General features: G+C 71.2%; 43 protein-coding genes and 1 pseudogene (2 of these 44 cut by a window edge). 29 read left to right on the top strand and 15 right to left on the bottom strand.

What is annotated here, in order from left to right; all coding sequences use genetic code 11:
• The 4 genes in view from EDF27_RS00815 to EDF27_RS00800 are tightly spaced (at most 17 nt apart) and all read left to right on the top strand, a layout consistent with a single transcriptional unit that may run on beyond the window.
• Positions 1 to 507, top strand: partial view of a nucleotide sugar dehydrogenase gene (locus tag EDF27_RS00815; protein WP_132046800.1) — the final stretch only. 762 nt of this gene lie to the left of the window's left edge; 507 of the gene's 1269 nt are visible here — the last part of the coding sequence; the start codon falls outside the window, past its left edge; the stop codon is at positions 505 to 507.
• A gap of 17 nt (positions 508 to 524) precedes the next feature.
• The gene (locus EDF27_RS00810) at positions 525 to 1610 is read left to right on the top strand and encodes a glycosyltransferase (protein ID WP_123654577.1); all 1086 of its coding nucleotides are present in this window, start codon (positions 525 to 527) and stop codon (positions 1608 to 1610) included.
• Positions 1607 to 2884 (top strand): hypothetical protein, encoded by a 1278-nt coding sequence (locus tag EDF27_RS00805; protein ID WP_123654576.1) that lies wholly within the window; start codon positions 1607 to 1609, stop codon positions 2882 to 2884. Before EDF27_RS00810 ends, EDF27_RS00805 begins: the two co-directional genes overlap by 4 nt.
• On the top strand, positions 2881 to 4152 hold the full coding sequence (locus EDF27_RS00800; protein WP_123701303.1) for a hypothetical protein: 1272 nt from the start codon (positions 2881 to 2883) through the stop codon (positions 4150 to 4152). Before EDF27_RS00805 ends, EDF27_RS00800 begins: the two co-directional genes overlap by 4 nt.
• Positions 4153 to 4271: 119 nt before the next feature.
• Here the strand turns inward: EDF27_RS00800 and EDF27_RS00795 are convergent, their stop codons facing one another.
• The 5 genes from EDF27_RS00795 to EDF27_RS00775 all read right to left on the bottom strand — a co-directional run bounded on the left by EDF27_RS00795 (position 4272) and on the right by EDF27_RS00775 (position 12768).
• Positions 4272 to 5747, bottom strand: coding sequence for a polysaccharide biosynthesis tyrosine autokinase (locus tag EDF27_RS00795; RefSeq protein ID WP_123701304.1), 1476 nt, complete (start codon positions 5745 to 5747; stop codon positions 4272 to 4274).
• A 66-nt stretch (positions 5748 to 5813) separates the two neighbouring features.
• Positions 5814 to 6848: a glycosyltransferase family 4 protein gene (locus EDF27_RS00790; protein ID WP_132046798.1), complete on the bottom strand. Its 1035-nt coding sequence runs from the start codon at positions 6846 to 6848 to the stop codon at positions 5814 to 5816.
• Positions 6845 to 7996 carry a glycosyltransferase gene (locus tag EDF27_RS00785; protein ID WP_207909543.1) on the bottom strand — a complete coding sequence of 384 codons (1152 nt, stop codon included), beginning with the start codon at positions 7994 to 7996 and terminating at the stop codon, positions 6845 to 6847. The genes EDF27_RS00790 and EDF27_RS00785 overlap by 4 nt, the downstream gene beginning before the upstream one ends.
• Positions 7997 to 8097: 101 nt before the next feature.
• A complete protein-coding gene (locus EDF27_RS00780; protein WP_132046796.1) occupies positions 8098 to 10656 on the bottom strand; it encodes an Ig-like domain-containing protein in 2559 nt (852 codons plus the stop codon).
• 240 nt (positions 10657 to 10896) lie between these two features.
• Positions 10897 to 12768 (bottom strand): hypothetical protein, encoded by a 1872-nt coding sequence (locus tag EDF27_RS00775; RefSeq protein WP_132046794.1) that lies wholly within the window; start codon positions 12766 to 12768, stop codon positions 10897 to 10899.
• A gap of 244 nt (positions 12769 to 13012) precedes the next feature.
• Between EDF27_RS00775 and dnaK the strand changes: the two genes are divergently transcribed.
• The 11 genes from dnaK (at position 13013) to EDF27_RS00720 (ending at position 25276) form a co-directional block, all read left to right on the top strand.
• Positions 13013 to 14881 (top strand): molecular chaperone DnaK, encoded by a 1869-nt coding sequence (dnaK, locus tag EDF27_RS00770; RefSeq protein WP_123654571.1) that lies wholly within the window; start codon positions 13013 to 13015, stop codon positions 14879 to 14881.
• 3 nt (positions 14882 to 14884) lie between these two features.
• Positions 14885 to 15520, top strand: coding sequence for a nucleotide exchange factor GrpE (locus EDF27_RS00765; protein WP_123654570.1), 636 nt, complete (start codon positions 14885 to 14887; stop codon positions 15518 to 15520).
• Between the two features lie 23 nt (positions 15521 to 15543).
• Positions 15544 to 16548: a DnaJ C-terminal domain-containing protein gene (locus tag EDF27_RS00760; RefSeq protein WP_123654569.1), complete on the top strand. Its 1005-nt coding sequence runs from the start codon at positions 15544 to 15546 to the stop codon at positions 16546 to 16548.
• Between the two features lie 200 nt (positions 16549 to 16748).
• Positions 16749 to 17159, top strand: a complete 411-nt coding sequence (locus tag EDF27_RS00755; RefSeq protein ID WP_123654739.1) for a MerR family transcriptional regulator — start codon at positions 16749 to 16751, stop codon at positions 17157 to 17159.
• Between the two features lie 96 nt (positions 17160 to 17255).
• The gene (locus EDF27_RS00750) at positions 17256 to 17876 is read left to right on the top strand and encodes an acyltransferase (protein WP_123654568.1); all 621 of its coding nucleotides are present in this window, start codon (positions 17256 to 17258) and stop codon (positions 17874 to 17876) included.
• An 8-nt stretch (positions 17877 to 17884) separates the two neighbouring features.
• Positions 17885 to 18988: a DegT/DnrJ/EryC1/StrS family aminotransferase gene (locus EDF27_RS00745; protein WP_132047747.1), complete on the top strand. Its 1104-nt coding sequence runs from the start codon at positions 17885 to 17887 to the stop codon at positions 18986 to 18988.
• The gene (locus tag EDF27_RS00740; protein ID WP_132046792.1) at positions 18985 to 19983 is read left to right on the top strand and encodes a Gfo/Idh/MocA family oxidoreductase; all 999 of its coding nucleotides are present in this window, start codon (positions 18985 to 18987) and stop codon (positions 19981 to 19983) included. The genes EDF27_RS00745 and EDF27_RS00740 overlap by 4 nt, the downstream gene beginning before the upstream one ends.
• Positions 19980 to 21290, top strand: coding sequence for a nucleotide sugar dehydrogenase (locus tag EDF27_RS00735; RefSeq protein WP_132046790.1), 1311 nt, complete (start codon positions 19980 to 19982; stop codon positions 21288 to 21290). Before EDF27_RS00740 ends, EDF27_RS00735 begins: the two co-directional genes overlap by 4 nt.
• A 37-nt stretch (positions 21291 to 21327) precedes the next feature.
• A complete protein-coding gene (locus tag EDF27_RS00730; protein ID WP_132046788.1) occupies positions 21328 to 22506 on the top strand; it encodes a glycosyltransferase in 1179 nt (392 codons plus the stop codon).
• A 55-nt stretch (positions 22507 to 22561) separates the two neighbouring features.
• A complete protein-coding gene (locus EDF27_RS00725; RefSeq protein ID WP_132046786.1) occupies positions 22562 to 23797 on the top strand; it encodes an oligosaccharide flippase family protein in 1236 nt (411 codons plus the stop codon).
• Between the two features lie 42 nt (positions 23798 to 23839).
• Positions 23840 to 25276: a right-handed parallel beta-helix repeat-containing protein gene (locus tag EDF27_RS00720; RefSeq protein WP_132046784.1), complete on the top strand. Its 1437-nt coding sequence runs from the start codon at positions 23840 to 23842 to the stop codon at positions 25274 to 25276.
• Here the strand turns inward: EDF27_RS00720 and EDF27_RS00715 are convergent.
• The 6 genes from EDF27_RS00715 to EDF27_RS19485 all read right to left on the bottom strand — a co-directional run bounded on the left by EDF27_RS00715 (position 25261) and on the right by EDF27_RS19485 (position 33305).
• Positions 25261 to 26697 carry a hypothetical protein gene (locus EDF27_RS00715; protein WP_132046782.1) on the bottom strand — a complete coding sequence of 479 codons (1437 nt, stop codon included), beginning with the start codon at positions 26695 to 26697 and terminating at the stop codon, positions 25261 to 25263. The genes EDF27_RS00720 and EDF27_RS00715 overlap by 16 nt on opposite strands.
• Positions 26694 to 27818 (bottom strand): glycosyltransferase, encoded by a 1125-nt coding sequence (locus tag EDF27_RS00710; RefSeq protein ID WP_132046780.1) that lies wholly within the window; start codon positions 27816 to 27818, stop codon positions 26694 to 26696. The genes EDF27_RS00715 and EDF27_RS00710 overlap by 4 nt, the downstream gene beginning before the upstream one ends.
• On the bottom strand, positions 27815 to 29131 hold the full coding sequence (locus EDF27_RS00705; protein WP_165931292.1) for a glycosyltransferase family 4 protein: 1317 nt from the start codon (positions 29129 to 29131) through the stop codon (positions 27815 to 27817). Before EDF27_RS00705 ends, EDF27_RS00710 begins: the two co-directional genes overlap by 4 nt.
• A complete protein-coding gene (locus EDF27_RS00700; RefSeq protein ID WP_123701318.1) occupies positions 29128 to 29736 on the bottom strand; it encodes a sugar transferase in 609 nt (202 codons plus the stop codon). Before EDF27_RS00700 ends, EDF27_RS00705 begins: the two co-directional genes overlap by 4 nt.
• Positions 29733 to 31103, bottom strand: a complete 1371-nt coding sequence (locus EDF27_RS00695; protein ID WP_123701319.1) for a polysaccharide biosynthesis tyrosine autokinase — start codon at positions 31101 to 31103, stop codon at positions 29733 to 29735. The genes EDF27_RS00700 and EDF27_RS00695 overlap by 4 nt, the downstream gene beginning before the upstream one ends.
• A 279-nt stretch (positions 31104 to 31382) precedes the next feature.
• Positions 31383 to 33305: a ricin-type beta-trefoil lectin domain protein gene (locus EDF27_RS19485; protein WP_165931291.1), complete on the bottom strand. Its 1923-nt coding sequence runs from the start codon at positions 33303 to 33305 to the stop codon at positions 31383 to 31385.
• A gap of 175 nt (positions 33306 to 33480) precedes the next feature.
• On the opposite strand from EDF27_RS19485, the gene EDF27_RS19480 reads away from it, so the two are divergent.
• On the top strand, positions 33481 to 34803 hold the full coding sequence (locus tag EDF27_RS19480) for a right-handed parallel beta-helix repeat-containing protein (protein WP_165931290.1): 1323 nt from the start codon (positions 33481 to 33483) through the stop codon (positions 34801 to 34803).
• Between the two features lie 6 nt (positions 34804 to 34809).
• Here the strand turns inward: EDF27_RS19480 and EDF27_RS00680 are convergent, their stop codons facing one another.
• A complete protein-coding gene (locus tag EDF27_RS00680; protein ID WP_132046774.1) occupies positions 34810 to 37266 on the bottom strand; it encodes a M60 family metallopeptidase in 2457 nt (818 codons plus the stop codon).
• Positions 37267 to 37333: 67 nt separating this feature from the next.
• On the opposite strand from EDF27_RS00680, the gene EDF27_RS00675 reads away from it, so the two are divergent.
• Positions 37334 to 38482 carry a class I SAM-dependent methyltransferase gene (locus EDF27_RS00675; RefSeq protein ID WP_243698160.1) on the top strand — a complete coding sequence of 383 codons (1149 nt, stop codon included), beginning with the start codon at positions 37334 to 37336 and terminating at the stop codon, positions 38480 to 38482.
• Positions 38483 to 38547: 65 nt separating this feature from the next.
• Here EDF27_RS00675 and EDF27_RS00670 read toward each other — a convergent pair whose 3' ends face one another.
• Positions 38548 to 39378 carry an aldo/keto reductase gene (locus tag EDF27_RS00670; RefSeq protein ID WP_123654553.1) on the bottom strand — a complete coding sequence of 277 codons (831 nt, stop codon included), beginning with the start codon at positions 39376 to 39378 and terminating at the stop codon, positions 38548 to 38550.
• Between the two features lie 116 nt (positions 39379 to 39494).
• Here EDF27_RS00670 and EDF27_RS00665 point away from each other — a divergent pair, with 116 nt between their 5' ends.
• Positions 39495 to 43685, top strand: a complete 4191-nt coding sequence (locus tag EDF27_RS00665) for a hypothetical protein (RefSeq protein WP_132046772.1) — start codon at positions 39495 to 39497, stop codon at positions 43683 to 43685.
• Positions 43686 to 43733: 48 nt separating this feature from the next.
• On the opposite strand, the gene EDF27_RS00660 is transcribed toward EDF27_RS00665, so the two are convergent.
• Positions 43734 to 44153 carry a pilus assembly protein CpaE gene (locus EDF27_RS00660; protein WP_132046770.1) on the bottom strand — a complete coding sequence of 140 codons (420 nt, stop codon included), beginning with the start codon at positions 44151 to 44153 and terminating at the stop codon, positions 43734 to 43736.
• A 232-nt stretch (positions 44154 to 44385) separates the two neighbouring features.
• Between EDF27_RS00660 and EDF27_RS00655 the strand changes: the two genes are divergently transcribed.
• The 4 genes from EDF27_RS00655 to EDF27_RS20000 all read left to right on the top strand — a co-directional run bounded on the left by EDF27_RS00655 (position 44386) and on the right by EDF27_RS20000 (position 50618).
• Positions 44386 to 47088 (top strand): glycoside hydrolase family 2 protein, encoded by a 2703-nt coding sequence (locus EDF27_RS00655; protein WP_132046768.1) that lies wholly within the window; start codon positions 44386 to 44388, stop codon positions 47086 to 47088.
• A 111-nt stretch (positions 47089 to 47199) separates the two neighbouring features.
• Positions 47200 to 48684 (top strand): sugar transferase, encoded by a 1485-nt coding sequence (locus EDF27_RS00650; protein WP_132046766.1) that lies wholly within the window; start codon positions 47200 to 47202, stop codon positions 48682 to 48684.
• 149 nt (positions 48685 to 48833) lie between these two features.
• A complete protein-coding gene (tatA, locus tag EDF27_RS00645) occupies positions 48834 to 49118 on the top strand; it encodes a twin-arginine translocase TatA/TatE family subunit (protein ID WP_123654737.1) in 285 nt (94 codons plus the stop codon).
• A gap of 102 nt (positions 49119 to 49220) precedes the next feature.
• Positions 49221 to 50618: an MFS transporter gene (locus EDF27_RS20000; RefSeq protein ID WP_123701326.1), complete on the top strand. Its 1398-nt coding sequence runs from the start codon at positions 49221 to 49223 to the stop codon at positions 50616 to 50618.
• 36 nt (positions 50619 to 50654) lie between these two features.
• Here EDF27_RS20000 and EDF27_RS00635 read toward each other — a convergent pair.
• Positions 50655 to 51818: pseudogene (locus tag EDF27_RS00635) on the bottom strand (heparan-alpha-glucosaminide N-acetyltransferase domain-containing protein); the annotation flags it as partial.
• Between the two features lie 120 nt (positions 51819 to 51938).
• Here EDF27_RS00635 and EDF27_RS00630 point away from each other — a divergent pair.
• The 7 genes in view from EDF27_RS00630 to EDF27_RS00605 are tightly spaced (at most 49 nt apart) and all read left to right on the top strand, a layout consistent with a single transcriptional unit that may run on beyond the window.
• Entirely contained in the window at positions 51939 to 54107 is a 2169-nt protein-coding gene (locus tag EDF27_RS00630; RefSeq protein WP_132046762.1) for an AAA family ATPase, read from the top strand.
• A gap of 10 nt (positions 54108 to 54117) precedes the next feature.
• On the top strand, positions 54118 to 54672 hold the full coding sequence (locus EDF27_RS00625) for a DUF2231 domain-containing protein (protein ID WP_165931289.1): 555 nt from the start codon (positions 54118 to 54120) through the stop codon (positions 54670 to 54672).
• Between the two features lie 49 nt (positions 54673 to 54721).
• Positions 54722 to 54844: a hypothetical protein gene (locus tag EDF27_RS20185; RefSeq protein ID WP_260233355.1), complete on the top strand. Its 123-nt coding sequence runs from the start codon at positions 54722 to 54724 to the stop codon at positions 54842 to 54844.
• A 22-nt stretch (positions 54845 to 54866) separates the two neighbouring features.
• Entirely contained in the window at positions 54867 to 55520 is a 654-nt protein-coding gene (locus EDF27_RS00620) for a response regulator transcription factor (protein WP_123654538.1), read from the top strand.
• A gap of 5 nt (positions 55521 to 55525) precedes the next feature.
• Positions 55526 to 56641 carry a HAMP domain-containing sensor histidine kinase gene (locus tag EDF27_RS00615; RefSeq protein ID WP_132046758.1) on the top strand — a complete coding sequence of 372 codons (1116 nt, stop codon included), beginning with the start codon at positions 55526 to 55528 and terminating at the stop codon, positions 56639 to 56641.
• Positions 56642 to 56688: 47 nt separating this feature from the next.
• Positions 56689 to 57198: a hypothetical protein gene (locus EDF27_RS00610; RefSeq protein WP_123654534.1), complete on the top strand. Its 510-nt coding sequence runs from the start codon at positions 56689 to 56691 to the stop codon at positions 57196 to 57198.
• A 26-nt stretch (positions 57199 to 57224) separates the two neighbouring features.
• Positions 57225 to 57671, top strand: partial view of a hypothetical protein gene (locus tag EDF27_RS00605; protein WP_123654532.1) — the 5' portion only. 48 nt of this gene lie beyond the right edge of the window; the window shows 447 of its 495 coding nt (coding positions 1–447); its start codon is at positions 57225 to 57227; its stop codon lies beyond the right edge, outside the window.

Here is a 57671-nt window from a genome sequence, read left to right as displayed (position 1 = left end):
TTCACGCCAGGACCCGGCGTCGGCGGTCACTGCCTCCCGGTGGACCCGAGCTACCTGTCGTGGCAGGTCAAGCGCTCGCTCGGACGCACCTTCCGGTTCGTCGAGCTGGCGAACGACGTCAACGACCACATGCCCGACCACGTGGTCGAGCGGATCGCGGGCATGCTCAACGACGCCGGCCGCCCCGTCCGAGGATCGCGGATCCTGCTCGCGGGACTCGCGTACAAGAAGAACTCCGGGGACACGCGCGAAGCACCGTCCGCCCGGGTGATCGAGTTGCTCACGTGCATGGGGGCAGAGCTCATCGGTGTCGATGCGCACGTCGAGGACCACCGCTGGCCGACGTCGGTCATCCGCGCCGACCTCACACCGGCGCTGATCCCGACGATCCACGCTGCGATCGTGCTCACCGAACACGAGGGCGTCGACCTCGAGCTGCTCCGCGGCATCCCGACGCTCGACACCCGGAACACGCTCGGCGCCGGCGGCTCCGTCGTCGTCCTCTGACGCGGGACCCGATCACCATGCTGAAGATCGTGCAGTACGGCGTCCACGACGTCACCTACCCGCGGAACGCCCGCGTGCGCGCCGCGTTCCAGGACCGGTTCGACGCCGAGGTCGTGGTCGTCACGCAGTCCCGGGCGTCATCGCGGCTGCGGCGGATCCGGCAGGACCTCCACGGGCTGTGGCGTGCCTCGGCCGGAGCGGACGTGGTCATGCTCGCCGAGATGCGGTTGACGCACGCGCCGCTCGTCTGGCTGGTCGGACGACTCCGCCGCGCGGTGGTCGTGATCGACCGGTTCATCGGACTGCACGAGACCGCGGTCGAGGACTGGGGGTCGGTCGCCGCCGGAAGCACCCGTGCCCGTCGGTTCGCGTTGCAGGACGCGATCGCCACCGGACTCGGGGACCTCGTCGTCACCGACACGGCGGTCCGAGCGCGCGCGCTCTCCGCGGTCACCGGCCGGGAAGTGCTCGACCTCCCCGTCGGCGCGCCTGCCTGGGCGGGCTCGACGGCTCCGATCCGACCGGGCTCCCGGCTCCGCGTGCTCTACTACGGGAACTACATCCCGCTGCACGGCACCGAGCTCGTCGTCGACGCCCTCGCCGAGCTCACCGCCACCCGTCGCTTCACCGCGACGTTCGTCGGCAACGGTGTGCGGCGCGCCGCGATCGAACAGCGCGCCGCAGAGCTCGGCCTGCGCGGACGCATCACGTTCCTCGACGCCGTGTCCGAGTCCGAGCTCGCCGAACTCGTCGAGCGCCACCACGTCGTCCTCGGGGTGTTCGGGTCGTCCACGAAGGCGACGAGCGTCGTCGCGAACAAGGTCTGGCAGGGACTCGCCGCCGGACGGGTCGTCGTCACGCAGCGTTCAGCCGCGGTGGAGGAACTCGCGCGCATCGCCGGCCCGCTGCTGGTGCAGACGGATCCGGGTTCGGCACACGCGATCACGAGCGCGCTCGCAGACATCGAGCTCGACGCGCTCACCACCGACAGCGCCCGGGCGCACACCGCGCAGCTCGCGGCACGGCTCGAGGACTTCGTCGCCGTGCGGTTCGACCGGTTCTCCCGACGACTCGCCGCACTCGTCGCGGGCGGCCCCCGGTGAACGCCCGTCGCGTCACCCGGATCGGCGCCCAGCTCGCGCTGTACGTCGGAGCCCCACTCCTCGGTTCGCTCGCCCCGCTCGTCGTCATCCCCGCGGTCACGTCGCAGTACGGCGCCGCCGGGTGGGCGAGCGTCGCCGTCGCGCTGTCCGTCGGGCTCGCCGGTGCGGTCATCGGCGAGCTCGGCTGGGTCGTCGTCGGCCCCCAGAAGGTGTCGAGGGACCGCGCGGCAGCGAGCGGCCTCTACGAGCGCGCCCTCGCCTCCCGGCTCGTCGCCGTCGGGGTCCTCGCCCTGCCGGTCGCCGTCGCGAGCGGCACGCTTGCGCACGAGCACCGGACGGCCGCGGTCCTGCTCGGGCTCGGCATCCTCGGCGGTGCGCTCAGTCCGTCCTGGTACTGGACCGGACTCGGCCGACCGGCGACCATCCTCCTGGTGGAGGCGCTCCCGCGCATGACCCTCGCGCTCTCGGCCGCCGGTGCGATCGCGCTCGGCGCTCCGCTCGAGTCCTACGGAGCCGCACTCTGTGCGGCGGCGGCGCTCACCGTGCTGCTGTCCGCTCGGACTGCCGGCGTCCGTGCCTGGCCGTCTCGTGCGGCGTTCCGCGCGGCACCGTCGACCGCCCGCTCCCAGTCGGTCGTGATGCTCGGACGGACGATCAGCACCCTCTACCGCGCGCTCCCGGCAGCGCTCCTCGCCGGAGTCGCCCCCGGGGCCGTCGCGACCTTCAGTGCCGTGGACCGGCCGCTCCGGATGGGGCTCCAGTTCCTCGCCGTCGTCCCGCAGCGCCTCCAGACGTGGGTCGGTGTCGAAGACCAGGTGATCGCACGGCGACGGGCCGTCCAAGTCGTGCTGATGAACATCGGTCTCGGGGCAGCAGCCGGTGTCCTCGTGCTCGCCGCGATGCCGACCTTCGTCGCCGTGCTCTTCACCGGCGTGGTCGCCGTCGACGGCGCCCTGGCAGCGATCGCCGGGCTGCTCGTCGCGGTAGTCTGCGCAGCACGCGGCTTCGGCCTCGCGCTGGTCGCACTCGGCCGCGCGGACGCCTCGACCTGGGCTGCCGCGTCCTCGGCGGTCGTCGGGATCCCGGGTGCGGTCCTCGGTGGCGTGCTCGCCGGTGCGGAGGGAACGATGGCAGCGCTCGTGATCGCGGAGTTCGTCGGACTCGTCCTGCAGTGGGGCATCCTCGCACGGGCCGTCCGGGCGCCGAGCGGCGCCGGCAGCGGAACCGCGCAGAGCGCCAGGGGCTGCACCGACGCCGAACGGCTCCGGTCGTGATCCTCGCGGCGCTGGTCGGCCTCGCAGCGCTCGCCGCAGTCGCCACCGGCATCGTGCTCGTCCCCGTGGACGCACGTCGCGGGGCCGCGGTCGTCCTCGCGCTGGTCCTGCTCCTCGTCGGTGCCGGTTCCGCCGCACCGGCCATCGTCCGGGACGCCGTGGTCTTCGGGAGCGCGGCGGTGCTCCTGATCGGGCTGCTCGCCGGCGGACGCCGCCCCGCCCGCGGCGGCCCGGTGATCGCCATCGCGGTCGTGTTCCTCGTCGTCGTGCAGACCGTGACGATCCTGAACGCGTCCTTCGCGACCCTGCAGTTCACCCGACTCGCCGTCCTCGCCGTGCTGGCACTCGTCGCGGTCAGCGGCTTCACCGCCCGGGAACGCCGGATGCTCCTCACCGCATTCATCACCATCGGCGTCGTCGAGGCCGGCCTCGGACTCGTCGAGTTCGCGGTGACGCACCGCCCGATCCCGTGGGGGAACCGGGTCTACGCCGACGGGTCCGAACCGTCCCTGCGGAACCCCGTGCTCCCTGGATCACTGCTGCGCGTCTCCGGCACGCTCGGCCACCCCATCCCGTACTCGATCGTCCTCGGGCTGGCCTTCGTGGCACTGATCGCGACGGCACGACAGCGGCCGCGACTGCTGTCCGTGACGATCGGTGCGGCGCTGTCCGCCGGGGTCCTCCTCTCCGGCAGCCGTACCACCCTGATCGCACTCGCCCTGGCGCTCGGGTTCCTCCTCTGGACCTCTGACGCGACAGGGCGGGCCGTCCGCATCCTCATCGTGACGGTCGGGGTGCTCCTCGGGTTGGTGGTCTTCTGGCCGGCACTCGGCGCGTCGGTGGACCGGCTCCTCGGCTCCGGGTCCTACACGAACCGCGCCGGTGCGTTCGAAGCGGTCCCGGCGCTCCTCGGACGCGATCCGCTCGAGATGTTGTTCGGGAGCGGCTACGGCACGGACATGCTGCTGTACCAGCGGGGGCTCTTCCCGCAGAACGGGTTCTGGATCATCGACAACCAGCTCGTCACGACCCTCGGGACGGAAGGACTCATCGGGCTGTTGCTCGTCGTCGGGTTCCTCGTGACGTCGTTCCTCCGGGGCGACCGCACCCGGCGGGCGTTCCTGCTGATCCTGTTCGTCACGCTGTTCTCGTTCGACTACTTCGGGTGGACGGTCGTCTTCTTCCTCCTGATGGTCGTGCTCGCGCTGCCCACCGCACGCGACGTGGAGCGGCCCGCCGAGGCGGAGCGCACCGTCCAGAACGCCTGACGCGCCTGCCCGGCGCACGACAGAGCCCCACCCGCGAGAAGCGGGTGGGGCTCTGTCGTGTCGTCAGACCGCGGACGCACCGGGCGCTGCGGGGCCGCGCCGGACCTCCAGTCCGGTGGTCACCCGGCATCCTGCCTGGCGAGCCGGCGCTCGCTCCTCGGCATCGCCGGCGCTGCACGCCGCCCGCGTCGCGGGACGAGTTCGCTCGGGTCGAGTGCGTCGTCGCCGGCGCGCTTGCCGTAGTACGCGTAGTAGGTGCCGTACCCGTAGGACCCCGCGCCCTTCGCCGGCAGCATCGTCATGACGATGCCGAGGGTCCGGCTGCCGACGCTCGAGAGCGCGTCGATCGCGACACGGAGCTGGTTGCGGGTCGAGCGTCCGGCTGCGGAGATGACGAGCGCACCGCCGGTCAGGCGGCTGAGGATGGCCGCATCCGTGACCGGCAGGAGCGGTGGCGCGTCGATGATGACGTAGTCGAACTCGGTGGTCAGTTCTTCGAGCAGGACCCGCATGCGCGCGCTGCCGAGCAGTTCGCTGGGGTTCGGGGGGATCCGCCCGGCGGGGATCACGTGCAGGCCGCCGTGGCCCCAGGGCTGCAGGACCTCGGTGATCTCCGCCTGCCCGATGAGCACGTCGGTGAGCCCGACAGCGCCTTCGACACCGAGGATCTCCGCGAGGCGCGGACGGCGGAGGTCGGCGTCGATGATCGCCACGCGTGCGCCGTTCTCGGCCATCGCGATCGCGAGGTTCGCCCCGGTCGTCGACTTGCCCTCCGAGGGCACCGCCGAGGTCACGACGAAGCTCCGCGTGGACTCGTCGAGGTCGATGAACTGCACGTTCGTCCGGAGGGTGCGGAACGATTCTGCACGGGGGCTCCGCGGGTCGACCTGCACGATGAGCGGTCGCTTCGGTGCGCCCGGGTCGAACTGGATGCCGCCGAGGATCGGCGCATCGGTGACGGCCTCGACGTCGTCCTGGCGGCGGATCTTCGTGTCGAGCGTCGCGCGGAGCACCGCTGCGCCGGTGCCGAGCAGGATGCCGGCGAGGAGCCCGACAGCGAGGTTGATCGAGAGCTTGGGGGAGGACGGCTTCGACGGTTCGACGGGTGGCTGCACCGTCCCGATCTTGACCAGGCTGGGGCCGCCGGCAGTGGGGACCTCGAGGTCGTTGCCGACGACGTCCTTGAAGCTCTCGCCCACCGCGGTCGCGGTCTTCACCGCCTGAGCGGGGTCGGAATCGGTCACGGTGATCGTGATGAGCACGGTGTTGACGGGGGAGCTGGCGTTGATCCGGCTCGCCAGCGACGGCACCGAGGTCTTCAACCCGAGTTCGTCGATCACCGGCTGCAGCACGCTGGCGCTGGTGACGATGTCGACGTAGCTCTGGACCTTGCCCTGCGCGGCGCTGTTGCCCTGCACGAGGTCGCTGGCCGTCGCGCCCTGCGACTGCACGGAGACGAAGAGCTTCGTCGAGGTGCTGTACATCGGCGTGGTGAGGACCGCAAGGCCGCCGCTGAGCCCGATCGCCATCACGACGAACGCGGTCACGAGCAACCAGGATCGTCGGAGGATGCGGATGAAGTCCTGGATGGTCACTGTTGCCTCGCTCGGGTCGTCGGTCGGGTGTGAGTCACTGCGTTTGTTATTCTAACACCTGATATGTCAATTCTGCATGGCCGAGACGGCCGCATGGAACGACGCCTCGATGGTGAGGTGCTGCGCGTTCGCCCACCCGTGCTCGACCACTCGCCTCCGGAACAGGTCGTCCTGCCGTAGCCGTCGGATCGCGGCGTCCCACCGATCCGGTTCGCCGATCGGCAGCACCAGCTGGTCCCGGAGCTCGGCATCCGTGTACAGCAGCGGTGCCACCCCGACCTGGTCGCTCATCACGACGGGCACCCCGGCGCTCGCCGCCTCCACCGGGGTGCGACCGAAGGCGTCGCGGTGCGACGGGACCACGCACACCCCAGCGTCGGCCCAGATGTCGCCAGCGGCTCGCCATCCGCCCCAGGCGAGGTTCGGTGGGGAGGCCCGGTGCAGCTCCGCCTCCAGCGCGCCGGTCCCGTGGATGCGTGCGTCCACCCCCGTGCGCGCGGCGATCTGCATGAACAGGTCGGCGCCCTTCTCGGTGGAGAGTCGCCCGGCGAAGACGATCGGCGCCTCCGCGCGGGAGCGACCGCGAGCGAGGAGCGGGACACCGGCCGGCACGATGCTGCCGCGGCCCGAGTGCCCGAGCTGGGCCTCGAGGAGCGGCGTGGTGGACCAGACGTCGTCGAACCGGGCGAGGGCGCGGCGCTCCATCGCGGACAGCAGGACCCGGCGCGCACCGTGCTGTTCCCCGACAGCGGGCCACGGGAGTCCACGGACCCACGCCACGCGGCGCTTCGCGAGGAGGTCCTGCCGCCGGGCGATCACCATGTCGGACTGCGGGATCAGCGAGACGATCACGTCGGCGGACCGGACGGCGTCGGAGTCGAGCAGTCGGTCGACCGCGGGCAGGAGGTGCCGCCCGTGCTCCGTGACGACGTGCTCGGTGAGCCGGTCGTCCTCGACGGGGATGCCGGCGGCCTCCGGGCGGACGCCGAGCACCGCATGCCAGTCGTGGCCGGCCGCGCGCGCCGTCGTGACGAGGTCGACCGCGGAGCGGTACACGCCGCTCCGGGCCATCAGCGGGGCGGCGACGAGCGTGACCCTCATCGGGAGACGCCGACGGAGCTGCCGACGAGGAGGTCGGTGATGAGATCGGTCTTGTCCCGCCACGTCGCACCCACCGGGATGGTGGTCGGGGTGCGGGGGACGCGTGTGGCGCTCCGGGTCCAGTCGCCGATGACCTCGGCGTGCTCGTGGATGCGCGTGGTGGTGACGCCGTCGATGCCACGGGTGCCGGCTCCGGCCACCGGGGTGGTCAGCGTGGGGAGCCCGGCGGCGCGGTACTCGTACGTCTTGATGATGTCGCCGCCGACCTCTCCCGCTCCGACCCGGTGCGGGACCCAGCCGACGTCGAAGCCCTCGAGGAGTTCTGGGACGTCGGAGTAGTGCACGTCGCCGAGGAGTTCGACGTTGCCGAGTGCGGCGAGCGGTGCCCGGTACTCGGCGTCGAGGATCGGTCCTGCGAAGACGAAGCGCACGTGCGGCAGCGCCGTGATGGTGGCGACGATGCCGGGGAGGTCCAGGCGACGGCCGATCTTGCCGACGTAGCCGACCGTCGTGGGGCCCGTCGCGGTGTGGTTCGGGGAGAAGCGCTCGGGATCGCAGCCGTTCGGGACCAGGATGACGTCGTCCCGGCCGAAGCGTCGTGCGAGTTCCGCGGTGCCCTCGGCGTTGGCCGTGACGTGGGTGGCGCGCTCGAACGCCGCGGCGTAGGCGCGTTCGACGTGCGCCGCGATCGGCGCGAAGGCGTAGTGCTTCGACCAGTCGTCGAGCAGGTCGAGGACCGTCACGCGGGAGTCGGCGAACGGTGTCGCTCCTGCCGGCGCGAGCGCGGTGAACGGGTTCCAGACGATCGCCGGCGTCGCATCCGCGATGTGTGCGATCCGTGGGTACGCGGCGGTGGCGGTGACCCACCAGCGGCGGCGGGAGAAGGGATTGGGGAAGCGGAATGTGCGGGTCTCGTGCGGGTGGGTTCCCGGAGCGAGGCTGCGGTCCGACCGGGGGCGTCGGGCGATCGCGGGCTCGGGTCGGGAGACGACGTCGACGCCGCCGTGGGACCCGAACGAGCGGCCGAGCCATTCGATGACGTGGCCGTCGCGGGTCCGGTAGCCCTCGTCGGACAGCTTCCGCTGGCCGTGCATCGGGTAGGCCAGGACGGCGCCGGACCAGGGGGTGTGCTGCTGCTGCTGGGACATCGGGTTCCTTGCGTTCGGGAGGTGTGGTCGTGCCGATGGGCGGCAGGGCTGGTGTGCTCTGCCGCCCATCGGGTGGTGCTGGGTGGTGCTGGTGGTGGGTGTTACTTCGTGGCGGGTGCGTCGGGGGCGAAGATGAAGTTCTGCAGGACGCGGGTGGTGGTGCCGTTGGTGGTGGTCTCGTCGAAGTTGAGCGTGTAGGTGTTCGTCGGGCCGTAGGCGCGGGTGTACGACCAATCGCCCTTCTGGTCGGCTTCGGTCTCGAAGACCTTGGTGCCGAGGGTGGTCGTGACGGTGATCTTCGAGAACGCGGATGCCTTGCCGGTGAAGGTGGTGGCCTTCATGGGCGTGTAGGTCTCACCGGCGGCAGGGCTGGTGAGGGCGAAGTCCTGGACGACGGGGGCGGCGAGGTTCAGCGGGACCGTGTTGATGGTCTTGCCGTCCTTGGTCTGGGTGAAGGTGAGCGTGTAGGGCGCCGAGGGGCCCATGGTGCGCTCGAATGCCCAGTCGCCGTTCTCCTTCACGGTCGCGGAGCCCATCACGGTGTTCCACTGGTTCCGGGCGGTGACGGTGGCGCCTGGCGTGCCGACGCCGGTGAAGGTGTTCGAGCCCGGGCGGTAGGAGTCGCCGTCCTTGTGGCTGGTGATCGTCATCGGGGTCTCGGTGACGAGCGGCTTGAGGACGAAGCCCTCACGCTTGTCGGTCTTGCCGTCGAGCGCCTTCTGGACGAACGTCAAGGTGTACTCGGCGGTCGGACCGTACTGGCGGGCCGAGGTCCACGTGCCGTTGGACTGGTTCGCTCGGGTCTCGAAGACCTTCGTGCCCCACTGGTTCGTGGCCGTGATGGTGGCGCCCGGGGTCGCGGTACCGGTGAAGGTGTAGTCCTTGCCGGCGGTGTAGGTCGCGGGTGCTTCGTTGTCGATCGTGAGGTTCTTGAAGGAACCCAGCGGTGCGAGCGCGAACGCGGCGGACTTGCTCCCGCTGCCGTCCAGACGGGTCTGCGTGGCGGTGAGCTGGTACTCCGCAGCCGGACCGTAGACACGGTCGAAGGACCACGTGCCGTCCTTGTCCGCGGTGACCGTCGCGATCGACACGTTCCACTGGTTCGTGATGACGACCTTCGCGTACGGGGTCGCAGTGCCGGTGACGGTGGTGGTCTTCATCGGCTCGTAGACGCCGTCCGCGGGGCCGGTGATGGCCGTGCCGGTGGCCTCCTGCTTGCCGTCCGCGGTGACCTTCACCGCTGCGGTCGTCGTCAGGTTGCCCTTGGACTGCTGCGACACGGTGATGTTCGTGATCGAGCTGGACGGGGCGATCTCGACCGGAGCGGAGAAGGTGTTGTCCGTGCCGACGGTGGTGGTGACCGTCTTCGCGCCACCGGTGATGGTGACCTTCGACCCGGAGACACCGGTTCCGGTGACGGTGACATCACCCGGGGTCACACTGCCCGTGGCCGGACCCGTGATCGCCACGGCGTTGCCGTAGTCCAGGCCGGCGTCCTTCTGCGGCGACTCGACGCCGTCCGTGGTCTGGGACACCTTGAACGTCTGGACACCGGAGCCCGGCGCAGTCACGGAGAAGGAGTACTTCCCGTCGGACACGGCCTGCGAGTCGATCTCGTCACCGTTCGGTGCGTAGAGCTTCATCGTCGAACCGTCCACGCCGGTGCCGCTGATCGTGGCCTTCTTCGTCACGTCGTCCGCGAAGGCGCCGACCGCGGTGAACTCGTTCTTGCTCGCCTTCACGGTCACGGTCGACGTGCCGTTCACGAGGAAGCGCCCGACGTTCGTCACGCCGACGAACGACTGCTGCACGGGACTGGTCGTGTCGGCCGGAATCGCGTCCGCGGTGACGTAGATCCGCCATGAGTAGTAGCGGTTGGCGCTGGCCTTGGCGCCCGCTGTGATCTGCCCGGTGAACTTCGTGCCGTCGGCCGACACCGATCCCTTCGCGTCCATCGTCGGGTGGTCCACCCAGACGTTGTTCTCGGCGATGCGGCCCTTCGCGACCGTCTGCCCCGCTGTGAACTTGGTCCCAGTCGGTGCGGTCAGGAACACCATGCCGTCGGACAGTGTCGAATCGGCGGTTGCCTCGACCGGGACCGAAACGCCCACGGTCTTGCCGGCCTCAACCTCATAGGTGTACCCCGGCGCGGACTCGAATCCGCCATTGACGGCCGACTCAGGGCCGCCGATCAACGGCGTGGGCGTGTCCGAGTTCATCCACGGGCGCCCGCTGTGGCTCCCCTCGGTATTCAGGTACTTCAACGGGGTCGTGGCCGTCGCGAAACTGCCGTTCGTGAAGAGGAACTTCTGCAATGGAGACGTCGAGCAGGCTTCGGCGCGGAGGTAGTTCGCGCCGAAGGTGCCGACCCCCAGGCACTGCCCGCCCGTGTTCGTGACGCGCATGGTCTCCGCGTCGTACGTGAAGTCCGCGGCCCGGCGTTCGGCCTCGCTGAGTGACTCGCTGATCATCTCGGTGGCGTACGAGTCAAGGGAGCTGAAACGGTCACCCTCCTGCCAGACGAACTTGAACGGCGCGGAAGGAGTACGGGCTTCGGGGGCCGCGGAGGCGGCGGTAGCGCCGAAACTGAGGCCGGAGGCGACGGTGGCTGCTGCGAGCGCCGTCGCGCCGAACGCCTTGAGGGTCTTGTGCTTTCGCATGGGTGTGTGCTTTCTGTGATGGCCCGGTGCCGTGGTGTCGGGTGGCCGGGTCGGGTAACAGGAGACACGCGGCCCATCCGGGAGGCTTGCCGCGTTCCAAGAAAATATCACACACATCATTCAGATATCAACATACCGAGTGCGATCGTCTCCACGAGGCGGCCGTGCGCGGCAGAGGGCCCGGGGCCGGCTCGCGCCGGCCCCAGGCCCTCGTGGATGCGGCATCGTCGCCGCGTGCTGCTACTTCGTGTCGGCCGGCACGGTGAAGAGCTCGCTCGGGACGGTCTGCCCGTACTTCGACTGCTCGATCACGAACCGGAAGCGCTTGGAGCCTGCAGCGACCACGTGGTCGAACGACCACGTTCCGTCGATGCCGACGACGTGTGCCCCAGGGGCGATCTCCTTGCCGTTGGCCTTGAGGACCCGGAAGGTCGCCCCCGGCTCACCCGTGCCGGTGATGGTGTTCTGCTCCCCGGGACTGACCGTCCGTGTGGTCACCGTGACGGGGGCGAGCTCGAGCTGCTTCACCTCGACGGGGATCGTGGTGTCGTCGACCTCCTCGCCGCGCAGGTACTGCGCGAAGCTGACGTCCTGCTTGCCGACGACCAGGTTCGTGACCGTGCCGGACCAGTTCCCGTCGGTGTCCGCCTTCGCGATGATCGTGTTGCCGACGCGGACCTCGGCTTCCTTCGTCGCGGTCCCGGAGACTGCTGCGGTGCGCGCGGCGTCGTCTACCGAGTCCACCTTCGCGGTGATGGGGCGCACGGACTGCTCGACGGTGACGCGGGATGCGCCGGTGATCCGGAAGGGCTTCTCGCCGACGGTGGTCGTGACGGTGAAGCCGAGGTCACCGGTGCCGCTCGTGGCGTCGTCGGGAGCGGCGACGGGGACGCTCCAGCGGACGCTGTAGCCCGTGGGGAGCTCGAAGCCGTGGCCGGAGTCGGGCATGGTGCCGGTGAACGTCGTGCGGTCGGCGCTCAACGAACCGGTGACGCGTAGGGAATCGGTGCGCTTCCACCCTCCTCCCGACGCATACTCGCCGGTGAGCGTCGTCGTGCCCTCGGGGAACGCGGTACCGCGCGGCGCCGTGAGGACGACCTTCGTGTCCCGCATGCCGGTGACCTTCTCGGTGACCGTGGCGCCGAAGTGCACGGGCTGGACACTGCCAGCGGGGATGGTGGCCGGAGTGCCGACGCCGGCCGGGTCGAAGGACCCGTCGATCGGCGTCGGCGGCGTGACACCGGTGATCGCCACCCGGGAGGTCCCGGCGACGTTGAAGGAGCCGAGGTTCGAGGAGCCGACGAAGCGCTGGCCGAGCGTTCCGGTGCCGTCGTCGGTCGCGGGTGCGGCGTCGACGCTGACCTGCCAGGCGATGTAGGCGTTCTCGGCGATGGTCGTGTCCTTCGCCCCCTTCGTCACTCCGATGAAGGTCCTGCCGTCGGCCGAGACCTCGCCGACCGCGTTCAGCCACGGTGCGGACTCGAAGTTCGAACCGGTGGTGTAGCGGCCCTGCAGGGTGGTCTGGCCCGGCGTGAACGTCGTGCCGGACGGCGCGGTCAGCGCGAGCGTGCCGTCCGAGATCTTCAGGTCGGCCCGCGCCTGCACGGGCACGAGCAGGTTCTTCTTCGTGGTGCCCGCGTCCATCGTGTAGTCGTACCCGGGGGTGGTGACGAGCCCACCGCCGGGTGCCGGCGGCGGGGTCACGCTGCCCGGGCGGGTGACGGTGATGGGAACGGCGGGAGAGAGGTGTCCCTGGGACTGCCAGAAGTTGCGGCTCATCACGTACAGCGTCGCCGTCGCCCCCGGGGCGATCGAGGCCGGCCAGGGAACGGTGCCACCGTTCGACAAGTCGCCGAGCCCGACGGTGTGGGTCGTCGTCGTCGACAGGTAGAGACTGCAGGTGTCCCAGGTCCCACCGCACGACGGGGTGCCGTGGTAGGTGATGCCGCTCTCGCTCACCGACGAGGTGACACCGGATGGCGTGTAGGCGTACGAAGCGCGGAGGTGCGGGGCTGCGTTCGCGCCAGCCGGCCCTGCGCTGATGCCGGTGATGACGGTGGCGAATGCGAGGGCGGTCGCGCCGAGCGCCCTGAGCGTTCCGTGTTGTGACATGGTTCCGTGCTCCTGTGTTGTTCGGGCCGCGATCTACGGCACGCGACACCTGAACGCTACACATGAAACACACATATCAGTATGCCGTTGGCGGAATTGGCTGCACAGTTTGGACTTGAGCCATTTGGACGCAACTTTCAGCTCCCAGAGTTGACGAGCCTCCAGTCCGGAGTAGAGTTGAGCCCATCGGACGCAAGTCCGGAAGACTTCAGCACCACAGCAACGACAGAAGGAGCAACACCACATGGGACGTGCAGTAGGCATCGACCTCGGAACCACCAACTCGGTCGTCAGCGTTCTCGAAGGTGGCGAGCCCACCGTCATCGCGAACGCCGAGGGTCTCCGGACCACCCCGTCGATCGTGGCGTTCACGAAGGACGGCGAAGTCCTGGTCGGCGAGACCGCCAAGCGCCAGGCGGTCACGAACGTCGACCGCACCATCGCCTCCGTCAAGCGCCACATCGGCACCGACTGGAAGGTCGAGATCGACGGCAAGCAGTACACGCCGCAGGAGATCTCGGCCCGCACCCTCGGCAAGCTCAAGCGCGACGCCGAGCAGTACCTCGGTGAAGACGTCACCGACGCGGTCATCACCGTGCCGGCGTACTTCAACGACGCCGAGCGCCAGGCCACCAAGGACGCCGGCGAGATCGCCGGGCTCAACGTCCTCCGCATCATCAACGAGCCGACCGCGGCTGCCCTGGCCTACGGCCTCGACAAGGGCAAGGAAGACGAGCTCATCCTGGTCTTCGACCTCGGTGGCGGCACGTTCGACGTCTCCCTGCTCGAAGTGGGCAAGGACGACGACTTCTCCACGATCCAGGTCCGTGCGACCTCGGGCGACAACCGCCTCGGTGGTGACGACTGGGACCAGCGCATCGTCGACTACCTGATCAAGAAGTTCAAGGACGAGCACGGCGTCGACCTGTCCACGGACAAGATCGCCAAGCAGCGCCTCAAGGAAGCCGCCGAGCAGGCCAAGAAGGAGCTGTCGAGCCAGCTGAGCGCCAGCATCCAGCTGCCGTACCTCACGCTGACCGCTGACGGCCCGCTGAACCTCGACGAGACCATCTCGCGCGCACAGTTCGAGCAGATGACCTCCGACCTGCTCGACCGCACCAAGAAGCCCTTCAACGACGTCATCAAGGAAGCGGGCGTGTCGGTCAACGACATCGCGCACGTGGTCCTCGTCGGTGGCTCGACCCGCATGCCCGCCGTGGCCGAGGTCGTCAAGTCGCTGACCGGTGGCAAGTCGCCGAACCAGGGCGTCAACCCGGACGAGGTCGTCGCCGTCGGCGCCGCACTGCAGGCCGGTGTCCTGAAGGGCGAGCGCAAGGACGTCCTGCTCATCGACGTCACGCCGCTCTCGCTCGGCATCGAGACCAAGGGCGGCCTGATGACGAAGCTCATCGACCGCAACACCGCGATCCCGACCAAGCGCAGCGAGACCTTCACGACCGCTGACGACAACCAGCCGTCGGTCGCGATCCAGGTCTTCCAGGGCGAGCGCGAGTTCACCCGCGACAACAAGCCGCTCGGCACGTTCGAGCTCACCGGCATCGCGCCGGCTCCCCGCGGCGTCCCGCAGGTCGAGGTCACCTTCGACATCGACGCCAACGGCATCGTGCACGTGTCCGCGAAGGACAAGGGCACCGGCAAGGAGCAGTCGATGGTCATCTCCGGCGGCTCCTCGCTGCCGAAGGAGGACATCGAGCGCATGGTCCGCGAAGCCGAGGAGCACGCGGCCGAGGACAAGGCCCGTCGTGAAGCGAACGAGCGTCGCAACCAGGCCGAGCAGCTCGTCTACTCGATCGAGAAGCTCATCAAGGAGAACGACGAGAAGCTCCCCGCGGACGTCAAGTCCGAGGTGCAGGCCGACGTCGACGCGCTGAAGTCCGCCCTCGCGGGTGAGGACGAGGACGCCGTCAAGACCGCCTTCGACAAGCTCAACGAGTCGCAGGGCAAGCTCGGCCAGGCGATCTACTCGCAGCAGGACGCCGCCGGCGCCCCCGGTGCGGACGGCGCGCAGGGCGAGCAGCCGACCGACGGCGCGGACGACGAGGACATCGTCGACGCCGAGGTCGTGGACGACGACGAGAACGACAAGAAGTAGCCGATGACGGACTCCACGAACGACGACAACGTCAACGACAACGAGGAGCCCCAGGTCGAGGGTGACGCCACGAACGCGGCGGAGCCCGAGGACCTGATCGAGGCCGAGGGACCCGACGTCGAGGTGCCGACCGACGCAGCGAACGACCTCAGCCCTGAGGACGAGGCACTGCTGGCCGATGCGGCGCGCGGCATGGCCGAGGACAAGCTGTCAACGGCCGACCGCGACCTCGTCGCCGAGATGCGCGCGGACATGCTCCGTGCGCAGGCCGAACTGGTGAACTTCCGGAAGCGCGTCGAGCGCGACCGTGAAGCCAACCGCGAGGTCGCCATCGCCGAGGTGGTGCGCGCACTCCTGCCGGCGCTCGACGACCTCACCCGGGCCGAGGCCCACGGCGACCTGACCGAGGGCCCCATGCAGGTCATCGGCCAGAAGATCCGTGGCGGCTTCGAGCGGTTCAAGCTCGTGCAGATCGGCGAGAAGGGCGAGTCCTTCGACCCGAACATCCACGAGGCGATCGTGCAGCTCCCGACCCCGGGCGCCACCGGCCAGACCGTGGCGGACGTCGTCGAGCCGGGCTACAAGCTCGGTGAGCGCGTCCTCCGTGCGGCCAAGGTCGCGGTGGCGGTCCCGGCCTGATCCGGACAGGAGGTAGGTGATCCATGGCCAGCCAAGACTGGTTCGACAAGGACTTCTACAAGGTCCTCGGGGTCTCCAAGGACGCCTCCGACGCCGAGCTGAAGAAGACGTACCGGAAGCTCGCGCGGCAGTTCCACCCGGACTCCAACCCGGGTGACACCGCGGCGGAGAACCGCTTCAAGGAGATCAGCGAGGCGTACTCGGTGCTCTCCGACAAGGAGCAGCGGGCCGAGTACGACCAGGTCCGCGCGATGGGCTCCGGTGCTCGCTTCACGGCGGGTGGCGCAGGCCAGGGTGGCGGGTTCGAGGACGTCTTCGGCGGGATGTTCGGTCAGCAGGGCGGTGGCGGGCAGCGTGTCCGCTTCGGCCAGGGTGGCGGCGGTGGCTTCGAGGACATCCTCGGGGGCATGTTCGGTGGCGGCGGGGGTGCTGGTTTCGGCCAGCCCTCCGGCGGCTACCGCGGCTTCGGTGGCCCGACGAAGGGGCGCGACGTCACCGCGACGACGACGCTCGACTTCACGACGGCCATCGCCGGCGACACCGTCAAGCTCTCCCAGGGCAACGGCCGACCGGTGAACGTCCGCATCCCCGCCGGCGTGGCCGACGGCCAGAAGATCCGGCTGCGCGGTCGTGGCGAGCAATCGCCCGACGGCGGCGACGCGGGTGACCTGGTGGTCACGGTGCACGTCCGCAAGCACCCGGTGTTCGAGCGCGACGGGCAGAACCTCCGTGTGGACGTCCCCGTGACGTTCGTCGAGGCGGCGCTCGGCGCGACGATCCAGGTGCCCACCCTCGGCGGCGAACCCGTCAAGCTCCGGGTCGCGCCCGGCACGCCCTCCGGTCGTGTCCTCCGCGTCAAGGGGCGCGGGGTCGCGACCAAGAACGGGACGGGCGATCTGCTCGCCACCGTGCAGGTCGCGGTGCCGTCGCACCTGTCGGACAAGGCGCGGGAGGCCGTCGAGGCACTCGCGGCGGCCCTGCCCGACGAAGACCCGCGCGAGGACCTCCTCGCCAAGGCGCGCAGCTAGAACGCGCGCCGGTGCGCTCGCGCGCCATCAGCAACAGACCCAGCCTGGGCCCACGCAGCCGGTACCGGCCCGTCGCGAAGCGGCGGGCCGGCCGTGCCGGTGGGGAGCGGCTCGGCGCGGCTTCCTGACGGACGCCCGCCGAGCCTCCAGGCTGGTTTTCGATCCACGCGAACGACGGAAAGGAACACGCCATGACCGACATGGACGAGAACTCGCCCGTCTTCGCGATCGCGGTCGCCGCGGAGCTGGCGGAGATGCACCCGCAGACCCTGCGGCAGTACGACCGGCTCGGCCTGGTCGTCCCGGGGCGGACCCGTGGCGGGTCCCGCCGGTACTCGATGCGCGATGTCGCGCAGCTGCGGGAGATCGCGCGACTCGGCTCCGAGGGGGTGTCGTTGGAGGGGATCCGGCGGGTGCTCGAACTCGAGAACGAGACCCGCGCGCTCCGTGAGCGCGTCCGTGAGCTCGAGACGGCTCTGGCCGACCAGCTCATCAGTCGACCCGGAGCGCGGGTGTTCGCGGCGACGACGACCGGGGCTGCGGTGTCCCTGCGGGCCGGCGCTCGACCGCAGCGGAACACGCAGATCGTGCTCTGGCGGCCGCCGCACTGATCCTGCTGCTGGGCGATCACCCCGCGGAATAGTGCGATATCCGCGAAATGTGTATACTTCGCACCGGTATTCCAGATTCGTGTAGCGTGCGGCTCGATGACCACACGCACAGCTCCTGGCGACCCCTTCGTGTCGCCCTCCGCCGTCGTCGCCGACTCGGCACGACTCCACCCGGGCGTGCGCGTCTGGGACCACAGCCACGTCGAAGCCGACGCGGTCATCGGTGCCGAGACCCTGGTCGGACGGAACGTCACCATCGGCGGCGGTGTCCGGATCGGGGCCCGCTGCAAGATCCAGAACGCGGCGCTCGTGTACGGGCCCGCGGTCCTCGGCGACGGCGTCTTCGTCGGCCCCGGGGTGGTGTTGACGAACGACACGGTGCCGCGCGCGATCACGCCGGACGGGTCCGTGGTGCGGGCGGGGGACTGGCGGGCTTCGGCCGTCGTCGTCGAGCAGGGGGCGTCGATCGGAGCCGGTGCGGTCTGCGTCGCACCCGTGCACATCGGCAGCTGGGCGATGGTCGCCGCAGGAGCCGTCGTGAACCGCGACGTCCCGGACCACGCGCTCGTCGCCGGCGTGCCGGCCCGGCGGATCGGCTGGGTCGGCCGGACCGGTGCGCGCCTGGGCCGTGTCGACCACCACCACCTGGTGTGTCCCGACACCGGGGACCGGTTCCGGTTCACGGATGACGGTGCGTTCCTCGAGGAACTCCGGTGAGAGCCGTCATGGCCGATGCGATCCCGGTGGCGAAGCCGCTCATCGGCGTCGAGGAACGCCGGGCGGTCGATGCCGTGCTGGCGAGCGGCGCACTCGCGCAGGGCCCGGAGGTCGCGGCGTTCGAGCGCGAGTTCGGCAGTCTGCTCGTCGAGGCGTCACCGGTCGTCGCCGTGAACAGCGGGACCGCGGCGCTGCACCTGGCGCTCCTCGCGCTCGGCATCGGCCAGGGCGACGAGGTCATCGTGCCGTCGTTCACCTTCGCCGCCACCGCGAACGCCGTGCGGCTCGTCGGGGCCGTCCCGGTCTTCGTCGACATCGACCCCGCGTCGTTCTGCGTCGACCCGTGCGCGGTCGCCGCCGCGGTGACGTCCCGCACCCGGGCGGTCGTCCCGGTGCACCTGTACGGGCACCCCGCGGACATGGACGAGCTCGTCGACGTGGCCCGGTCGCACGACCTGCTCGTGCTCGAGGACGCGGCGCAGGCGCACGGTGCGCGGTGGTCCGGCGCGCGTGTCGGGACGCTCGGGGACGCCGCGGCGTTCAGTCTCTACCCGACGAAGAACATGACCTCGGGGGAGGGCGGGATGGTCGCGACGCCGTCGCCCGGCGTCGAGCGGACGGTCCGCCTGCTCCGCAACCAAGGGATGGCGACCCGCTACGAGAACGAGATCGTGGGCTTCAACGCCCGGATGTCGGACGTGCACGCGGCCATCGGACGAGCGCAGCTCCGGAAGGTCCTCGGCTGGACGGCGCAGCGGGTCGCGAACGCCGCGTACCTGACCGGGGAGCTCCGCGGTGTGACCCTGCCGACCGTGCACCCGCTCGCCGAGCACGTCTTCCACCAGTACGTCGTCCGGGTCCCCGACGACCGGGACGGCTTCGTCGCGGCGCTCGATGCGGAGTACGGCATCGGCGCCGGTGTCTACTACCCGACGCCGGTGCACCGGCTGCCCTCCTTCGTCGGGTCGAGCGGTCCGGTGTGCGGCGACCTGCCGGAGACGGAGCGGGCCGCCGCCGAGGTGCTGGCGCTCCCCGTGTACCCGACGCTCACGCTGCAGCAGCTCGACCGGATCGTGGCGGCCGTGAACGCGTTGGCCGGAGCAGGACGGTGAGCGGCGTGCGGATCGGCGTGGTCGGGCTCGGGGTCATGGGGGCGCACCACGTCCGCGTGCTGCGGTCGCTCGACGGGGTCGACCTGGTCGGGGCGGCCGACGCGCTCGGCGACCCCCGCGGTGCCGCGGACGGGCTCCCGGTCGTGCGGACGGCCGCCGACCTGATCGGGATCGGGATCGACGCCGCGGTGGTCGCGGTCCCGACCGGGCTCCACGAACCCGTCGGCCTGCTCCTCGCCGCCGCCGGCGTGCACGCCCTCATCGAGAAGCCCGTGGCGGCCGATGCCGGCGCCGCCGCGCGGCTCGTCGCGGCGTTCGACGGCGCCGGGCTGGTCGGAGCGGTCGGGCACATCGAGCGGTACAACCCCGCGCTGCAGGCACTCCGACATCGGCTCGACGCCGGCGAGCTCGGTGCCGTCCACCAGATCGCCACCCGGCGACAGGGTCCGTTCCCGTCGCGGATCGCGGACGTCGGGGTCGTCAAGGACCTCGCGACCCACGACATCGACGCCACGGCGTGGATCGCGCGGTCGGAGTACGTGCACATCGGGGCGCTCGCGTGCACGAAGAGCGGGCGTGCCCACGAGGACCTGGTGACCGTCACGGGCGAGCTCGCCGACGGCACGCTGACCTCGCACCTGGTGAACTGGCTCACCCCCTTCAAGGAGCGGCTCTTCGTCGTGACCGGAGAGCACGGCACGTTCGTCGCGGACACGCTCAGCGCGGACCTGACGTTCCACGAGAACGGCACGGTCCCGACGGGCTGGGAGCGCGTCGCCGCGTTCCGCGGGGTCGCCGAGGGAGCGAGCACGCGGTTCGCGATCCCGAAACGCGAGCCCCTCGTCGTGGAGCACGAGGCGTTCCGGGACGCCGTGCTCGGGTTGCCGGCCGACATCGTCACCCTGCGGGACGGGCTGCGGACCGTCGAGGTCGCCGAGGCCGTGCTCGAGTCGGCGCACACGCGGCAGACCGTCCGCATCGGGGTCGCAGCGTGAGGGTCGCGGTGGTCGGGCTCGGCAAGATCGGGCTGCCGCTCGCCGTGCAGTACGCGCGGTCGGGCGCCACGGTGGTCGGGCTCGACGTCGCGGACGCGGTCGTGGAGTCCGTGAACGCCGGGGTCCCGCCGTTCCCGGGGGAGCACGGGCTCGACGAGGAGCTGTCGGCCGTGGTGGCCTCCGGTGGGCTGACAGCGACGACCGATCCCGAGCGGGCGCTCGCCGTCGCGGACGTGGTCGTCGTCGTGGTGCCGCTGTTCGTGTCGTCGGACGGCGTGCCGGACTTCGGCTGGATGGACGCGGCGACCGACGTGATCGGCGCGCACCTGCGGCCGGGGATGCTCGTCGCGTACGAGACCACGCTCCCGGTCGGGACGACGCGGACGCGGTGGGCACCCCGGCTCGAAGCCCGCTCGGGGCTCGTCGTGGGGCGGGACTTCGACGTGGTGTTCTCGCCTGAGCGGGTGCTGACCGGGCGGGTGTTCGCGGACCTGCGACGGTACCCGAAGCTGGTCGGCGGGCTGTCCCCACGCGGTGCGGAGCGCGCCGCGGGGTTCTACGATTCGGTGCTGCAGTTCGACGACCGACCGGACCTCGACCGGCCGAACGGGGTCTGGGACCTCGGGTCCGCCGAGGCCGCCGAACTCGCGAAGCTCGCCGAGACCACCTACCGCGACGTCAACATCGCCCTGGCGAACGAGTTCGCGGTGTTCGCCGACCGGTCCGGCATCGACGTCGAGCGGGTCATCGAAGCGTGCAACTCCCAGCCGTACAGCCACCTGCACCGTCCGGGCATCGCCGTCGGTGGGCACTGCATCCCGGTGTACCCGCAGCTCTACCTCTGGAACGACCCGGATGCATCGGTGGTGCGGGCCGCTCGTGCCCGGAACGCCGCGATGCCCGCGCACGCGGTGGACGTGCTCGCCCGGGTGCACGGCGACCTCCGGGGTGAGCGGATCGTGGTGCTCGGCGCCGCGTACCGCGGTGGGGTCAAGGAAACCGCGTTCTCCGGGGTGTTCGACACCGTCGCGGCGCTCATAGCGCGGGGTGCCGTGGTCACCGTCACAGACCCGCTCTACGGGCCGGATGAGCTCCGGACCCTCGGGTTCGCGCCGTCCGTCGCCGGAGCAGCGGTCGACGCTGCCGTGGTGCAGGCCGACCACGCGGAGTACGCCTCGTGGGGACCGCAACGCCTTCCCGGCGTGCGGACGATCCTCGACGGGCGGCGGGTCCTGGACCCGGCGCGGTGGCCGTCGGTGACGGTGATCGCCCTCGGCGGCGGGCTGCGAAACACAAGATGTGAATAACTCGCGCGCTCGGCTCGGCGGCACATAGCTTCGCAGCATGCGCCACCGATCCCGTCCGTTCGACATCGTGCACGTGTCCAGTGCGCACCCGTGGACCGACAACCGAGTGCACCTCCGGTCGGCTGCGAGCGCCGCAGCCGCCGGGTACCGCACGGCGCTGGTCGCGGTGGCGGTCGACGGCGACGACGTCGCTGCGACGGGCGACACCGACTGGGGGCGCCCGGACCTCGCCACCGGCGTGTTCGTCCGCCGCGTCCCCGCACGCCGTCGCCGGGCACGGGTGGTCCGCTCGTCCGCACAGGTGATCACTGCCGCGCTGTCGTCCCGAGCCACGGTGGTGCACCTGCACGACCCGGAACTCGTCTGGGCGGTGCTGCTCCTCCGTGCGGTCGGACGCGTCGTGGTCTACGACGCGCACGAGGACCTGCCGGACCAGGTCCGGGGGAAGGAGTACCTCGGTCGATGGGCGCGGCGGGCGGCCGTCGCGCTCGCGCACCTCGTCGTCCTGGTCGCCGGGCGCGCCGACGCGGTGGTCGCTGCGACGCCGACGATCGCCGCTCGGTTCCCCGCGGCGCGGACGACCGTCGTGCGCAACCTGCCGGTGCTCCGTCCCGCCGACCTCGACGCACCACCGGTGACCGATCGGCCCCTCGTCGCGGTGTACCTCGGTGCGCTGAGCCGGGACCGAGGGATCGACGTGATCAGCGGTGCGGCGTCGTCGCCCGACTTTCCCGATGCCTGGCGGGTCGTGACAGCTGGGCGTATCGACCCCGCCGTCGACCGGTCCCGCTTCGACGGGCTCGTCGCCGCCGGTCGGATCGACCACCGCGGGACCCTCGCGCCGCACGCCGCGCGCGACCTGCTGCTCGGGGCCCGGGTCGGGCTCCTCCCGCTCCGGCCGACCCCGGCGTACGCGGCCTCGATCCCGACGAAGCTGTTCGAGTACCTCGCCGCCGGCACCGCCGTCGTCGCCACGGACGTCCCGCTCTGGCGCGAACTGCTGGCCGGCGCGGACTGTGCGACGTGGGTGCCGGCGGATGACCCGGACGCCGTCGCCCGCGCCGTCCGCCGGTACGCCGAGCACCCGGACCTCCTGCGCGCACACGCCGGCGCCGGTCGCGCGCTCGTTGCGGACCGCTATCGCTGGGACCACGAGGCGACGGCGCTCCTCGCCGTCTACCGCTCCGTGTGGGGCGTCGCCCCGTTCGACGCGTGAGAGAAATGTGATGTACTGATGTTCACCCTGCACCCCACGACGATCGGCGGTCCGCATGCGGAGACCCCCGCGCGCTCCGTCAGCTGTCCTGACGATCCTGGTCGGGACCGTCCTGGGCCAGGGAGCCGTCGTCGCGGTCTCGCCGGTGCTCACCCGGACGTACTCCGCGTCGGACTTCGGGACGCTGACCGTGGTCACGGCGATCGCATCGGTGCTCGGTGCCGGTGCCGCCCTCGGGACCGACCGAGCGCTCGCGGTCGCCGAGCCGAACCACGTCCGGTCGCTGATCACCGTGGGGCTCGGAGCGACGCTGCTGGCCGGGCTGCTCACCGCAGGCGTCGCCTGGACGCTCCGCGAGTCGCTCGCTGCATGGTTCCGGGCGCCGGCGCTGGCCGACCTCTGGTGGGTCCTGCCGGTCACGACGAGCGCGATCGCCGTGCAGCGCATCTGCTCCGCCGTGCTCGCCCGACGTCGAGCGCACCGAGCGCTCGCGGTCCGGAACGCGTGTCAGGGACTCGGTCAGACGGCCTGGAACCTCGCGATGGCGTTCGCCGGGCCCATCGGTCTGGTCGGCGGGCTCGCAGCGGGGCGCTTCGCCGCGGTGCTCGGGATGCTCCGGCCCGCAGCCGGGCTGCCGTCACGGAGGCAGGTCGCGCGGGCGGCGTCGGAACACCGTCGCTTCCTCACGCTGACCCCGTGGTCCGCGATGCTGAACGTCGTCGGGCAGCAGGCTCCGGGCATCGTGATCGCGGCGGTCCACGGCAGTGCTGCCGCCGGGTTCGTCGCCCTCACGATGCGCGTGCTCGGGTCGCCGGTGGGCATGGTCGCGGACGCGGTGTCGCAGTACGCAGCGGGCGCGTTCGGACAGCGGGCCCGCTCGGGTTCGCCGATCCGGCCGCTCCTCGTCCGGCTGACCGGGCGGCTGCTCGTCGCCGGGGGAGCGGGAGCGCTCGTCGTGCTGCTCGCGGGCCCGGTCCTCTTCGGTGCGGTGTTCGGTGCGGAGTGGCAGACAGCGGGGTCCTACGCACGGATCCTCGTCCCGGCGTTCGCGATCCAGGTCGCGGTGTCACCGGTGAGTCAGGTGCTCTCGATGCTCGGGCGGCAGACCACGCAGCTCGTGTGGGACGTCGCACGGCTGGTCAGCACGACCGGGGCCGTCCTCGTGCCCTCGGTCCTCGGCGCCCCGATGCCCGTCGTGCTGGCGGTGCTCGCCGCCGCGATGACGGCGTCGTACGGGGCGATGCTCGTCCTGGTGCTGCTCGTCACGAAGGGGACCCCGGCGAGTCCCTGACGTCGACCGAGCGCTCGCTCGGACTCCGAGGGGAGCCTGTCCGTGGCGCGCGGTGAGCTCCTGCCCGTGTCCCGACGTGCCGCGCTCCTGGGCGCGGCGAGCACCGTCCCGGGACTCGTACTCGCGGTCGCCTCGGCGCGTGCCGGCGCGTCGACGGTCGACGCCGCGCCTGCGTCCGTGCCCGTGGCATCGGCATCGGCATCCGAGGGCGTCACGCACAGCGACGACGTCGGCGCGGCACGGCTGCAGGACGTCCTCGACGCCGCGCGTCAGGACGCCGTCGTCGACATCACCCGCGCGTGGTCGCTGTCCGCACCGCTCGTCGTGGCACGGCCGATGACGCTCCGGTTCGTCGGCGGCGCGCTGTCGACCGACCGCGACATCGACCTCGTGCTCGTCAGGGCGCCGCGGGTCCGGGTCGTCGACGCACGGCTCGTCGGCTCCGGGGCGACGCACTCGGGACTCGGCCGCGGCGTGCACGCGGTCGGCACCGTCGGGGAACCACTCACCGACGTGCACGTCACCGGTGCCGAGATCCGCGGCTTCTCGCACGACGGCGTCCTGTTCGACCACTGCACCCGGTTCTCCGTGACCGACTGTGTGATCACGGACGTCGGGTACGCGGGCGTCCTGCTGTTCTCCTGCGTCGGCGGCAGCGTGCTGCGGAACCGGGTCGCGCGGGTGCTGCAGCCGTCGCCGTACCCGAACTCCTACGGCATCGAAGCGGTCCGGGCCACCTCCGACGGTCTGGCCGGCGCTCCACGGAGCAGCCGGATCACGATCGCGGACAACCACGTCTCCGACGTGCAGCAGTGGGAGGGCATCGACACGCACGGCGGTGAGGCGATCTCGATCCTGCGCAACCGTGTGGACAACTGCCGGGTGGGCATCGCGGTCGTCCCGTCGAAGGACGAGGCCGATGCCACCGCGACGAAGTACGCGCCGATCGACTGCGCGGTCGTCGACAACCTGGTGACCCGATCCGAGGACGGCCCGGGATCCGGCATCGTCGTGCGCGGAGCCGGAGAGGTCGTCGGGTCCGAAGCCGAACGCGCCACGGGCGTGGTGCTCCGGAACACCGTGACCGGGTACGGGGACGGCGACCGGGACGCCGGCATCCTGGTGTACCTGACGAGGAACCTCACCATCGCGCACAACCGGTGCGACGGCGGAGTCCGGCGGGGTCTGTCGCTGTACCACTCGAACGAACGCCTCGCGGTGATCGGCAACACCGTCGACGGGCTCCGGCAGCAGGGCACGGCGACGTCGGTGGCGATCGACGTCCGCGCCGGGGCGAACGACGCGGTGCTCCTGGACAACCGGTACTCGGCGGACGCCGGCGGTCGCGGCGGCGCGGTCTACGGCGTGATGTGTCGTCAGGCGGGCAACGACCTGGTGCTCGTCGCCAACGACTGGGCGGCGACGACCTCGGCGGTCGTGGCGACGACGGGCGTGGTCGTCCGCTACCGCGAGGACTGACGGTCGCGCCGCGACGGAGACACGGACCGGCGCCGCCCGGACGACGGGGGCACCGCCTGTCCGTCCCACCCCGACCTCGGCGCGATGGCCAGGATCACGGTCCCCACGAGCAGCCCGTGCGAGAGCATCGCGGTGAAGACCGACGTGTTGCTCAGCATGATGCTCGGCATCACCACGGTCATCGCCGCCACCCGCAGCGGCAGCCCGGCGGCGGCGCGGTCCAGGAACCGGAGCCACACGAACAGCGCCGCAGCGGCGACCGGGATGCCGACCCACCCCAGGTTCGCGAACCCGTCCGCGAACAGGTTGGCGTTCGCGTACCCGTTCGACCCCGGGACCAGGAACGCCGCGATGCGCTTCGGTGGCGGGAGGTCGTACGGGTAGTCGACCCACTTCCGGAGGAACGAGTAGCCGTACCCGGCGACCGGGTTGTCGGAGAAGAACTGGACGTACACGGACGTGAGCAGCCCGGGCGTCAGCATGAAACGACGCGTGAACACCGAGGTCCAGGTGATCCCGCCCTGCAGCGCGTCTGCGACCGCGGAGACGATCATGATCGCGATCGGTGCCACGAGGAAGGACAACGACCCGCGTTGCGCGCGGCCACGGAACAGCAGGGCAACGCCGAGCACCGCGACGAACGAGAACAGCACCGCCTTGAACCCGGTGCTGGAGTAGAGCAGGAACTGGCCGGCCGACGCGAGCACGACGAGTGCCGGGCGACGACGGGCGATCCCCCTGGCCAGCAGCAGCGGGTTGACGACGTAGGCCTGGCCGGTCAGCAGGTACCCGAGCGTGCCGCCGGAGCCGACGTCGGCGGTGTACGCGGCCCGGACGTCGTAGATGTCGTCGAGGGCGAGGAACCGGACGTGCACGCCGACCGTGGCCGTCATCACCGCGTAGGTCAGGGCGGAGTACGCCGCGCACACGGCCCAGGTCAGGGCTCCGCGGTCGACGGACCGTGCGCCGAGGCGGATGACGTCGCGCTCAGGTCCATCGGACGTCGGCACGGACCGAGCAGCAGACGCCCCGCACACCGCGAACGACGCCCCGACGACCGCGAAGGACGCCCCGATCGTCGCACTCAGCGCGAGGGCCGTCCCGATCGACAGGTACCCCGTCGACGGGCTCATGAGCATCGCCGGCGCGACGCACACGACGAAGATCGTCCAGAGCACCACGTGCGACGCGCGACGGATCGTCGCCGGCAGGCACATCGCGACGCCGATCGTCAACGCCACGACGACGAACCGCGCGGGCCACGGGGCAACGACGTGTGTGAACCCGCTGTACGAGAACAGCGGCGCGACGAGGTGCGCCGCGATCCAGTCCGTCGTCGTCGCGAGCACGGTGACGGTGACCCCCACCAGCACCAGGCGGCGGAGCAGCCCCCGGAGCAGGGCGCGCTCGGCCCCCGTCACCGGCGCCCGTCGCGGACACCGGGCAGGAGCTCGTCGTACATCGCGACGAGCCGTTCGGCCTCCGGCTCCCACCGGAACCGCTGGGCCGCGGTCCGCGCCGACGCACCGTGCCGCCGGAGGAGCTCCGGGTCGTCCGCGTAGCGCCGGATCGCCCGCGCGATCGCGCCCGGATCGTCGCCCGGCACGAAGGTGACGCACTCCACGCCGTCGAGCAGGTGCCGCCACAGCGGCACGTCGGTCGCGATCACCGCGAGGCCCGCGGCGAGGTACTCGAACAGCTTCGTCGGGAAGATCTGGTCCGTCACCGGCGTCCGCCGGAACGGCACGAGTCCGATCCGCGCCGACAGGAGGAGGTCCCGGGCCGCCGTCGGTCCGACCGCGCCGCCGTGGTGCACCCGTCCTGTTCGTGCCGCGGCGTCGAGTCGTGTGCGGTCGGTGGCGGCGTCGATCGAACCGACCAGCTCGATCCGCCACGTCGGCGGGAACGACGGGTCGTCGGCGACCGACGCGACCACGTCGATCCCACGGTCACGACTCAGGAGCCCGACGTGCGCGACCAGGGTGGGGCGAGCCTCCAGGCCGACCTGTCCGTCGTCCTCGGCACGCGCCGTCGGGAAGTTGTGGATCGCGATCCGGCGGGTCGCCGGGAACCGCCGGCCGGTCCAGGCGGTCGCGGTCACGATGCGGTCCGCGGTCCCGGCGACCCGCAGCAGCAGGAGGGAGAGCATCGCGAACACCCCGCGCTGGCGGTGCGACAGGTAGTCCTTGCCCCAGACCTGGTCCGGGAGGTCCTCGTGCGCGTCGTACACCACCCGCCGCCCGGCGACGCGCAGGACGGGGATGGTCCAGATGAGCTCCGGGTCGTGGAGGTGGACGACGCGGGCCCGCGAACGCAGCGCGAGGACGAGCGCCTGGGTCGTGGAGACGGTCATCCGGCGGATCCGTCGCCGACGCGGGATCCGGACCACGTCCACCCCTGTCGGTGGTGCGCCGAGGTCGGAGTCCACCGCGATCAGGCGCACGCGGAACCCGGCCTCGGCCGCGGAGGCCGCCTCGCGCAGGTGCACCCGGTTGTCGACCCACGGGTGCGCACTCGACACGTGGACGATGTCCGGGATCACGCGCGGCTCCGTCCTGCTGACCACGCGGCGTCCAGCGCTGCTCCGTACCGCCGGGCCAGCGCCCGGTAGTCGTGTTCCCGCAGCACGTGCTCGCGGCCGCGTGCGCCCATCGCGGCACGCTCGTGCTCGGGCATGCGGGCGAGCGCGAGGATGCCGTCCGCGAGCGCGTCGGGTGCGTCGGGCGCGACGTGCACGCCGCACCGCGCTGCTGCCACCGGCGCGAGGACCACCGGACTGGCGACCAGCAGCGGCCGGCCCGTGAGCATGTACTCGTACTGCTTGTTCAGCGAGACGCCGTGGCGGTAGAGCGGCAGGTCGTGGACGGCGACCACGAGGCAGCCTGCGCTGCGTCCGATGTCGCGGGCTTCGTCCTGTGACACGCGTCCGTCCCAGATCACGCGGGCACCGGCCGGGAGGCGCGACACGCGCTGTCGGAGAGCGTCGCGGTCCGGCCCGTCCCCGACCATGCGCAGGGTCAGTTGCGGTCCGTCGGTGGCGTTCCGGCGGTGGGCGGCGGCGAAGCCGTCGATGACGGTCTCGAGGGCGTTCGCGGTGCCCATCGAGCCGATGTAGGCGACGGTGAACGGCGCCTGGTCCTGGTCCTGGTCTTGGTCTTGGTCTTGGTTCGGTCGGCGCGGTTGCGGACCAGGCTGCGTGGGCTCGTCGGGGTCGACCCCGTTCGGCACCCACGTGAACGGCCGGGGCTGCCCGCGATCTGCGTAGTACCGGCCGACACCGTCGAGCGGGGAGACGACGTGCACGGCCCGTGCGATCGTGGTGCGCTCGATCAGGCGGAGGACGCGGACCACCGGATGCCGCTCGGACATCCGGGTGAGCGCGACCGCGGATTCCGGCCAGAGGTCGCGCGGCTCGAACACGAACGGGACGTGGTGCCGTCGCGCGAGCACCGAGGCGGCCCATGCGGCGAGCGGGTGGAAGGAACCGCCGACGACGACGTCGGGGTGGGGGAGCCCGCGGAGCATCCCGGGCACGAGCAGGAGGGCGGTGAAGAGCCCGATGTCCGCGAGCCGTCGCAGCGTCCGTCGGATGCCGTGTCCGCGGTGGTCGACCCCGCGGAGCCAGCAGAACTCGTGGTCGTCGTCTGCCCACCGTTCGCGCAGACGGACGCCGTCGAGGTGCGCCCGACCCGTCGGGTGGTCGGTGCCGGCCGCGATCACGACAGCGTGCCAGCCGGAGCCCGGGAGACCCGCGGCGAGGTGCTGGTGCCGCGTCGCCCGCCCGTCCCGCTCGCGGTGGTGGGCGTAGTGGTTCACGATCCAGACGGTCTTCACGGGGCGCTCCTGGTGCTTCACGGCGTGCTCCTCGTGCCGTTCGCCGATCCGGTGAACCGGTCGGAGGTGACGTGGCCGGGGGTGGTGATGCCCTCGCGTCTGGCGACGACGACCACGGTGCGCGCCAGGATCCGGGCGTCGAGGGCGAGCGTGGCCGTGTCGACGTACTCCACGTCCGAGCGGAGGCGGTCCGGCCAGGGGAGGGCGTTGCGGCCCCGGACCTGTGCCAGGCCGGTGAGACCCGGCCGGACATCGTGCCGTCGTGCTTCTTCGGCGGTGTAGAGGTCGAGGTACCGGCACAGGCTGGGTCTCGGTCCGACGAAGCTCATCTCGCCGCGCAGGATGTTCCAGAGGCTCGGCAGCTCGTCGAGACTCGTCGACCGGAGGCGCTCGCCGAAGGGGGTCAGTCGATCGGCGTCGGAGATCCGTCCGGCTGCCCGGTCGACCTCGCGCATGGTGCGGAACTTGAGGATCGTGAACGGTACGCCGCCGAGGCCCGGCCGCTGTTGCCGGAACAGCACCGGGCGGCCCAGCCGGATCGCGACGAGGGCAGCGAGTGCGGCGAGGACCGGGGCGAGCAGCACGAGGAGGGTGCCGGCGCCGAGTGCGTCGAGGGCGCGCTTCACCGCGCCGGCTCCGTCGTGCGCCGCGCGCCGTACTCCGAGCGGTAGTACGACCGCCGCGAGATGGCATGCCGGGTCTTGGTCAGGACGATCCCGTCGGCGTGCTCGCCGACGCGAGCGAGTGCCTCCACGACCGCGCGCGCGTCGGAGCGGCGCCCCTGGTTGGCCGCGACGACGATGAGGGTCGTCGAGACGAGGGTGCTCATCAGCGCGGCGTCCGTGACCGCCAGGACCGGCGGGGTGTCGACGAGCACGACGTCGAACCGCCTCGCCAGCTCGGCGATCACGCGCTCCATCGCCTCCGAGCCGATGAGCTCGCTCGGGTTCGGTGGGACAGTCCCAGCCGGCAGGACGTGCAGACCATCGTCGCCCCACGGCTGCAGGACGTCCTCGAGTTCCGCCCGGGCGACCAGCACGTCGGTGAGCCCGGCCGCTCCCTCGAGTCCCATCGTCTGCGCCATCGCGGGCCGACGGAGGTCCGCGTCGACGATGACGGTCCGGAGCCCGCCGGTGCTCATCGCGATCCCGAGGTTCGCGACGGTGGTGGTCTTGCCCTCGGCCTGGCGGGCGCTCGTGACGGCGATCGTCGGAGCGCCGCCGGACCGGAGGAACTGGATGTTCGTCCGGAGGCTGCGGAAGGCCTCCGATCTCGCGCTGGAGCCGTCGTCGCGGACGATGAGCGGGCGGCGCTCCACGTCCGGGTCGAAGGCGACGTCACCGACCACGGGGACGTCGACGTCGAGATCCTCGGCGGTCCGGACCCGCGTGTCGACCGCGGCGCGGACGAGCGCGAGGAGGACGCCGGCGGCCAGGCCGGCGCCGATCCCGAGTGCGAGATCGGCGGCGGGCCGTGGCGACGACGGCGTGGTCGGCACCGTCGCGGGCATGACGGGCTCGAGCGTGACGGAGGCCATACCGCTCGCGGCCGCCGGCTCGATGTCCGAGACGACCTCGGCCAGGGACGAGCCCACCGCGGATGCGAGGGTCTTCGCGGCGCGGGCATCGGGATCGTTGGCGGTGATGACGATGATCACGGTCCCGGTGCGGGTCGTTGCGGACACCCGGCTGCCCAGGTCGGCGACGGTGGTGTGGAGCCCGAGCCGCTCCACGACCGGACGGAGCACGCGGGGTGAGGAAACGAGGGCGATGTACGACGTGATCTTCTGCTGCGCCGCCGTCGATCCCTGGGCGATCTCGCCGGCGGACAGGGCGTCCTGACCGGTCACGGAGACGTAGAACGAAGTGCTCGCCCGGTAGACCGGGGTCGTCGCGTTCGTGACCAGCAGTGCGGCGCCTGCTCCCAGCGCAGTGGTCGCCATGACGATCCACCAGCCGGCGAGCACGGCGCGGGCGACGGTGACGACGAACATGTCCCGTTCCTCAGCCGACGGGGATCGTCAGGAGTTGGGACTTGACCGTCACGGTCTGCCCCTCACGCCAGGTCGACGGCCACGGGACGCAGTACCCGCTGGTGGTGGTGACGTCCTTGACGTCGACACCGAACCCGGGGGCGCGAGGGCCGTGATGGAGACGAGCGCGGTGAGGGCCGCGGTGGCGAGCCGCCGCCGGAGGAGAAGGGTCATGAGGTGCTCCGAGCGTGGGACGGGGCCGCCGTCGGTCGGACGGCGGCCCCGGGGTGGGTGGTGGGATCAGCGGGTGTTCGCGGGCAGGGTGAAGAGCTTCGTCGTGTAGGACGAGCCGTCGACCGTGATGCGGAACTTGAAGCTGAAGCCGAGCTGGCCCTTCGACACGTCACGATCGAACGACCACTTGCCGTTGCTGTCGATGTCGCGCTTGCCCGGCAGGAGTGGGCTGCCCGAGGCGTTGAGGACCTCGTACTCGGCGTCCGCGGGGCCGGTCCCGGTGAAGGTGTTCAGCTCACCGGGCAGGACCGTCTTGTTGGTGACCGTCACCGGGGCGAATCCGGCGTTCGCAGCGATGACGAACAGCTCTGACCGATCGGTCTGGTCGCCCTTCGTCTGGACGATCCGGAACTGGAACTGCTTCGCATCCCAGCTGATCGTGCGGTCGAACGTCCACGTGCCATCGCTGGCGACCCTGAGTGGACCATCGACGATCGGGGTGCCCGAGACGTTCACCACCTCGTAGGTGGCGTCCGGTTCGGCCGTGCCGCGGAAGGTGTTCACGACGCCCGGTGTCACGGTGGTCGGTGCGACCAGGGTCACCGGCGCGAGTCCGCCGGTCTCGCCGGGGTTGATCGTCACCTCGGCCACGGTCGTGTTCGCACCCTTGGACTTCTGGACCACACGGAGCACGTGCTCCGCACGGTCGAGGTCCGTGGTGTCGAGCGACCAGTTCTTGTTCGGCAGGACGCCGTCCTTGCTCGTGCCGACCAAGGAGTTCCCGCCGTTCGTGACGTCGCGGACCTCGATCGCGGAACCGGGTTCACCGGCGCCCGTCATCCTGAGCGGACCACCGGCGTGCGAGGACCCGTCAGCGGGCGTCGTGACGGTGACGGCGGCACCGTACTCGACGGACCGCGTACGGTCGTGCGCCGAGTCGCGGACGCCGTCCATGAACTGCGCCGCCGTGACCGCGTACCCGCCGCCCCGGTTGGGCGCAGGGATGGTCGTCGTCCACGCGCCGGTGATCGGGTTCGCCGTCACCGTGCTGCCGATCTGCTTGCCGGACGCGTCGAAGAGCGAGACCTCGGCGCCGGGGTGCGCCTTGCCGGAGGCGATCACCGGGGCATCGCGGTTCCCCGAGAACGTCGCGTCGAAGGTGAGCGCGTCGGCGACCAGGTCGGCGTCGAGCACCACGTCGCCGGTCTTGACGGAGCCCTCGTACTGCTCCACCTGGATCGTGTTCTTCCCGAGGTCGAGTCCGCGGACCGACGTCGACCAGCTGCCGTCCTTCGCGACCGTCACCGGCGACCCGCCGTTCACGAGGATCGTGGCGTCGGGGGTGCCCGAGCCGGAGATGTACGCCGTCCTGGTGAGGACGTCCACGCGGTCGAGGTCGGCGCTGAACGCCCCGACGAAGTCGTCGACCGTGGGGATCCGGTCGGCGACCGTCTGGGACTGCAGGCGCATGACGCTGTCGGTGTTGTACAGACCGAGGAAGCCACCGTTGTACGTCGACTGCAGACCGGTGCCGATCGGGTTGTTCGACCCGGTGTTGGCGGCGAGCGTGAACTGCTGGGCGGGGGCGCCGGCGACGCAGTTCTGGAGCGTCACCGGCGACGAGTTCTCGATCGTCGTCGAGCCAGCCGTCAGGCACAGGCCCGGAGCCGAGACCGGCCGGACGTTGGTCGTGGACCCGGGCGCCGGGATGAACCAGCGTGTGGCCGCTGCCCGCGCTTCCGCCAGGGTCCTGGCACGGTTCGCGGCGACCGCTCCGCCGACGGTGCCGGCGGAGGGGGCGCTGAACGCCGGGCTGTCGGCGAACGACGACGTCTCGGTGACCAGCGGGCCGACCTGTTGCGCATCGGCTGCGCGGGACTCGCCCGCCCAGGCGGCACCGGCGGTGAGACTGCTCGCAACGGTCGCGATCACCACCGCCCCGATGCCGAGAGCGAGCGGTGCGCGCGGGGACGATTGGGACTTCTGCATTGGTGCTCTCTCTTCGTCAAGGATGAATGCGCAGGGAACATATCACATTCACACGCCGAGTCGCGGGGATTTGCATTCAACATTTCTCCTCGCATTATTCAGCGAATATCGCCATGGTGATGAGCGGTATTCTGAGATTCCAGAGAGGGAGACCGAGATGGATGCTCGACATCGCTTGCTCCGCAGGCAGTTGCTCATCGGTGCCGGGGTGGTGGCCGTGGTCGGGGCCGCCTCGCTCGTCGGTGGGTTCGTCCCGCTCGTTGCCGATGGTGAGGAGCCGGGCGTCGATGCGCTCCAACGTCGGCTCGACACCCTGCCAGCCGGTGGCGTGCTCACGATCAGCACCCCGCAAGCCCGGACCAAGAGCCTCGTGGTCCGTCGCGCCGTGACGATCCGTTTCGTGGGGAGCGGTGCGCTGCGGATGGGTGCGGACGCCACGGCGATCCTCGTCACCGCTTCGGGAGCGCGGATCACCGACCCGGTCATCGACGGCGTCGGTGCCTCGACGGGCGGGGACGCACACGCGATCGCGGTGATGGGCACCCGTGCCGCACCGATCAGCGACGTCCGGGTGTCCGGGGGGCGGCTCCGCCAGTTGCCCCACGACGGCGTCCACGTGGAGTACTGCTCGGGGTTCCTGCTCGAGAAGACCTCGATCGCCGCGGTCGGGTACGCGGGCGTCGCACTCCTCGGGGTGCAGGACGCCATCGTGCAGGACACCGCGATCTCCGACGTCCGTCAACCGGCAGGCCGGGTCAACTCGTACGGGATCACGGTGACCCGGGACGCCACCGCAGTGGTGAGCGTCACACGCCGGTCCGCCCGCGTCCGCATCCTCCGCAACCACGTGAGCGGCGTGCCGGCGTGGGAAGGCATCGACACCCACGCCGGGGACGGCGTCGAGATCCGGGACAACGTCGTGACCGGATGTCGCGTCGGGATCGCGGCAGTCCCGAGCAAGTCGGCGACGAACCGGGCGCAGACCGACGTCGCTCCCACCGGCCTCGTGATCGCCGGGAACCGCATCACGCGCACGGCCGCGCTCCCTGCGGGTTCCGGCATCGTGGTCAGTGGAGCCGGCAGCACCGTCGGGTCGACGGCCCCCCGGGCGACCGGGTCGGTCACGGGCAACACCGTCACGGGCGCGGGTGGTACGGATGCTGCCGGGATCCTCGTGAAGCTCACCCGCGGGCTGCTCGTTGCCGACAACACCGTCACGTCGAGCGTCGGGGAAGCGATCCGGATCGAGCACTCGAACGCATCCGTCACGGTTCGTGGCAACCGGATCGCCGAGGTGTCCGGCAAATCCGTCGGCATCGACGTGGCCGCCGGTGCCAACGACGGCTCGATCCTGGCCAACCGCATCGACTCGACGTCACCGCGGGTGCGCATCGGGCTGCGGTTCGGCAGTCCGGACAACCGTTTCGTGGTCCGCAGGAACGCCCTGCGCGCTGCCGTCGTCCCGGAGGCGGACGGTCGAGCCCGGATCACCCGGTGATCGGTTTCACACGCCGAGCCGGACCGATCCGCCGTCAGTGGTGCCGTTGAGCTCCCACCGCATGCCGAACTCGCCCGCGACGGCGTCCTCCGGCGTGTGCACCTGCGGGCTCCACCGCGCCGCGGCTCCCTGGGTCAGTCGGAACGAGGAGGCCGTGTCCAGCCGGAACGAGATCGTGCGTCCGTCGGGGGAGCGCTTTCCGTTCCGGAGCGTCATCGACGACGCGGGCCGCCATCCCTCGCCGGGGTTCCGGTACTCCCCGGTCAGGGTCGACTGTCCCGCTGCGAAGACGGTGCCGTCCGGGGCGACGACGACGAGGTCTGCCCGGAGCTCGGTGAGTTCTCGCCCGGCGACGATGCCGAGGGGCACCGCGGTGTCTGCTCCACGCGCGAGCTCCACCGCGTCGACCGGCAGGACGCGCACGGCCGCGTCCACGATCGGCTCGATCCGGTCGTCGACGATGCGGAAGCGTTGGACGCGATCCGAACGGCCGGGGAGCTCGTCGCCGTCGCGGTACGCGGTGAGTCGGGACCGTGGCTCGGCATGTCGGATCTCGAGGACCTGTCCCTCCTCGTACCGCTGCGCGAACGACGCCGCCACGACGGCGCCGGACTCGTCGCCGCGGATGGTCCACTCCCCGAGGACCTGCGCTTCGTCGGCGTCACGGAGGGTGAAGCCGACGTACTCCTCGCCGGTGAACCCGGTGTGCGCCTGGGAGCCCGTGACCTGCACGAAGCGGAGCGCGCTGGCGAGCGGGTCGAGTGCGAGCCACCCGATCGTCCGGTCGCTGAGGCCTCGGAAGCGGAACGCGTTGCCGGCGCCGACGTCGACGGGCGTGGACACGGTCTCTCGGATCCCGCGGTCGTTGCGGAGCACGACGAGCGCGTGCCCGACGCCCGGCTCGTCCGCCTCGAGCGCATGGCCGACGACCCGCGTCGCGCCGGTCCCGTCGGTGTTGCCGAGGTCGGTGGCCCTCGGCGCGGTCCCGAGCTGCCGCTGCCCGACCGTCGCGCGCTCGGTGACCGGCTCGGCGGTGCCGGTCGGCGCACCGTACGTCGGGAGATCCCGTTCACGGACGGTGTCCGCCGACCGCGTGTTGTGCCAGATCGGCGTCGTGAGGGCAGGAAGCCGGGCCATGGACGCCGCGGTGTCCGCGTCGAGCGGGAATCCCCACTGGCGGAAGAACGGGCGCAGGTCGCGGTCGGCGATCTGCGCCGCGATGCTCGCGAAGTGCTGCTGTTTCGCAGCGTCGTCGCGGAGGACCACCTCGCCGGTCCGGAGTCGGACGCGGAGTTCCTGGTCGAGTGACGGGTAGAACTCCTGCCCGAATGCGCGGCGGAGCTGGTCGAACATGAGCAGCCGGACCCAGACGTCCTCCTCGGCCGCGAAGCTCCGGGTCTCGACGGGCTGTGCGAAGAACCGCGTGATGGCGCTCTGCTGACCGTCGAGACGATTCGCGCCGAACACCGTCGCCTGGACATCGAGCGCGGAGACGTTGTTGACGACCTCGACCATGCCCTTCCAGTTGTAGGCGGGGGGCTGGTACGTGTGTCCGACTTCGTGCCAGAACCCCCAGAGGTCCCCCGCGCGCATCGTGAAGAGCTCGGCGGCGGCGCCCGTGTCGACCTGGAACACGATCCGGTCGTGGCTCGCGCTCGCGTACCCGGCGCCCGAGTCCGGCGAGGCGACGTAGATGCGGTGGGGCGCCTTGCGGGCCGACCCGACGCCCTCGTCGAGCAGTCCGTGGTGGTCGTTCGTGACCTCGATCACCCGGTCCCAGTCGTGGACTCGTGATGCCAGGTCGGACGCCGTCATCGCGGAAGCCGTCCTCGCCTGGAAGTCACCGAAGACCCGTTCCCCGATGATCGTCACCATCGGGGCGTCCGGGAAGCGTTCGAGGTCGCGCAGGAAGTCCTCGTTCGACGTCTGTCCCGCGATGAACACCGGGACGGGTTGGCCGCCAGTGACCTCGACGTCCGCCGAGCCTGACGTGGCGGTACTCGTGAGGAAGACCATGCCGTCACGATCCGCCGTGACCGCGTTCGCGCCCGGTGACAGTCGGGTCGACTCCATCCCACGGTCCGCGCCGTCGTTGAACGCCGCGTACCTGCCGTCGAGGCCGATCACGACGTGCATCGCAGGAGATCCCATCGGCACGTCGACCGTGACCGGCTGGCCGTGCCGGACGAACCGCCCCGTCGGCTGGAGCGCGCTGTGCCGCATTCCGCGGCCTTCCCGGATCCGTTCGGCTTCCGGGTCGCCGAGTCCGTGGACGAGGATCGTGGTCGACCGGCCGTCCTCGCTCCGCGTGATCGAGGTGGGCAGCGGGCCGTCCTCGGCGGACTCCAGCGACGCCGTTGCACTCGCGGACGCGACGGTGACGACGATCGTGGAGACGACCGCCGCCGTCACAGCGGCGACGAGCGCGACGGTGGCACCGCGACGGAGCAAGAAAATCGGCATTCACTCAGTATTTCACATATTGACAATGCCGTCGAGGAGGCCAGGCTCGACGGGCTACGCTGCACCGGTGCCCGCGTTCGACTTCGCCGACTTCTTCCGACGGACGCCCGACGACGACGGGCCCGACCTCATCACCATCGACGGCACCGATCGGTTCCTCCTCGACGAGGCGCCCCACGTGCACGGCGACGCGCTCCGGCACCCCGGTGCGGTCACGGTGGTCGACGACCAGCGCGGCGTGCTGACGCTCGGAGTCCTCGCCGTGCACGGTGCTGACGACGTCCGCGTCGTGCAGGACTCGCTCGTCAGCGAGCGCGCGCTCGAGTCCATCGCCGGCACGTTCGGACGACGGGGGTTCCACCACCCGGAGACCTACGAGGACGCCTTCACGGACGCCCGACTCGTGCTGCTCCGGCTCTCGAAGTCGCACGACCGCCTCGACGAGGTCGCCCGGGCCGTCGCCCGGTTCGCCGCGCCCGACGTCGTGCTGCTCTGCGGCGGCCGGACGAAGTACATGACGCTCTCCCAGAACGACGTGCTCCGCCGGTCCTTCGGGGAGGTCGCCGCGTCCCGGGGTCGTGGCAAGTCCCGGCTGCTCGTCGCGCAGGACCCGCTCCGTGCGGCTGCGAACCGCGCGGCGATCACCGACCCGTGGCCGCGGCGTGTGCACCTCGACGAGCTCGGGATGACCATCGCCGCGCACGGCGGGGTCTTCGCCGGGGCGTCGCTCGACCTCGGGACCCGCGTGCTCCTCGGGGAGATGGACGCCGCGGTCCCCACCGCCCGGGTCGCGGTCGACCTCGGGAGCGGCAACGGCGTGATCGCGACCGAGATCGCCCGGCGCCGCCCGGGTCTCCGGGTCATCGCGACCGACGTCTCCGCGGTCGCCGTCGCGAGCTCCCGCATGACGGCGGACCTGAACGGGGTCGGAGACCGCGTCCGGACCGTGCGGAGTGACGCCGGTGACGAGCTCGACGAGGGGTCCGCGCAGCTGGTGCTGTGCAACCCGCCGTTCCACGCGGACACCACCGTGAGCACCGACGCGGCCGAGGCGATGTTCCGGAACGCGGCCACGATCCTCCAGTCCGGTGGCGAACTGTGGTGCGTCTGGAACTCGCACCTGCGGTACCGGCCGGTGTTGGAGAAGACCGTCGGCCCGACGCGGCAGATCACCCGGACCGACCGCTTCACCGTGACGGCGTCCCGCCGGTCCTGATCGACGTGGACACGGTATGACGAAGGGCGGCCGCGCACTGCGCGGCCGCCCTTCGCATGCCGGGACTACTCCGGGACGTAGTCGAACGTGTCCGGGTCCGGACCCGTCCGGTGCCCCTTGTCGAGCGTCGTGATGTCGGTCATGTCCTCGTCGGAGAGCTCGAAGTCGAAGATCGCGAAGTTCTCCTCGACGCGGGCACGGGTGACCGACTTCGGGAACACGATGTCGCCGCGCTGGATGTGCCAGCGGAGCACGACCTGCGCGGGGGACTTGCCCGTGGCCGCGGCGATGCGGGTGATCGTCGCGTCGTCGAGCACGAGGCCCTGCGCGATCGGGGACCAGGCCTCGGTCGCGATGCCGAGCTCACGGTTCACCGCGCGGAGGTCGTCCTGCGCGAGGTACGGGTGCACCTCGATCTGGTTCACCGCCGGGGTGACGGTGGTCTCCGCGATGAGGCGGCGGAGGTGGTGTGCGTTGAAGTTCGAGACGCCGATCGAGCGCGCGGTGCCGGCGGCGTAGAGCTCCTCGAAGGCCTTCCACGTCGGGACGAAGTCCGAGACGGTCGGGAGCGGCCAGTGGATGAGGAAGAGGTCGGTGTAGCCGCCGAGCAGCTCGGCGGACTTCTTGCCGTTCTCCAGCGCCGCCTCGGGGGCGTGGAAGCCGTTGTTCAGCTTCGAGGTGACGAAGATCTCATCGCGCGGGATGCCGGACGACGCGATCGCCTCGCCCACCTCTTTCTCGTTGCCGTACATCTCGGCGGTGTCGATGTGGCGGTAGCCGACCTCGAGCGCGGTGAGCACCGCGTCCTTCGTGTCGGCGGGGTCGATCTGGAAGACGCCGAAGCCGAGCTGCGGGATGGTCTTGCCGTCGTTGAGGGTGATGTTCGGAACGGTCATGACCCCAGACAACCAGCGCACCCCCGAGTGTCATTCCGGGGACGTTCAGCCGGGCGCGGCGCGTTCGTATGCAGAATACTGATATTCTCCTGAGGTTGCCCACGGACGAAGGACCCATGACTGCACTCGCTCTGCCCTTGCTTGCTCGCGCCGCTTCGGCGGCCACCGCCCTCGGGCTCCTCGCGGCCCTCGGTACCCCGCTCGCCGCAGCTGCGGCACCGAACCCGCCGGCCGTTCGCGGTGCATCCGCTGCGGGCGCCGTCACGGGGAAGGACCCGCGGGTGCTGTTCGTGGAGGACTTCGAGCACGGGATGGGGTCCTCCCCGAGGATGCTCGACAAGTACGTCGGCGCGACGGGCGAGACCTACGCTGCCGATCCCCAGTGGCTCTCGTCGGCGTGGTGCAACGGCATCATCACGAGCCGGTCGAGCTCCGACACGGCCGGCTGTTCCGCGAACGCCGGCCTCCGCTCCCTCGCCGGTGCACTCGGGGAGATCAGCGGAACCGATCCCGCGACGAACCATGCCGTGAGTGCCTACACCGATGGCTCGAGTCCGGGCGCGAACCGGATCCAGATCGAGTCCCGTGAAGCGTTCTCCCTCGGCGAGTCAGGACGGTTCGTGTCGTTCGGGGTGTCCGCGGCGGCACAGAACTGCCATTCGAACCATCCGCTCCTGGACTTCCTGCTCGTCGATGACGGAACCGAGCGTCCGGTGTCCGACCGGCCGCTCGACCCGTGTACCGACCCGCGGTCGAGCGACCACGGATCCGTGCGAGGCGGCGAGTTCGTCTCGAGCGGTGGCGTCCTGTTCTCCGGCGACAGCCTCCGCTGGCGGCTGCGCAACGCGCAGGGCTCCGGTGACGGCAACGACGGCGCCTTCGACCGCGTGACGATCGTCGACTCGACACCGACCCTCGCGAACGAGTTCTCCACCGGCACCATCGTCGGCGACACCGCGCGGATGACCGTCCGCGTCGTGAACACCAGCGAGCACGGCGCGAAGCCCGGGTGGTCCTTCGCGGAGACCCTGCCCGCCGGCCTGACCGTCGCAGCCGATCCGAAGACCGCCACGACGTGCGCGGCGCCGACCCTCGACGTCGACGCGGGTGCCAGCGCGGTGGGCGCGAGCGGTGGCCTCGCCATCGACGCGCCCGACTGCACGGTGACCTTCGACGTGACCGCCGCCACCGCTGGCACCTACACGGTCGCCCCGGACGCGGTCACGAAGCGGGTCGGGCTCGACGCCCCCGCCGCGTCGAGCGTGACCTTCGCTCCCGAGCGCAACGAGCTGCGCGCCGACGAGCAGATCACCCTGGGCGGCGGCAACGGAGACGCCGTCGCGGACCTCGGTGAGACCATGACCTTCCGCACCGTCGTCGAGAACGCGGGGAACGTGCTCGTGCACGACCTCGGCGTCTCCGGGACGCAGGGCGCCGTGCGCTGCGATCGTTCGGAACTCACCCCCGGCGCTTCCGCGACCTGTGTCACCGCTGCCCGGCCCGTGACGCAGGCGGACGTGGATCGAGGATCCGTCGAGGACGCCGTCACCGCGTCCGCGTCCTCGCGGCTCGGCGTTCCGGTCTCGGCCACCGCCGCGGCGACGGTGTCCACGACCCCGTCCGCATCAGCTGCCGAACTCACCGTCACGCCCGTGACGACCGGCGGAGCACCCGCGCTCGGCGACGACGTCCGGCTCGCGGTCGAGGTCCGGAACCACGGGAACGTGTCCCTCGACCGGATCGCGGTCCGGGTCGACGGTGAACCGACGATGACCGTCGACTGCCCGACGGGCAAGCTCGCTCCTGGAGCAACGATCACCTGCGCGCTCGAGGGCGCGCACCGCGTGACACAGGGCGACGTCGACGCCGGAACCGTCGTGTTCCACGCGGCGATGACCGCCGTCGACACCGCCGGGAAGCCGGTCGCCGCTGCCGCGACCGCGACCCAGGAGACGCAGACGCAGGCTCCGGCGCTCGCCACGACGATCACGCCCGTCCTCGAGACGGCCGGGAAGGCCCCGGCCGTCGGCGACGAGGTCGCGCTGACGATCGCGGCGCGCAACAGCGGGAACGTGACCCTCACCGACCTGCGCGGCGTCCTCCGCGGCCGCGACGGTGCGGCGGACTGCCCCGCCGGCGCACTCGCGCCCGGTGCTCCTGCGACCTGCACCCTGCCGAGTCACGTCCTGACGCAGGACGATCTGGACCGGGGGGAGATCCAGTTCGAGGCGACCGCCTCGGCGACGGGGCCGAAGGGACAGGCAGTGTCGGCGTCGGACTCCGCCACCGTGACGCTCGACCGTCAGCACGGCATCGTGGCCACCGTCACCGCGGCCCTCGCCGACGACGGAGCCGCCCCGGTCGCGGGTGACGCGGTCGGCCTCCACGTGGCCGTCCGGAACTCGGGCAACGTCACCCTCCGCGACCTGACCGGCGAGGTGGACGGCCGGTCGATGGACGTCGAGTGCGCCGACGGCGCGATCGCCCCCGGTGCCGAGGTCACCTGCACCGTCGACGACCACCGGCTCAGGCAGGCCGACGTGGACCGTGGGCACGTGGGCTTCGACGTCACGATGACCGCGGCGACCCCGTCCGGTGGGACTGCCTCCGCCACGGACGGCACCGAGGTCCAGCTGGCCCGCGCCCCGCAGGTCGCGGTCTCGGCGACGAGTGTCCTCGACGCCTCCGAGCACGAGGTCCCGCGGGCCGGCGACGGCGTCACCGTGGCGATCACGGTCCGCAACACCGGCAACGTCACGGTCGACGACGTCGACGCCGCGGTGCGCGACCGGAAGGGCATGGACGTCACGTGCCCCGGTCGTGCGCTGGCACCCGGCGAGGAACTGACCTGTGTGGTGACCGCGTACGAACTCGGTCAGGACGACGTCGACGCCGGCACCGTCCGGTTCGAGGTCGTCGGGTCGGCCACCGGTGCCGGTGGCACCCGGGTCGAGGGAACCGCGTCGACCGAAACGACCATCGTGCGAGCGGCCTCGATCGCCGCGAGCACCTCGGCCCGTCTCGAGCCGACGGGGCGGGAACACCCGGACGCCGGTGACACGGCAGCGCTCCGGGTGGCGGTCCGGAACACCGGGAACGTCACGGCGACGGACCTCGACGGCCTGGTCGAGGGGCGCGACGGCATGGTCGTGACCTGCCCGGCCGACGCGATCGCTCCGGGCGGTTCGGCGGAGTGCGCTTCGTCGACGACGGTGACGCAGGACGAGGTCGACGCGGGCACCGCGCGGTTCACCGTCCGGTCCACGGCGACGGGTGCCGGTGGGAGCCGCGTCACGGCCGAGTCGGACGCGTCGGTCGCGATCGAGCGGTCGGCTGCGGTCACGCTCGACCTGACGGCGCACCTGGCGGACACGGAGCGTGCGCGCACCGACGACCCGAAGGCGGGCGACCACGTCTCGGCGTCGATCAGCGGCACCAACACCGGGAACGTCACGCTCCGTGACGCCCACACGGAGGTCGTCGAGCTCGCTGACATGACGGTCGAGTGCGCACCAGGGCCGGTGACGCCGGGAGCCACGATCGACTGCACGGTGCCCGACCACGTCCTGACCCAGTCGGACATCGACCACGGCCAGGTCACCATCACGGCCGTGCTGGAGGCCACCGGGCCGGACGGTCGACGGGTCACCGACCGCGCCGAGGTCCGCGTCGGCCTCACGGCCGGCAGCGCGCTCGACCTGACGGGCGAAGCGGTGCTCCTCGGATCCGATGGCGAGCCGTCCCCGATCCCGGAGGGCCGCGCGGTCCGTCCGGGCGAGCAGGTCGCGATGCGCTACGAGGTGCTGAACACCGGGAACACGACCGTGGACGACGTCCAGCGCACCGGTTCGACCGGGCCGTTGACGTGCGAGCTGACGACGCTCGAGCCCGGCGCGAGCACCGCCTGTGCGAGCAGTGCCGCGCACACCGTCACCGCGGGCGACGCCGAGCGGGGCGAGGTCGTCACCGTCGGTCAGGTCAAGGGCTCGGTCACGCGCGCTGACGGCGAGACCGTCGAAGCTCCTGGTGCTGCAGACACGACGCAGTCCGGCGTGCGGACGCGTGCCGCGGCCGTGGCGAACGGCCGGGTGTGGGTGTTCTCCCAGGAGCTCCGCACCGTGGCGAAGGCGGAGCTGGAACCACAGCAGGCGGAGGGGACGGAACCGAACGAGCTCGCGTTCACCGGGTCGGAGATCACCGCGGTGGTGCTCCCCGCGGGCATCGTGCTCCTGCTGGCAGGACTGACGCTGCTCGTGTACGTCCGGCGTCGTCGACAGGGGGACGACACCACGACGCCGCGCTCCTGATCGGCAGACGACGGAGGGCACCCCGCGCGGGTGTCCTCCGTCGTGGTGTCAGTCCAGCGCCGCCGCGATGTACGCCGCCAACGCCTCCCCGTACGCCACGGCCGGGTCCGCCGCCGCGAACGTCCGGTCCTCGCCCCGCAGCGTGATCGTCACGGTGTACACGACCCGGGACGCCGCGGCGACCCGCGTCAGCCCGACGAACGAGGGCCCGAGGAGCTCGCGGAGCTGGTCCTCGCGGGGCAGCCACAGCGACTCCTCCGCGGACACCGAGTCGAGCGCCCACTCGGTCGTCCCGTTGAAGCCGAGCGTCGTGCCCGTCGGGTGGTCGTGCCGCTCGACGGTCATCTCCGACACCGTGTAGACGTCGTCGTCGACGCCGGGCTTGTCGATGACGAACCGGTCGCCGGTCGCCGGGTGCCAGCGGAGTCCTGCGTCGCGGAGGGTCTTGGCGAGTTCGACGGTGATCACCACCCCAACCTGCCACGGTCGCCCGTGCATATGTTCCGGAAAGCAACCCGTACTAGCATCGCGGGGCACCCCTCGTGCGCGGATCGCCCGACGCTCCGCGCGCGCGACGCGACGACGCCCGGACGACCGGTGCCGTGCCTCCAGGCCGTACGAACCGGCCCCGGGACGGACCGAGCGCCGGACCCCGACCGCGGCTGACCGCACCAGCGGCCCGCTGAAGAGAAGGACCGCAATGACCCTCGACCGCGAGGAACTCCGCGACCGCTGGACCGTGTCCATGGTGCGCGAGAACGCGCCGGCCGGCGCACCGGCCGGAGCTGCCGCCGGGATCCCCGCGACCGTCCCCGGCCAGGTCCACACCGACCTGCAGCGCGAGGGACTCCTGCCGGACCCGACCCTCGACCGCAACGAGGACGCCGCGAAGTGGGTGGGCCGTTCCGACTGGACCTACCGCCGCTCGGTGGACGTGGACCCGCGCGGCCACGAGCGCGTCGACCTGGTCTGCGACGGCCTCGACACCGTCACCGAACTGACCCTCGACGGCGTGCAGATCGGCGCGACGCGGAACATGCACCGCCGCTACCGCTTCGACCTCCGCGACGTGACGGACGGCAGCAACGCGCGGACGGAGCGCGACCTGGAGATCCTCTTCGAGTCCCCGTACCGCGAGGCTGGCCGCGTCGCCGCCCGGGCCGGCGCGATGCCGGGCCCGTACGACGAGCCGTTCCCGTACGTGCGGAAGATGGCGTCGAACTTCGGCTGGGACTGGGGGCTGACCGCCGTCACGAGCGGTCCGTGGCGTCCCGTCGCGATCGAGCGCTGGTCCACCGCGCGGCTGCGCGACGTCCGCCCGCTCGTGGACGTCGAGGCCGGGGAGGGCGTCCTCGACGCGCACATCGCGTTCGAGCGCTCCGGCATGAACGACCTCGACCAGGACGGCGAGGACGACGACCTCGTGCTCGTCGTGACGGTCGCGGGGGAGACCGCCGACGGCACGAAGACCCGGCAGCGTTCGCGGGCGCAGGTGACCCCGAAGGAGAACGAGACCGTCGTCACGGTCCGGATCCCGGAGGCCCGGCTCTGGTGGCCGCGCGGGTACGGCGAGCAGCCCCTCTACGACGTGTTCGTCGAGCTGCAGACGGTCGAGGGCGAGGTCCTCGACCGGCACACCTTCCGCACGGGTTTCCGGTCGACCCGGGTGGACACCGCGGTCGACGACATCGGCCGCCCGTTCAACATCCACGTCAACGGCACGCTCATCGACGTCCGCGGCGTGAACTGGATCCCGGACGACGTCATCGTGTCGCGGGTGGACCGGTCGCGCTACGAGGACCGGCTCACGGCTGCCGCGTCGCTCAACACGAACCTCGTCCGCGTCTGGGGCGGCGGCGTGTACGAGTCGCACGACTTCTACGAGGTCTGCGACGAGCTCGGGCTGCTCGTCTGGCAGGACTTCCCGTTCGCCTGCTCGGCCTACCCCGAGGACGAACCGCTCCGCAGCGAGGTCGTCGCCGAGGCGCGTGACAACGTCGCCCGGCTGTCCCGGCACCCGTCCCTGGTGCTGTGGAACGGGAACAACGAGAACATCTGGCTCCACGACGCCGACGGCTGGGGCGAGGCGCTCGGCGACCGAGGCTGGGGTCTCGACTACTACCTCGACCTGCTGCCGACGATCGTCGACGCGGTCGACCCGTCGCGCTTCTACACGGTCGCATCGCCGTGGTCCGGCTCGGAGTCGCTGTTCGCGAACGACGTCGACCACGAGACGCACCACTCGTGGGACGTCTGGAACCGCGAGTCCGACGACCACTACCGCGACTCCGTGCCGCGCTTCGTCTCCGAGTTCGGCTGGCAGGCGCCGCCGGCCTGGCGCACGCTGCGTGACGCCGTGTCGGACGAGCCGATGACGCCGACCTCGCCGGGCGTCGTGCACCACCAGAAGGCCGCGTCCGGCATGGCGAAGCTCGCGAACGGCCTTTCGCCCCGCTTCGGCACCGGCTGGGACACCGACTTCGACCGCTGGCACTACCTCACCCAGCTGCAGCAGGCGCGTGCGATCGCGACCGGCGTGGAGCACTGGCGGACGCACTGGCCGCGGAACACCGGCGTGGTCGTCTGGCAGCTCAACGACCTGTGGCCGGTCTCGTCGTGGTCGGCGATCGACTCCGCCGGGCGGCTGAAGCCGCTGGCGCACGAGCTGCGTCGGCTCTACGACGACGTGCTGCTCACGATCCGGCCGGCGTCCGACGTGACGGTCGCGGTGGGTGGTCCGGTCGCGGACACGGCAGGGCGGCCGGGAGGCTCGGAGCAGGTGACCGCGTCCCTTCCCGTCCCCGACATGGCCGGGTCCGGTGCCGCGGGTCCTGCCGCGGGTTCGGCCGCTGGGGACACCGCGGTCATCGAGACGTCCGGTGCGTCGCCGATCGAGGTCGCGGTGCGGTCGACGCGTCGCGGGCTGGACAGCGTGGTGCGGGTCCGCCGGATCGACATGTCCGGGCGCACGCTCGCCGAGGTCGAGCTCCCCGTGCACCTCGACGGTGCCGGGGTCGCGGTGGTGGCGCTGCCGTCGTCGGTCGGCGTCGTGGCCGACCCGACGGCCGAACTCGTCGTCGCCGACATGGACTGGCGTCGCGCCGTCTGGACACCGGCGCCGGACAAGGACATGCGATGGGAGCCGGCGCACTACCGGGCGGCGTTCTCACCGGCGGCGGACGGCGACGGCCTGGACCTGGTCGTCGAGGCCGAGTCGCTCGTGCGGGACCTCCTGCTGCAGCCGGACCGGGTCCGGCCCGAGGGCACGGTCGACCGCGGATTCATGACGCTGCTGCCGGGGGAACGGGTGGCCTACCGGCTGCGCGGGGTCACCGAGGCCGACGTCCCGCAGCTCACCGGCACCGCGGTGCTCTGGAGTCTGGACCGCGTCCTCGACCGTTGATATACAACATACAACTTGATATATTGGGGAGACGCCGACCTGTGTCGTGACCCGTGATGACCCGGCGTCCGGTGCGACTCTGTCGCGCCGGTGGCCAGCAGGAGGTCTCCGTTGTCACTCGCGCTCCACCCCACCCCGTCGCCCGCTCCGTCACCCGCCCCCGCGTCCGCCCGTGCCGGGGGTGCTCAACTCCGAGGCAGTCGCGCGCTCGGTGTCGCCGCGCTCGACCTCGGACTGCTGCTCGCTGCGTTCGGCGGCGCGCACCTGCTGCGCTTCCCCTGGGACGCGGCGACCGGCATCGCAGGGGAAGGCTGGCTCGAGGTCGTCGTCGCTCCGGCGATCATCGTCCTCTGGATGCTGCTGCTCTCCACGTTCCGCACCCGTGACCCACGCATCGCCGGGGTCGGCGGCGACGAGTACCGCCGGCTCCTCACCGCGAGCCTCCTGACCGGGGCGCTGGTCGCCGTGGTCGCGTACGCCCTCCAGGTGGACATCGCCCGCGGGTACGTCGCGATCGCCCTTCCGCTCGGCGTCCTGCTGCTCGCGCTCGGTCGGAAGAGCACCCGGGCCGCGCTCGCACGCCGCCGGGCATCCGGCGAGCAACTCATGGACGTGCTGCTCGTCGGCGACGCCGAGGACGCCCGCTACGTCGGGCGCCGCATCGCCGCCAGCCCGGGGGCCGGCTACCGGGTGCGCGCGGTCGTCACCGACTGTCTGCCGGTCGGGACCGAGATCGAGCTCGGGGACGCCGTCGTCCCGGTCCTCGGTGGTGTCGGCGGGGTGCTGGCCCTGGCCGAGGCCACCGGCGTCCCGGCGGTCGTCATCGCCGGGGCGGTGCCGGGCGGCCACGAGCGACTCCGTCGACTCGGATGGCAGCTCGAGGACCGGGGTGTGGAGCTGGTCGTGTCCTCGCCGCTCGCCGACATCGCAGCGGGCCGGGTGCACGAGCGCCCGGTCGACGGGCTCCCGCTCATGCACGTCGAGACGCCCGAGTACCGGCGTCGCTTCGGCAAGCGGTTCGTCGACGTCGCCGGAGCGGGCGTCGGGCTGGTGCTGCTCGCCCCGGTGATGGCCGCCGTCGCACTGCTGATCCGGCTCGACGACGGTGGACCGGTGCTCTTCCGGCAGACGCGCGTCGGGCGAGGGGGCGTGGACTTCTCGATCCTGAAGTTCCGGACGATGTGCGTCGACGCCGAGGGTCGGATGGCCGCCCTGCAGTCGCAGAACGAGGGCGCCGGCCCGCTGTTCAAGATGCAGGACGACCCACGCGTCACCCGGGCCGGGGCGTTCCTCCGCAGGACGTCGCTCGACGAGCTGCCGCAGCTCTGGAACGTCCTGGTCGGGTCGATGAGCCTCGTCGGACCCCGCCCGGCGCTGCGCCGTGAGGTCGCCCTCTACGAGGACTTCGCCGACCGACGGCTGCTCGTGACCCCCGGGATCACCGGCCTGTGGCAGATCAGTGGCCGCTCGGACCTGGACTGGGCCGACGGTGTCCGGCTCGACCTGCACTACGTCGAGAACTGGTCCTTCGTGCACGACGTCGTGATCCTCGCCAGGACGATCCCCTCGGTGCTGCGATCGCGCGGGGCGTACTGAGGGTGAATTCCTGTGCGAACGGTGTCCGTTCAGGAGTGCGGCCTGGGCATCCCGGCCCGCGGGAGTTACGATGGGACGAACTCGGCTTCCGCCGGGCGGATCGATGACGACCCGCTGACGGCGACCACTTCCAGAACCAAGGAGTCATGATGCTCGGAAACCTCACCGGTGTGCACCTGCTGATCATCCTCGGCATCGTCGTGCTGCTGTTCGGTGCGACCAAGCTCCCGGCCCTCGCGAAGGGGCTCGGCCAGTCGATCAACATCTTCAAGAAGGAGATGGACATCGACGACAAGAAGGCCAAGGGCACCGACACCACGGTCCAGAACACCGCCGCTCCGGCAGCCCCCGCCGAGCCGGTCGTGAACCAGGCCCCCGTCGTGAACCCGGGCCCGTCGGTTCAGCCGAACGCCACCACCGACCACCGGAACTGATCCGGTCCCGCCCCGTCACCGAGCCTTCGGGCTCGAAGCCCCCGTGATCCCACACGGGGGCTTCGTCGTGTGGGCAGCGCCCGGAACGCGCATGATGAGCGCATGACTGCTCCCGTCCACACCGCACCGCTCCGTGACGACCGGCGTGTGGTGCTCGTCGTCGCGATCCTGGCGTCGTTCGTGGTCGGCCTCGACTCGAGTGTCGTGAACGTCGCGCTCCCCGCGATCCGGCAGGAGCTCGGCGGCGGGCTCGTCGTGCAGCAGTGGACCGTCGACGCGTACCTCGTGACGCTCGGTTCGTTGATCCTCGTCGCGGGTTCGCTGTCCGACCTGTACGGCCGCGTCCGGATCATCCAGTGGGGCCTCGTGGTGTTCGGGATCGCCTCGATCGTGTGTGCGATCGCACCGAACGGCGAGGTCCTCATCGGTGCCCGGGCGCTGCAGGGCGTCGGCGGTGCACTCGTCACCCCGAGTTCGCTGGCGCTGATCATCGCGGCGTACCGGGGAGCGGCCCAGTCGAAGGCGATCGGCTCGTGGACGGCGTGGTCGAGCGCGGCGATCATCGTCGGACCGGTGATCGGCGGCCTGATCGTGGACGGCATCGGGTGGCGCTGGATCTTCGTGCTCACCGCGATCCCCATCGCCGTGACGATCCCGCTGGTCCGGCGCATCTCCGGGGACGTCGTCGCCGGGGACCACCCCCGAGTGGACGTCGTCGGGGCGGTGCTCGCGGTGGTCGGGGTCGGCGGCGTGGTGCTGGGGCTCATCGAGCAGGAGCGGCTCGGGTGGGGCTCGCCTGTGGTCGTCGTGGCGCTCGTCCTCGGCGCCGTGGCGCTCGCCGCCTTCGTGCCGTGGGAGCTCCGCGTGACGCGGACGACCGGCGCCCCGCTGGTGCCCCTCGGACTGTTCCGTGCCCGGAACTTCGCGGTCGGCAACATCGCCACGCTCTCGATCTACGGCGCGCTCGGGATGGTCGGATTCGTCGTGACGCTCTTCCTGCAGGAGGTCTGGGGCTTCCCGGCCTGGCTCGCCGGTCTCGCGACGCTGCCGCCGACCGTGGTGCTCCTGCTGCTCTCCACCACCGTCGGCGGCTTCGCCGGGCGGTACGGTCCGCGGTGGTTCATGGCGGCCGGGCCCGCGATCGCCGCAATCGGTGCCCTGCTGATGGTGACCGTGGGGAGCCAGCCGGACGGGTACTGGCCCGCGGTGTTCCCGGGGCTGGTCCTCATCGGCCTCGGGATCACCCTGATGGTCACACCGCTGACCAGCGCGGTGCTCGGATCGGTCCCGCAGACCGAGGCAGGCGTCGGGTCAGCGGTGAACAACGCGATCGCCCGGATCGCCAGTCTCGTGATGGTCGCGCTCGCCGGCGTGGTGCTCGGCGGGGAGATGAGCGTCGCCGGTCTGCACCGCGCGGTGGTCGTGATGGCGCTGTTGCTGGTCGCCGGGGCCGTCGTCAGTGCGATCGGCATCCGGAACCCGGACCGGCCGCGGCCCTGACGGCGCTGGGTCGTCGAACCGCCGCGATGCCCACCGTGTGAGTCGTTCGAGCGGCCCGCTCCCGCGGAGCCGTCGCCAGAGGACCGCGAACACAGTGCTGGCGAGGGCCAGCACGAGGAACGGAACCCACCCGCCGAGCGGGGGCGCCGGGTCACCGCCCGTCGGCCCGCCCGGTTCCGCGGCGCCGGGGGTCCCGAATGCCGTCCAGATCCGGAACGCGACCACGTGGGCGCAGTACAGCGTGAGCGCGAGCGTGCCGACGGTGGCGATCGGGCCGAGGACGTGGCGTCGACGGCGGGTGAGCAGACAGCAGATCGCCAGCACTGCCATCGCGACGCCCAGTCCGCCGAGCAGCTCGGCGGTCGAGCCGGCGTGCGGGAAGAGCCCGGTCAGTCGCTCCCAGTCCAGGTGGACGCCCGCGGACCCGTCGGTCGCGATGGGGGCGACCGAGCCGTCCGGGGGCACGGCGACGGAGGAGCCGCCTGCGGAGTCACCCCCGAGGTCGGCGGCGTTCACCGACGTCGACGGCGCCGGGGGCTCCAGCCCGAGGCCGAGGCGCAGGAGGAACCCGCCGCCGTACCCGACGAGGGCGCACCCGCTGCCGGCGACGAGCAGGAGCGCGAGCGCACGGCCCCGCTCGAGGCCGGCCCGGCCCACCACGACCCCGGCGAGCACGATGCCCCACCAGGAGACCGCCGGGTACCCACGGACGAGGACGTCGCCGACGAATCCGGACCCCGGACCCGTGAGTGCCTCGCCGACGACGGCCACGACCGGCCCCACCACGAGCGAGGTGCCCGCCAGCAGGACGAGGGTGCGGAGCCGGGCCCGCAGGAACGGCACGGTGGCGACGAACAGCACGGCGTAGGTGGGCAGGATGACGTTGATGGGCGTCTGCAGGGCCATCATCAGCGCCCCGAGGGCGAAGACCGCGATGGCCCGGCCGACCACACGTCGACGGTCCGTCACCCTCGCGGGCGGCCCGTCGACGCGACCGGCGGTGGCGAGCACCAGGGACACACCGGCGCAGAAGGCGAACAGGATCGAGGAGCGGCCGTGCACGAGCGCGGACCATGAAGCAGGGTCGCCCCAGGTGAACGGCGTGCCAGCGGCACCGACGTGCGCGGCGAACATGCCGAGGACGGCGAGTCCACGAGCGACGTCCAGCCCGTCGACCCGTGGACGAGTGTTGAGGTTCATCATGTGGAGAGCACACCGCTCCCGGTGTTTCGCGGACGTATCCCGGAATACGGCCCGCCGGACGTAAGTTGAGTGCAGTAGACTCAAGTCCAGGACCAACGCAAGGAAAGGACAGAACGCATGGCGAACCTCCAGGGCGCTCCTGACTCTGCGGAGCAGCAGAAGACCGCCCTCGAGCAGTACGGCGTCGACCTCACGGCGATCGCCCGGAGCGGCAAGCTCGACCCCGTGATCGGCCGCGACGCCGAGATCCGGCGCGTCTCCCAGGTGCTGACGCGCCGCACCAAGAACAACCCCGTGCTCATCGGTGAGCCGGGCGTCGGCAAGACCGCCGTCGTCGAGGGACTCGCACAGCGCATCGTCGCGGGCGACGTCGCCGACTCGCTCAAGGACAAGCGCCTCGTGTCGCTGGACATCTCCGCGCTCATCGCAGGCGCCAAGTACCGCGGTGAGTTCGAAGAGCGGCTGAAGGCCGTGCTCAAGGAGATCAACGAGTCCGACGGCCAGGTGATCACCTTCATCGACGAGCTGCACACGCTGATGGGCGCGGGCGGCGGAGAAGGATCCGTCGCCGCCTCGAACATGCTCAAGCCGATGCTGGCGCGTGGCGAACTGCGACTCATCGGTGCGACGACGCTCGACGAGTACCGCGAGTACATCGAGAAGGACGCCGCACTCGAACGCCGCTTCCAGCAGGTCTACGTGGGGGAGCCCAGCGTCGAGGACTCGGTCGCGATCCTCCGCGGGCTCAAGGAGCGCTACGAGGCGCACCACAAGGTGACGATCAACGACTCCGCCCTCGTGGCCGCGGCGAGCCTGTCGAACCGGTACATCTCCGGGCGACAGCTGCCGGACAAGGCGATCGACCTCATCGACGAAGCAGCGTCCCGACTCCGCATGGAGATCGACTCCAGCCCCGTCGAGATCGACGAGCTGAAGCGGAACGTGGACCGGCTCCGGGTGGAGGAGTTCGCGCTGAAGCAGGAGAAGGACGACGCATCCAAGGCGCGCCTCGAGACCCTGCGGAACGAGCTGCACACGCGCGAGGAACGGCTCGCCGAGCTCGAAGCGCGGTGGCAGGCGGAGCGGGCGTCGCTGAACCGCATCGGTGAACTCAAGCAGCAGCTCGACGAGCTCAACATGCGCTCGCAGCGGGCCCAGCGCGAAGCCGACTTCGAGACCGTGTCCCGGCTCGAGTACGGCGAGAAGCCGCGGATCGAGGCCGAGCTGGCCGCCGCCGAACAGGCCGAGTCCGCCGACCGGATGGTCAACGACAGCGTCACCGACGAGGACATCGCCGCCGTGATCGCGCAGTGGACGGGCATCCCGATGGGGCGTCTGCTGCAGGGCGAGACTGAGAAGCTCCTGCACCTCGAGAGCGAACTCGGCCGCCGGATCATCGGGCAGCGCACCGCGGTGCAGGCCGTGTCCGAAGCCGTCCGCCGCACCCGCGCCGGCATCTCCGACCCGGATCGTCCGACCGGGTCCTTCCTGTTCCTCGGGCCGACCGGTGTCGGCAAGACCGAGCTCGCGAAGGCCCTCGCCGAGTTCCTGTTCGACGACGAGAAGGCCCTCGTCCGCATCGACATGAGCGAGTACGGCGAGAAGCACTCCGTCGCACGGCTCATCGGTGCCCCGCCCGGGTACGTCGGGTACGAGGCAGGTGGCCAGCTCACCGAGGCCGTCCGGCGGCGCCCGTACTCCGTGATCCTGCTCGACGAGGTCGAGAAGGCGCACCCCGAGGTCTTCGACGTGCTGCTGCAGGTGCTCGATGACGGACGACTCACCGACGGACAGGGCCGCACGGTCGACTTCCGGAACACGATCATGGTCCTCACGTCGAACCTCGGCTCGCAGTTCACGACGGACATGTCGCTGACCGAGGAGCAGCGCGAAGAGGCCGTGCGCGAACTCGTGCAGCAGGCCTTCCGCCCGGAGTTCATCAACCGGCTCGACGACATCGTGGTGTTCCAGGCGCTCACCTCGGAGGACCTCGGGCAAATCGTGTCGCTGTACGTCGACCGGCTCGCACGACGGCTCTCGGACCGCAGGCTCGAGCTCGCGGTCACCCCCGAAGCCCGGGGCTGGCTGGCCGAGCGCGGGTACGACCCGGTCTACGGCGCACGTCCGCTCCGCCGGCTCATGCAGCGCCAGATCGACGACCAGCTGGCGCGCGCGATCCTCGCCGGTGACGTCCGGGACGGCGACACCGTCCGGGTGGACGTCGCCGAGGATGGCGACGGGCTGGTCGTGGAACCCTTCGAACTCGCGGAGATCGTCGAGGAGTAGCGTCCAGCGCATGCCGGAGATCCCCGCGATCCGTCGCGTCACCGAGTCCATCGAGCACGCGAGCGTGCTCGACAAGGCCGTCGACATCGACCGCAAGGTCGTCGACGCCCTCGTCCGCCCCCGAGGCCTGCGGAAGCTGCTGCACGGCGTCCCCTTCGGGCACCCGCTGCACCCGCTGATGGTGCAGGTCCCGCTCGGCGCATGGATCTCCGCCGCCGTGCTCGACCTGCTCGGCGGGAAGGGCAACGCGAAGGCGGCGAAGACGCTGGTCGGCGTCGGGCTGGTCTCCTCGGGCAGTGCGACGGCCGCCGGGTACGCCGACTGGTCCGAGCTCGACCGCGAGCAGCTCCGGACCGGATGGGTGCACCAGGCGGTGAACTGGGTCGGCATCTCGCTGTACGGGCTGTCCTGGCTGCAGCGGAAGCACGGCAACCACGGCGCCGGCAAGCTGCTCGGGTTCGCCGGACTCGCGGTCATCGGCGTCGGCGGCTACCTCGGAGGGCACCTGGCGTACCGGCAGCGAGCCGGGGTCAGCCGGTCCGGCGAGGTCCCGTTCGACGTCTGACGCCGTCCGCGTAACGCCAGCGAAACAGTCGGTTCGCGAAGCTCGGCGCATGGACCAGCTCACGATCGACACCGTCCCGTTCTCCTTCGTCCCCGGCGTCCGCTGCGTCGAGTTCGTGGTCCGGATCGATGAACAGGCCGGTGCCGTGCATGTCGATCCAGCCAACGCTTAGGAACATCACGTGCAATATACGAGTGCGCGTACTGGTGGTGGATGACGAGGTCCCGCTCGCGGACCTCGTCGCGAAGGGACTGACCCGGCAGGACATGGCGGTGGACGTCACCTACCGCGGCGACCACGCTGACGAGCTCCTCTCGGTGAACGACTACGACGTCGTCGTGCTCGACCGTGACATCCCCGGGATGCACGGCGACGAGGTCGCACGTCGACTCGCAGCACGGGGGAGCCTCACGCGGATCCTCATGCTCACCGCGGCCACTGCCCTGGCCGACCGGGTCAACGGACTCGAACTCGGGGCAGACGACTACCTCGCGAAGCCCTTCGAGTACCCCGAGCTCGTCGCACGGGTCCGCGCCCTCGGACGGCGCACCGTCGCTCCGGTCGCGCCGGTGCTGTCGCGGGTCGGGCTCGTCGTCGACACGAACCGCCGCATGGTCACCCGGGACGGTCGGCTGCTCGACCTCACCTCGAAGGAGCTCGGGGTCCTCGAGACCCTGCTGCGCGCGGACGGTCGCATCGTCTCGGCCGAGGAGCTGCTCGAGAAGGTCTGGGACATGAACATCGACCCGTTCACCGCGGCGGTCCGGGTGACGATGTCGAAGCTCCGCAAGAAGCTCGGCGAACCGGACCCGATCAGGACGGTGCCGGGCAGGGGCTACGCCCTGTGAGACGCATGTGGAGCATCCGTGCCCGCACCGCCCTCGTCTTCGCGCTCGCCGCCATGGCCCTTGCGACCGGGGTCGTGGTGTTCACGAACGTGATGTCCCTCGCGGGAGTGGGCGCCGTCTCCACCGTGGCGGTGGAGCGCGAGGAATCCGAAGGGTCCGGACCCACGACGTCGGCGACGGAAGGCACGACCGCCGCGACCGTGGTGAGCGTCGTGGCCGTTCGGCAGTGGCGATGGTCCGCGGTCGGGGTCACCGGCGCGGGCGTCCTCGCCGGTGGGCTCGGGTGGCTCGTCAGCCGGCGGATGCTCCGCCCCATCGACAGGATCACGGCGACCGCGAACCGGATCACCGCGTCGAACCTGCACGAGCGCATCGACCTCGGTGGTCCGGACGACGAGCTCCGGCGCCTCTCGCGGACGGTCGACGATCTCCTCGACCGCATGGAGACCGCGTTCGAGAGCCAGCGGCGTTTCGTCGCCCAGGCCTCGCACGAACTCCGGACCCCGCTCGCCGTTCAGCGAGCGGCGGTGCAGATCGGACTGCACGAGCATGCCGGCCCCGAGGAGCTGTGGGCCACGCGCGAGGAGCTCCTGGCACAGAACCGCCGAACGGAGCACCTCGTCGAGTCGCTGCTGGTCCTCGCGGAGGCGGACCGCGGACTGACCGACGCCGGATCGGCGATCGACCTCCGAGCGCTCGCCGACGAGGTGACCACCGCCCTCGCTGAGACCGGCCGGGAGCACGAGGTGACGCTGACCCACACCGCGCGATCCGAGCCTCCCGTCCGGTGTGTCACCGGTGAGCCGACGCTCGTCCGCCAGCTCCTCACCAATCTCGTCGGCAACGCCGTCGAGTACAACGAGCCCGGCGGGTTCGTCCTGGTCGTCACCGACGACCGCGGGTTCATGGTCGAGAACTCCGGGCCGGCAGTGCCCCGCGAGATCGCGCCGCTGCTGGTCGAACCGTTCCGTCGCTGCCCGAGTCGAGTCGGTTCGGGCCGGCACAGCGGCCTCGGCCTCTCGATCGTCGCCTCGATCGCGCAGGCGCACGGGTGGCAACTCGCGATCGCCGCTCGCGACGACGGCGGGCTGCGCGTGCGGGTCGACGTTTCGCCGCTGTAACGCGGCGGGTACACGGGCCGAAACAGCCTCTCCGGTGTGCTGGTCACATGAAGCACACACCATGGAGCCACCGCACCGCACTGGTCGCGGCCGCACTCGTCATCTGCACCCTGCCCTTCACCGTCGCGGCGTGCTCGACGTCCACCGGGACCGACACCGTCGCCGACGCGAGCGCCGGCATCGGGGCCAAGTGGGGCTCCTGCATGCGCGACGCCGGGTTCGACGTCAAGGACCCGAGTGACGCCGCGGCCGAGTCCGGCATGATGCAGGCGCCGTCCGGCGCCGACGGCGACGAGTTCACGGAGGCCGGTGCCACGTGCAGGAAGCAGGCCGGAATCGCCGGGCACAGCAAGGCGGACATGCAGAAGTGGGAGCGCGAGTCCGCCGAGGTCGCCAGCTGCCTCCGCGAGAACGGCTACGCGGACTTCCCCGAGCAGAAGCCGGGCGTGATCGACCTGAACGGCTACGCCCGCGCTCAGGAGCCGGCGTTCCAGGAGGTCATGCAGGAGTGCACGGACGAGTTCGCACCCGACACCCAGACCCAGGACCTCGGCTGATGCCGGAACCACGCAAGGAGATCACCATGCAGAAGACCACGAAACTCACCACCATCGTCGCCGCGGCATTGCTGCTTCCCGGACTCCTCGCGGCGTGCTCGAGCGGATCGCCGACGAGCGACGAGACGTCCCCCGGTGCGAAGAGTGCGAACGCAGCGGAGTGCATGCGGGGCAAAGGCTACGACATGGCGGACCCGGACACGTCGAAAGGCGTGGACATGCAGGTTCCCGAGGGCGTCGACAAAGACCAGTGGGTGCAGGATCTCGGAGCCTGCCTCGGCGCCGAGAGCGGCGCCGAGAGCGGCGCGGGGCAGGCAGGGGAGGCCAAGGAGGCGCCCGGCACGGAGAAGCAGATGCGCAAGATGGCAGAGTGCATCCGCGACAACGGGTTCGAAGACTACCCGGACGACCCTGCCGCGATGGCGAAGTTCACGCCCGATGACGAATCGACGTTCGACGACGTCGCCCACAAG

The organism is Curtobacterium sp. PhB136, from assembly GCF_004346855.1.
Lineage (GTDB): Bacteria > Actinomycetota > Actinomycetes > Actinomycetales > Microbacteriaceae > Curtobacterium.
The sequence above is the reverse complement of the archived record's forward strand: the minus strand, read 5'-3'. Positions and strand labels throughout refer to the sequence as shown.

Excerpts from the sequence above, each read along its gene's own strand:
- EDF27_RS00810 (WP_123654577.1), top strand. The coding sequence starts at position 525 with ATGCTGAAGATCGTGCAGTACGGCGTCCACGACGTCACCTACCCGCGG.
- EDF27_RS00790 (WP_132046798.1), bottom strand. The coding sequence starts at position 6,848 with ATGAGGGTCACGCTCGTCGCCGCCCCGCTGATGGCCCGGAGCGGCGTG.
- EDF27_RS00785 (WP_207909543.1), bottom strand. The coding sequence starts at position 7,996 with ATGTCCCAGCAGCAGCAGCACACCCCCTGGTCCGGCGCCGTCCTGGCC.
- EDF27_RS00780 (WP_132046796.1), bottom strand. The coding sequence starts at position 10,656 with ATGCGAAAGCACAAGACCCTCAAGGCGTTCGGCGCGACGGCGCTCGCA.
- EDF27_RS00775 (WP_132046794.1), bottom strand. The coding sequence starts at position 12,768 with ATGTCACAACACGGAACGCTCAGGGCGCTCGGCGCGACCGCCCTCGCA.
- dnaK (WP_123654571.1), top strand. The coding sequence starts at position 13,013 with ATGGGACGTGCAGTAGGCATCGACCTCGGAACCACCAACTCGGTCGTC.
- EDF27_RS00765 (WP_123654570.1), top strand. The coding sequence starts at position 14,885 with ATGACGGACTCCACGAACGACGACAACGTCAACGACAACGAGGAGCCC.
- EDF27_RS00760 (WP_123654569.1), top strand. The coding sequence starts at position 15,544 with ATGGCCAGCCAAGACTGGTTCGACAAGGACTTCTACAAGGTCCTCGGG.
- EDF27_RS00755 (WP_123654739.1), top strand. The coding sequence starts at position 16,749 with ATGGACGAGAACTCGCCCGTCTTCGCGATCGCGGTCGCCGCGGAGCTG.
- EDF27_RS00750 (WP_123654568.1), top strand. The coding sequence starts at position 17,256 with ATGACCACACGCACAGCTCCTGGCGACCCCTTCGTGTCGCCCTCCGCC.
- EDF27_RS00745 (WP_132047747.1), top strand. The coding sequence starts at position 17,885 with ATGGCCGATGCGATCCCGGTGGCGAAGCCGCTCATCGGCGTCGAGGAA.
- EDF27_RS00730 (WP_132046788.1), top strand. The coding sequence starts at position 21,328 with ATGCGCCACCGATCCCGTCCGTTCGACATCGTGCACGTGTCCAGTGCG.
- EDF27_RS00725 (WP_132046786.1), top strand. The coding sequence starts at position 22,562 with ATGCGGAGACCCCCGCGCGCTCCGTCAGCTGTCCTGACGATCCTGGTC.
- EDF27_RS00695 (WP_123701319.1), bottom strand. The coding sequence starts at position 31,103 with ATGTTCGTCGTCACCGTCGCCCGCGCCGTGCTCGCCGGCTGGTGGATC.
- EDF27_RS19485 (WP_165931291.1), bottom strand. The coding sequence starts at position 33,305 with ATGCAGAAGTCCCAATCGTCCCCGCGCGCACCGCTCGCTCTCGGCATC.
- EDF27_RS00680 (WP_132046774.1), bottom strand. The coding sequence starts at position 37,266 with ATGCCGATTTTCTTGCTCCGTCGCGGTGCCACCGTCGCGCTCGTCGCC.
- EDF27_RS00670 (WP_123654553.1), bottom strand. The coding sequence starts at position 39,378 with ATGACCGTTCCGAACATCACCCTCAACGACGGCAAGACCATCCCGCAG.
- EDF27_RS00665 (WP_132046772.1), top strand. The coding sequence starts at position 39,495 with ATGACTGCACTCGCTCTGCCCTTGCTTGCTCGCGCCGCTTCGGCGGCC.
- EDF27_RS00655 (WP_132046768.1), top strand. The coding sequence starts at position 44,386 with ATGACCCTCGACCGCGAGGAACTCCGCGACCGCTGGACCGTGTCCATG.
- tatA (WP_123654737.1), top strand. The coding sequence starts at position 48,834 with ATGCTCGGAAACCTCACCGGTGTGCACCTGCTGATCATCCTCGGCATC.
- EDF27_RS20000 (WP_123701326.1), top strand. The coding sequence starts at position 49,221 with ATGACTGCTCCCGTCCACACCGCACCGCTCCGTGACGACCGGCGTGTG.
- EDF27_RS00630 (WP_132046762.1), top strand. The coding sequence starts at position 51,939 with ATGGCGAACCTCCAGGGCGCTCCTGACTCTGCGGAGCAGCAGAAGACC.
- EDF27_RS00625 (WP_165931289.1), top strand. The coding sequence starts at position 54,118 with ATGCCGGAGATCCCCGCGATCCGTCGCGTCACCGAGTCCATCGAGCAC.
- EDF27_RS20185 (WP_260233355.1), top strand. The coding sequence starts at position 54,722 with ATGGACCAGCTCACGATCGACACCGTCCCGTTCTCCTTCGTCCCCGGC.
- EDF27_RS00615 (WP_132046758.1), top strand. The coding sequence starts at position 55,526 with ATGTGGAGCATCCGTGCCCGCACCGCCCTCGTCTTCGCGCTCGCCGCC.
- EDF27_RS00610 (WP_123654534.1), top strand. The coding sequence starts at position 56,689 with ATGAAGCACACACCATGGAGCCACCGCACCGCACTGGTCGCGGCCGCA.